Annotated in this window: 32 protein-coding genes and 1 tRNA gene; 13 read left to right on the plus strand and 20 right to left on the minus strand. The window is 51.3% G+C overall.

Annotated elements, in window-relative coordinates; all coding sequences use genetic code 11:
* From AACZ40_RS07805 to AACZ40_RS07815, 3 genes are all read right to left on the minus strand, one after another.
* Window positions 1-678: DUF1501 domain-containing protein (locus AACZ40_RS07805; RefSeq protein ID WP_339673876.1), on the minus strand; the 678-nt coding region annotated here is incomplete at its 3' end.
* A 3-nt stretch (window positions 679-681) separates the two neighbouring features.
* A complete protein-coding gene (locus AACZ40_RS07810; RefSeq protein ID WP_291171218.1) occupies window positions 682-4,200 on the minus strand; it encodes a DUF1553 domain-containing protein in 3,519 nt (1,172 codons plus the stop codon).
* Window positions 4,201-4,494: 294 nt separating this feature from the next.
* A complete protein-coding gene (locus AACZ40_RS07815) occupies window positions 4,495-4,788 on the minus strand; it encodes a hypothetical protein (RefSeq protein WP_291171217.1) in 294 nt (97 codons plus the stop codon).
* A 214-nt stretch (window positions 4,789-5,002) separates the two neighbouring features.
* Between AACZ40_RS07815 and bshB1 the strand changes: the two genes are divergently transcribed.
* Both bshB1 and AACZ40_RS07825 read left to right on the plus strand, forming a co-directional pair.
* On the plus strand, window positions 5,003-5,716 hold the full coding sequence (gene bshB1, locus AACZ40_RS07820; RefSeq protein WP_291171216.1) for a bacillithiol biosynthesis deacetylase BshB1: 714 nt from the start codon (window positions 5,003-5,005) through the stop codon (window positions 5,714-5,716).
* A gap of 297 nt (window positions 5,717-6,013) precedes the next feature.
* Entirely contained in the window at window positions 6,014-7,471 is a 1,458-nt protein-coding gene (locus AACZ40_RS07825) for a Gfo/Idh/MocA family oxidoreductase (protein ID WP_291171214.1), read from the plus strand.
* Between the two features lie 176 nt (window positions 7,472-7,647).
* Here the strand turns inward: AACZ40_RS07825 and AACZ40_RS07830 are convergent, their stop codons facing one another.
* On the minus strand, window positions 7,648-9,444 hold the full coding sequence (locus tag AACZ40_RS07830) for a cation:proton antiporter (RefSeq protein ID WP_291171212.1): 1,797 nt from the start codon (window positions 9,442-9,444) through the stop codon (window positions 7,648-7,650).
* Window positions 9,445-9,788: 344 nt separating this feature from the next.
* Between AACZ40_RS07830 and AACZ40_RS07835 the strand changes: the two genes are divergently transcribed.
* Window positions 9,789-11,009, plus strand: coding sequence for a pyruvate carboxyltransferase (locus AACZ40_RS07835; RefSeq protein ID WP_339673885.1), 1,221 nt, complete (start codon window positions 9,789-9,791; stop codon window positions 11,007-11,009).
* A 143-nt stretch (window positions 11,010-11,152) separates the two neighbouring features.
* Here AACZ40_RS07835 and AACZ40_RS07840 read toward each other — a convergent pair whose 3' ends face one another.
* Window positions 11,153-11,968 (minus strand): phosphoribosylformylglycinamidine synthase subunit PurQ, encoded by an 816-nt coding sequence (locus tag AACZ40_RS07840; RefSeq protein WP_291171208.1) that lies wholly within the window; start codon window positions 11,966-11,968, stop codon window positions 11,153-11,155.
* A gap of 486 nt (window positions 11,969-12,454) precedes the next feature.
* Between AACZ40_RS07840 and AACZ40_RS07845 the strand changes: the two genes are divergently transcribed.
* The 4 genes from AACZ40_RS07845 to AACZ40_RS07860 all read left to right on the plus strand — a co-directional run bounded on the left by AACZ40_RS07845 (window position 12,455) and on the right by AACZ40_RS07860 (window position 16,445).
* Complete coding sequence (locus AACZ40_RS07845) at window positions 12,455-12,670, plus strand: hypothetical protein (protein ID WP_339673887.1); 216 nt, start codon at window positions 12,455-12,457, stop codon at window positions 12,668-12,670.
* A 219-nt stretch (window positions 12,671-12,889) separates the two neighbouring features.
* A complete protein-coding gene (locus tag AACZ40_RS07850; RefSeq protein WP_291171205.1) occupies window positions 12,890-13,879 on the plus strand; it encodes a terpene cyclase/mutase family protein in 990 nt (329 codons plus the stop codon).
* 33 nt (window positions 13,880-13,912) lie between these two features.
* The gene (locus AACZ40_RS07855) at window positions 13,913-15,106 is read left to right on the plus strand and encodes an NPCBM/NEW2 domain-containing protein (RefSeq protein ID WP_291171203.1); all 1,194 of its coding nucleotides are present in this window, start codon (window positions 13,913-13,915) and stop codon (window positions 15,104-15,106) included.
* A 136-nt stretch (window positions 15,107-15,242) separates the two neighbouring features.
* Window positions 15,243-16,445, plus strand: a complete 1,203-nt coding sequence (locus tag AACZ40_RS07860; RefSeq protein ID WP_291171201.1) for a PQQ-dependent sugar dehydrogenase — start codon at window positions 15,243-15,245, stop codon at window positions 16,443-16,445.
* Window positions 16,446-16,646: 201 nt separating this feature from the next.
* On the opposite strand, the gene AACZ40_RS07865 is transcribed toward AACZ40_RS07860, so the two are convergent.
* From AACZ40_RS07865 to AACZ40_RS07885, 5 genes are all read right to left on the minus strand, one after another.
* Window positions 16,647-17,021, minus strand: a complete 375-nt coding sequence (locus AACZ40_RS07865; protein ID WP_291171199.1) for a DUF2237 domain-containing protein — start codon at window positions 17,019-17,021, stop codon at window positions 16,647-16,649.
* Between the two features lies 1 nt (window position 17,022).
* Complete coding sequence (locus AACZ40_RS07870; protein WP_291171197.1) at window positions 17,023-17,946, minus strand: TIM barrel protein; 924 nt, start codon at window positions 17,944-17,946, stop codon at window positions 17,023-17,025.
* Window positions 17,947-18,205: 259 nt separating this feature from the next.
* A complete protein-coding gene (locus AACZ40_RS07875) occupies window positions 18,206-18,712 on the minus strand; it encodes a YbaN family protein (protein WP_291171195.1) in 507 nt (168 codons plus the stop codon).
* 90 nt (window positions 18,713-18,802) lie between these two features.
* Window positions 18,803-19,882: a TauD/TfdA family dioxygenase gene (locus AACZ40_RS07880; protein ID WP_291171194.1), complete on the minus strand. Its 1,080-nt coding sequence runs from the start codon at window positions 19,880-19,882 to the stop codon at window positions 18,803-18,805.
* Between the two features lie 98 nt (window positions 19,883-19,980).
* The gene (locus tag AACZ40_RS07885) at window positions 19,981-21,984 is read right to left on the minus strand and encodes a PAS domain-containing protein (RefSeq protein WP_339673897.1); all 2,004 of its coding nucleotides are present in this window, start codon (window positions 21,982-21,984) and stop codon (window positions 19,981-19,983) included.
* A gap of 425 nt (window positions 21,985-22,409) precedes the next feature.
* Here AACZ40_RS07885 and AACZ40_RS07890 point away from each other — a divergent pair, with 425 nt between their 5' ends.
* The gene (locus AACZ40_RS07890) at window positions 22,410-22,955 is read left to right on the plus strand and encodes a gamma-glutamylcyclotransferase family protein (RefSeq protein WP_291171192.1); all 546 of its coding nucleotides are present in this window, start codon (window positions 22,410-22,412) and stop codon (window positions 22,953-22,955) included.
* Window positions 22,956-22,959: 4 nt separating this feature from the next.
* Here AACZ40_RS07890 and AACZ40_RS07895 read toward each other — a convergent pair whose 3' ends face one another.
* On the minus strand, window positions 22,960-23,439 hold the full coding sequence (locus AACZ40_RS07895) for a hypothetical protein (protein WP_291171190.1): 480 nt from the start codon (window positions 23,437-23,439) through the stop codon (window positions 22,960-22,962).
* A gap of 292 nt (window positions 23,440-23,731) precedes the next feature.
* On the opposite strand from AACZ40_RS07895, the gene AACZ40_RS07900 reads away from it, so the two are divergent.
* Entirely contained in the window at window positions 23,732-25,846 is a 2,115-nt protein-coding gene (locus AACZ40_RS07900; RefSeq protein WP_291171188.1) for an FAD-dependent oxidoreductase, read from the plus strand.
* 47 nt (window positions 25,847-25,893) lie between these two features.
* Window positions 25,894-27,348, plus strand: a complete 1,455-nt coding sequence (locus tag AACZ40_RS07905) for a pectate lyase (protein ID WP_291171186.1) — start codon at window positions 25,894-25,896, stop codon at window positions 27,346-27,348.
* A gap of 16 nt (window positions 27,349-27,364) precedes the next feature.
* Here AACZ40_RS07905 and AACZ40_RS07910 read toward each other — a convergent pair whose 3' ends face one another.
* Genes AACZ40_RS07910 through rfbC form a run of 3 tightly spaced genes read right to left on the minus strand, consistent with a single transcriptional unit; the run spans window position 27,365 to window position 29,646 of the window.
* The gene (locus AACZ40_RS07910; RefSeq protein WP_291171184.1) at window positions 27,365-28,033 is read right to left on the minus strand and encodes a histidine phosphatase family protein; all 669 of its coding nucleotides are present in this window, start codon (window positions 28,031-28,033) and stop codon (window positions 27,365-27,367) included.
* A 33-nt stretch (window positions 28,034-28,066) separates the two neighbouring features.
* Window positions 28,067-29,101: a 4-hydroxythreonine-4-phosphate dehydrogenase PdxA gene (gene pdxA / locus AACZ40_RS07915; RefSeq protein WP_291171182.1), complete on the minus strand. Its 1,035-nt coding sequence runs from the start codon at window positions 29,099-29,101 to the stop codon at window positions 28,067-28,069.
* Window positions 29,098-29,646 carry a dTDP-4-dehydrorhamnose 3,5-epimerase gene (rfbC, locus tag AACZ40_RS07920; protein ID WP_291171180.1) on the minus strand — a complete coding sequence of 183 codons (549 nt, stop codon included), beginning with the start codon at window positions 29,644-29,646 and terminating at the stop codon, window positions 29,098-29,100. Before rfbC ends, pdxA begins: the two co-directional genes overlap by 4 nt.
* Before the next feature lie 355 nt (window positions 29,647-30,001).
* Between rfbC and AACZ40_RS07925 the strand changes: the two genes are divergently transcribed.
* Both AACZ40_RS07925 and AACZ40_RS07930 read left to right on the plus strand, forming a co-directional pair.
* On the plus strand, window positions 30,002-31,039 hold the full coding sequence (locus AACZ40_RS07925; RefSeq protein ID WP_291171178.1) for a trypsin-like peptidase domain-containing protein: 1,038 nt from the start codon (window positions 30,002-30,004) through the stop codon (window positions 31,037-31,039).
* An 80-nt stretch (window positions 31,040-31,119) separates the two neighbouring features.
* Window positions 31,120-32,214, plus strand: a complete 1,095-nt coding sequence (locus AACZ40_RS07930; RefSeq protein ID WP_291171176.1) for a PDZ domain-containing protein — start codon at window positions 31,120-31,122, stop codon at window positions 32,212-32,214.
* Here the strand turns inward: AACZ40_RS07930 and AACZ40_RS07935 are convergent.
* Complete coding sequence (locus AACZ40_RS07935; protein ID WP_291171175.1) at window positions 32,194-32,982, minus strand: (5-formylfuran-3-yl)methyl phosphate synthase; 789 nt, start codon at window positions 32,980-32,982, stop codon at window positions 32,194-32,196. The genes AACZ40_RS07930 and AACZ40_RS07935 overlap by 21 nt on opposite strands.
* The gene (locus AACZ40_RS07940; protein WP_291171173.1) at window positions 32,979-34,595 is read right to left on the minus strand and encodes a D-aminoacylase; all 1,617 of its coding nucleotides are present in this window, start codon (window positions 34,593-34,595) and stop codon (window positions 32,979-32,981) included. The genes AACZ40_RS07935 and AACZ40_RS07940 overlap by 4 nt, the downstream gene beginning before the upstream one ends.
* Before the next feature lie 288 nt (window positions 34,596-34,883).
* Between AACZ40_RS07940 and typA the strand changes: the two genes are divergently transcribed.
* Window positions 34,884-36,707, plus strand: a complete 1,824-nt coding sequence (gene typA / locus AACZ40_RS07945) for a translational GTPase TypA (protein ID WP_291171171.1) — start codon at window positions 34,884-34,886, stop codon at window positions 36,705-36,707.
* A 48-nt stretch (window positions 36,708-36,755) separates the two neighbouring features.
* On the opposite strand, the gene AACZ40_RS07950 is transcribed toward typA, so the two are convergent.
* From AACZ40_RS07950 to AACZ40_RS07965, 4 genes are all read right to left on the minus strand, one after another.
* A complete protein-coding gene (locus tag AACZ40_RS07950; RefSeq protein ID WP_339673905.1) occupies window positions 36,756-42,875 on the minus strand; it encodes a hypothetical protein in 6,120 nt (2,039 codons plus the stop codon).
* 222 nt (window positions 42,876-43,097) lie between these two features.
* Entirely contained in the window at window positions 43,098-43,907 is an 810-nt protein-coding gene (locus AACZ40_RS07955) for a hypothetical protein (RefSeq protein ID WP_291171167.1), read from the minus strand.
* Window positions 43,908-44,101: 194 nt separating this feature from the next.
* The gene (gene tig, locus AACZ40_RS07960) at window positions 44,102-45,562 is read right to left on the minus strand and encodes a trigger factor (protein ID WP_339673908.1); all 1,461 of its coding nucleotides are present in this window, start codon (window positions 45,560-45,562) and stop codon (window positions 44,102-44,104) included.
* Window positions 45,563-45,761: 199 nt separating this feature from the next.
* Window positions 45,762-45,833 (minus strand) — tRNA-Gly (locus AACZ40_RS07965).
* Window positions 45,834-46,178: the final 345 nt, after the last annotated feature.

Below are 46,178 nucleotides of genomic sequence, written 5' to 3' on the forward strand. Positions count from 1 at the left end.
GGTGGTGCGGCATTGTACGCCTTGATAGACGGAGGGGAGGAAGCCGCTGCCCCAGAGACTTTTTCCGCCACTGGGATCGCTGCCGCCACTGAGCAGGACCATGAAGCCGGGCAGGTTCTTGTTTTCAGAACCGAGTCCGTAGGTGATCCAGGAACCCATCGAGGCGCCGCCGAAACGGGGGGAGCCAGTGTAGAGGAACAGTTGGGCGGGCGCGTGGTTGAACTGGTCGGTGTGCATCGATTTGATGACGGTGATTTCGTCGGCGACCTGCTGGAAGTTAGGGAGCAGTTCGCTCATCCAGGTTCCGCTTTCGCCGTACTGTTTGAATTTGTAGGGCGTGCCCAGCATCTTGGGGTGCCCTTTGATAAAGGGGAAGCCACGACCTTTGAGGAACGAATCGGGACAGGGCTGCATGTTGCGCTTGATGAGCTCGGGTTTATAGTCGAACAGTTCCTGCTGTGGAGGCGAGCCGGCCATGTGCAGAAAGATGACGCTTTTGGCTTTGGTCGGCAGACGATGCGCGGGGAGTTCGGCATCTTGATTGGCGGGCGTGCTGGCGGCGAGGGGCTGGTTCTCGGCGAGCAGGGCGCCCAGCGCGAGGGAGCCGATACCGGTGGAACCCTGGGCGAGGAAGGGGCGTCGGGTGACTGCCTGCAGCTGTTGTTGTTTGAGATTCATGATTTATCCTTTGGTGAGCACACCATCCATATTGAGCAGTACATTGGCGATGATCGTCCAGGCAGCGAGCTCGGCTTTGTCGTATTGATCGGGAATCGGTTTCAGCGGGTTATCCAGGAGCTGGGCGGCTTCTGCGGGATGCGCTTTGTAAAACGCGAGTTCCGATTCGTAGAGTTTCAGCAGCGGTTCAATCTGTTCGGGCTGCGGTGGACGAACCAGGCAGAGTTTCAAACCATATTCGATGCGGGCACGGGGTGTCTCCGCCGCGAGGAAGAGCCGTTCGCCGAGGGCCTGGGCGATTTCGATGAAGACGGGATCGTTCATGGTGATCATCGCCTGCAGCGGTGTGTTGGTGCTGATGCGTCGGATCGTACAGATTTCGCGACTGGGCGCATCGAAGGTGGCCATGGACGGATAAGGGACGGTGCGGCGCCAGAAGGTGTAAAGTCCGCGACGAAAGCGGTCTTCATCTTTACTGGTGGCCCATGTTCGTTGACCGTTGAACGCGGCCCGCCAGATGCCTTCGGGTTGAACGGGGTAAACGGAAGGACCGCCGACCTTTCGGTTGAGCAGGCCACTTAGAGCGAGTGCCTGGTCGCGGATCATTTCGGCTTCGAGACGATAGCGGGCACCCCGCGAGAGCAGACGGTTATCGGGATCTTTCTCCAGGTGCACGGGCAGGGTGGTGGAATCCTGCCTGTAAGTGCTGGACATGACGATGGTTTTGAGGAGGGCTTTGCGGTCCCAGCCGTTGCCGACGAACTCGGTGGCGAGCCAGTCGAGGAGCTGCGGATGACTGGGGAGTTCACCCTGGGTGCCGAAATCTTCTTCGGTGACGACGAGACCTTTGCCGAACAGTTGAGACCAGAAACGGTTGACGGCGACGCGAGCGGTTAACGGGTTTTGGGGATCGGTGAGCCATTTGGCGACGGCGATACGGTTATCGGGAACGTCTTTGGGGAGCGGATTGAAGGAACTGAGTACAGCGGGTTCAACGCGATCGCCGGGAGTGAGGAAGCTGCCTCGGACCATGATGTGGGTTTCGCGCTGTTTGTCGACGGGCAGTTCCTGCATGACGGGGAGCTGCGGGTAGACGGGTTTGGCTTTCTGCAGTTTCGCGATCTGATCGCGGGTTGATTTGAGAGCAGGAGCGATGCTGCGGTAGTAGGCGGCGAGTTTGTTCTGGTCGGCAGGGCTGCGGTCTTCGGGTTTTGTGTCGACGATGGCGAGCAGGTCATCGCTGACAGCGAGTCGGGGTTCCAGTTTGGATTCTGTCGTAGAGGAAAGGCGGAATCGACCGAGGGCGTATTGAGGATCTTTATAGTTGTGTGACAGCGAAATGAGCAGACGCTGTTTGCCGGTGTCGGCAGCGGGTTTGTTTTCCAGAATATAGTAGGCAGAGTTGGGTTTGCCAGACTGCGGTGCGATGCCCCAGCCTTTCTGGTTTTTGCTGGCGGAGTTGATGCTGGCGGTGACCGGGAAACCTGACTGCGAGAAGGAAGCGAAGGCCCGACGGACGGGGATGGATCGCTCGTTCGAAACAGGCAGGGTGACTGACGGTTTGGGGGAGTCGGCGACGATGGTCTGCCAGACGACATTGCGCTTGGCATCGAGCAGACTGACTTTGAAGTTGGCCAGCCGTTCGCCGGTCCCGTCGGTGCGGTTCCAGATGACAACGCGGTCGAGCGGTGTGGTTGCTTTCAACTTGAGTTCCCACCAGGGGGCGACTTCGGTTTTGGTATGGGTGGTTGATTTGGCATTAAAGAAGTGGCCGTCGGTATTGCCGTCGATGGCGAGACTGGCCGGGCCGTCATAGGCAACGCTGGACTGGGTGGCGGTTCCCTGAACGGCGATGTTCTGGTCGTGCTGGAAGACCTGGACTTCGGCGAGCGAGAGGATCTGTTTCGCGGTTCCCTGCTGTTCGATGCGGAGGAACTGTCCCTGTACGGGAGTGTCTGCTGCGACGGGTTTGCTGGTGAGGCTGATTTCCGAGAGGACGAAGTTTCCATCTGCGGCGCGGCCGGGCCCCTGGGCGGGCAGGCCGGGATCGGGGAGGACTTCGAGTCGCAGGGCTTTGAGGGTATTGAGATCGACTTCGGTTTCGATGGTATAGGTTTCGTTGGAAGGCGGCCCGCTGGCGAGCAGGGACTGGTCGTCCTGGATCTGAAGTTTCGTTTTATCAGAGGATGAAGTCGCGGCGAGTGGCGTCAGCGTCTGCCAGTCGGGTTTGGCCTGGAGTGTGGATTCCCACTTCTGCTGAGCGGCTGCGAGTTCTGCGGTTGGTGTCTGCAGTACTTTGTTGAGGGCGGCGAGTTCGGTATCGATGCGGGCGGTTTCCTGCAGCATCGCTTTGGTGGGAGCAGCGATGGTGGGGGCATCGGTGGGTTGATCGTTGTCTGCGGTCTGATTGAAGAAGGCGTAGAACTGATAGTATTCCTTCTGCGAAATCGGATCGTATTTATGAGTGTGACATTTGGCACAACCCATGGTGAGGCCCATCCAGACCTGCATGGTGGTATCGACGCGATCGCTGACGGCGGCGACGCGGAATTCTTCGTCATCGGTTCCACCTTCGGTATTGGTCATGGAATTACGATGGAAGGCGGTAGCGATTTGCTGTTCGAGCGTGGCTTCGGGCAGGAGATCGCCGGCCAGTTGTTCGAGGGTGAACTGGTCGTAAGGCATATTGTTATTGAGCGCGGAGATAACCCAGTCGCGGTAACGCCAGATGGTCATGCGGAGAGGATCGGATCCGTAGCCTTTGGAATCGGCATAGCGGGCGAGGTCGAGCCATTTCCGGGCCCAGCGTTCGCCGTAGGCAGGATCAGCGAGGAAGCGATCGACGAGCTTTTCGTAAGCGTCGGGAGATTTGTCGTTGATAAACTGCTCGACTTCAATCTGGGTGGGAGGCAAGCCGCGGAGATCGAAGCTGAGGCGGCGAATGAGTGTATGGCGACTGGCTTGCGGGCCGGGTTTCAAGCCGGCTGCTTCCAGTTTTGCGAGGATGAAGTGGTCGATGGGACTGGTCGGCCAGTTCTGTTGAGTGATGTTCGGGAGTGGGGGACGTTCGGGTGGAACGAAGGACCAGTGTCTTGAGTAGGGGGCGCCCTGGTTGATCCAGGCTTTGATTTTGGCGATCTGTGCGTCGGTCAGTTTCTCTCCGACTTCGGGGGGCGGCATGACCGCGTATTCATCAGTGGAAGTGATGCGACGGATGAGTTCGCTCTGGTCTGCCTTGTGGGGGACAATTGCCTGGGCGTCACTGGGCAGTTTCGCGATGGCAGCGGGGCGCTGGTCGAGGCGGAGCTCGGCTTCGCGGGTGCCTTCATCGGGTCCGTGACAGTGAAAACAGTTTTTGGACAGGATGGGGCGGATATCGCGATTGAAATCGACGTCGATGCTGGGGGCGGATTTCTCCGGTGATGTTGCGTCAGGAGATTCAGCGTAGGCCGCTGTGGTAGCGGTGATCAGCAGGAATGCGAGGCCTGCCTGAGAGAATCGTCTCAGGGAGAGATCAAACATGGGTATTCACCTTCGGGTAGGAATGCAATGTGGAATGCAGGTGAATTGAGACTCCTGTTGAATTACAAGAGAGTGTCGCCTGTTTCCTCGATTGCCATTTCAGGTTTGGTGAACCAGTCCGCTGCTCTAAAAGAACAACGGTAGCCGACCGTTTGAGAACGGTCGGCAGGTAAGTTTAAATAATGCAGGAGGCTCTAAAGCTACTTATTATTTTAACTTCCGGAGTGAGCAGATGCAAGAATTCCTCCCGTATTGCTGTGAGAAGTCGTTTACGGGAGAAGGGGGCGCTGGCGCTTATTCGATTCCCAGGTTTCGCTCGATATTGCGGGCTTTGTTGCTCATGACATATTTCTGCCACCAGCCATCGGGATCGGATTCTTTAGGGCGATCGCCGCGGGCTTCATCGCCGACGTAGCTCCACTGGTCGATTTCTTCTTCGCCGCTCCAGTCTGCATCGAATGGTTTGGGTTTGAAGATCTGCATGGTTTCGCGGTTCAGTTCCGTGATGGGCCGCATGACGGAATTACAGCCTGCCACGAGAAATAGTGCTGGAGAGAAGACGACACAGGTCAAAATCAACGATTTCATGAGATGTTCCTCCATACAATCTACGCCAGATGAGGACAAGCTGGTCCTTAACCGTTAAGATTGATGGTCACCTGATTGGATGTGATAATAGTTGAGTGGGGGGAGAACCCCGTGAGAGAGAGAGCGGCATTTTAGTGATTTCGAAAACTGAGTCTACCCCTGTTTGCAGGGGAGGGGCTTGGGTGGCTTTCATCCCTGCTATGAAGGAGTTTACGTGGATTCTGCTTTAGATGTACTAGTGGTGGCTCCGCATCCCGATGACGCGGAAATCAGTGTGGGGGGCACGATTCTGGCCTGCAAAGCAGCGGGGATGCGGGTAGGGGTTGTGGAATTAACCAATGGTGAACCCACGCCTTACGGCAGCCCGGAGATTCGGGAACAGGAGACGGCTGCCTCAACGGCCGTGCTGGATCTGGACTGGCGTGAGAATCTGAATCTGCCGAACCGGAGTCTGGAATCGAGCCTGGAAGCCCGGCGCCAGCTGGCGATTGTCTTTCGGACACAGCGTCCCCGGATCATTCTGGCGCCATACTGGGAAGACGTACATCCCGATCATGTGTCTGCCAGCCAGCTGGTAGATGCTGCTCGTTTCTGGGCAAAGCTGAGTAAAACGGACATGCCGGGAGAGCGATTCTGGCCTCCCCAGCTGTATTACTTCTGGAGTATTCACCTGCGGATTCACCCTAAACCGAGCTTTGTTTTCGATATATCTGAGTATATTGATCAGAAAATGCAGGCGGTACAGTGTTATGAGAGTCAGCTGATCGTCGGCCGTCCGACAGAGCATCCGACGGTCTTAGACGACATCAGAGACCGGGCCCGGTACTGGGGCTGGTCGATTCATCGGGCTTATGGTGAACCCTTTGCCAGTCGGGAAGAGATCGGAATTCAAAGTTTTCTACCATTAACGCCTGCAGAAAAAGCGTAGAGACGGGTAGATCTGCTGAATTGGCCAATCGGAACGTCAGCGCTGCTTCAGCAAGAAAATAAGCCTGTTTGACAGCTGATTTTCGGTTCAACCTTGAATGTTCGTACTTTCATCGGTTACACTTTGGTGAAGAGTGTTAAGAATTATATTGAAGTGCAGCTTGTGGAAGATACGTTTTCAGATACGTACGATCTGAATTCCTTTTCGGATGAAAGTGGAGCTGTCGTTTCAACCCCGCCCTGAATGTGCACAGTGCAACCCTACCTTCTGACATAATAATTGAGGAGAAAAAAGAAGATGTCTCAACAATCTCGTCGCGAATTTCTAGAACAATCGATGTTTGCTGCTGCAGGAGCAGCCGCCTTGAGCACTTCGATTCCTCAGCTGTCAGCAGCCGAGTCTCAGTCCAGCAGCCCGAATGAAAAACTGCGGGTGGCATTGCTGGGGGTGAATGGCCGGGGTCAGTCTCACCTGAATGCCTTCGCTGGTCGTAAAGACACAGAGATTGTCGCCATTGTTGATCCGGACGAAAGCGTCGGGATGACAAAAGGTGTGGGCAACGTTTACAAAAAGACTGACAAAAAACCAACTTATTACAAAGACCTGCGAAAGGCATTTGACGATCAGGATATCGACATCGTCAGTATTGCGACTCCCAACCACTGGCACGCACTGGGAGCGATCTGGGCCATTCAGGCCGGCAAAGATGTCTACTGCGAAAAGCCCGTCAGCCACAATGTGAGTGAAGGCCGACGCATCGTCGAAGCTGCCCGCAAGCACAATAAAATCGTCCAGACCGGAACGCAGTGCCGTTCACAACCTGGTCTGATTGACGCCGTCGAGTTTGTCAAAGCAGGTGGAATTGGTGAAGTCAAACTGGCTCGCGGTACCTGTTACAAACGTCGCAAATCAATCGGCCCCAAGGGGAACTACGATGTTCCAGCCAGCGTCGACTACGATCTGTGGCTCGGACCAGCACCAATGGCACCACTGACCCGTCAGCGATTCCATTACGACTGGCACTGGCAGACACCCACGGGTAACGGTGACCTGGGTAACCAGGGGATCCACCAGATGGATGTCGCCCGCTGGGGATTAGGCGTTGATAACGTGGGTACCAGCGTTCAGGCATATGGTGGCCGTCTGGGTTACACCGATGCGGGTGACGTTGCGAATACCCAGGTCAGTATTCACCAGTTTGGCGACAAGCGACTGGTCTTTGAAGTACGTGGTCTGGAAACCGACGATTACCGTGGTGCTAAAGTAGGAGTCATCTTCTACGGTACCGACGGATACGTTGTGATTCCTTCTTACAACAGTGCTTCGGCATTCGACCTGGATGGAAAACTGATCAAGAAGTTCTCTGGATCAGCCGACCACTTTGCGAACTTTGTTGATGCCGTTCGCAGCCGTAAAATCAGTGATCTGAATGCGGATATCGAAGAAGGTCATATCTCCAGTGCCCTGTGTCATCTGGGCAATATCTCTTACGAACTTGGCGAAAAGATGCCTGTGAAGGAAGTCTCCGGCGAGTTCAAGGGAGACAGCGAAGCTCTGGAAACACTGGGCCGGTTCCAGGATCACCTGGGCAACAACAAGCTCGATGAAAATGACACTGTCATCAGCCTGGGTCCCAAACTGTCTCTGGACAGCAAGTCAGAAACCTTCACTGGTGGCATGGCTTCGACAGCAAATCCAATGTTGTCTCGTGAATATCGGAAACCATTCGTGGTTCCGACCTCAGCCAATCTGTAAGATCCGCTGACGGACAAAGTATGATCAGGCTCCTCTGTTCTTGTGATAGAGGAGCCTGTTTTCGTTTGCAGAGAATAAGACTGTGTCCCATTTTGCTGTAGCATTTCGAAGTCCATTTGGACCGAGGGTAATTATATGAGAGACGCGATGGTTAAATATGGCGCGCTGGAGGGGGATCAGGAGTGGTGCTCATCCCGTTTTTCTGCTGTCTCGCGTGAGGATTTACTCAATATTTGATATAGAGATGATTCGAGGAAGTGTTGTGCGAGTCGTTCGCCGACATGTTCTTCCTCATCGACGATTACATCAGCGCCTGCCGCCAGCAGTTGCCAGTGATGCAGATGATAACGGCAGCGAACATAGAGTGAAGTCCCGGGAGCCAGCTGACGCACGAGGTGAATGATCTGTCGGCCGATGGTGGGGCTGGGAAGAGTGATAATAACCAGGCGTGCGCGGTAGAGTCCGGCGTGTTCAAGTACCTCGATCTGAGTGGCATCCCCCAGCTGTGCCTGCAGTCCGTATTGTCTGGCGACGTGAAGATTTTCATGGTTCAGATCGATGACAACGATTTTCTTCAAACCGACCTGCAGCAGTTCCCCGGCGACCCGTTGGCCGGCGGGCCCGAAGCCAAGGATGAGAATGTAATCGGATTCGGCTTTGGTAACCTGTTCCGGATTGGCCAATGTTGCTGCGGTCAGAGCGTCTGGCTGATTGGAATTACGTTGTAAGAATCGACGAATCAGGTCCGCTGCCCCGGGGGCCAGCTGGATGAGATAGGGAGTCAGCAGGAGAGTTGCGATGGTTGCTGCGATCATGGCGCGAAAGGTAGACTCAGAAAGGATGCTGCTGACGCCCGGTTCGCCGCGGGCCACTGTCGCCAGCACGAACGAAAATTCTCCCACTTGAGCCAGACAGAGACCAGTTCCCACGGCAAATTGCCAGGGTTGACCGCACAGGTACGCCAGTCCGAACGTGATAACCAGTTTGCCCAGGACGATTGCCGCGACCACTGCCAGCACGAGCCCCAGATGGCTGGCGATCCAGCCCAGATCTGCGAACATGCCGACCGCGGCGAAGAACAGGGTGACAAGAACCGTTTTCAGAGGCTGAATGTCGGCTCGAATTTGTGTAGCGAATGGAGAGATCGCGAGCAGGACGCCTGCCACAAACGCACCAAGGGCGGGACTGAGCCCCAAGCTGTGAGCGGCCCAGGCGGATCCCGCGGCCATCACCATGGCCAGCAGGACAGGAAAATCTCGATTTCGCCGCAGAGAAGAAAGTTCCAGCACGCGCGGCAGAACAAAATTGAACAATCCATAAAACACGGCAACAAAAACAGCAGCCAGCAGCAATGAGAGGCCCAACTGGACGATGACCTCACCCGGAGTGCCTCCGTGAAGCAGGGCGGTGACAATCAGCATCAGGGGGATGACGGCGATGTCCTGGACGAGCAGGATACCCAATGCGGTTCGCCCATGCGGAGAATCGAGTTCCGCGCGATCGTTCAACATGCGGACCACGCAGGCGGTACTGCTGAGCGCGATCATGGCTCCGACTGCCAGAGATTCGGGGATGGAAAATCCCAAAAGGACAGTCACTGCTAATCCCGCCAGCAGTGTGAAAATGACCTGCAGGGTACCTGCCAGCAAGGGGACGCGCCCGAGTCGACGTAAGCGGGGGAGTGAGAATTCCAGACCAATGGCAAACAGCAGGAGCGCCACGCCCAGTTCTGCGAGATCAAAGATGTCTTTTTGATTTGAAACCCAGCCGAGCAGATTCGGTCCGACCAGGGTTCCCGCTGCAATATAACCCAGCAGTGCACTCTGTCGTAGCTGTTCGGCGATCGTGCCCAGCAGTAGTGCTGCACCCAGTAATACCAGAATGCCTGCCAGGGAATTCCACATGGTCCCATCAGCTACAGCGAGAACGGGGAATGATTCAGGCAGTAAACTGTTGCAGGGAAAATATAGCATCGCTGGCGTATCCTTGGACTCTGTCAACTTCCATGTCTGATAATCAATCCGCGCCTGTTATTGTAGACCTGTCTGTGAGACAGACCAACAGCTTAATTGTACAATTCGCGTTTCAGGTTATCGACTTTTTGCATAAGGAGCCGGATTATAGAGAACCAGGGTGGAGACTGTCATCAGAAGAGTGCATCTCTTTTTTGAAACAGGTACGTAATCTGTGCTGCTGTCAGGGAGGGAATTGAAATTCTCCTGGAACGACAAAACTAATACTGTATAAATCGGGGCACAGAGGTATAATCGGCGGCAAATCGGATTTCAGAATACTTCACTTTGTATGGATGCATTTGATGTTTCAGCTTTTCTCTGGTGCGAAGAAGCAGATTAAGAACAAAGTCAAACGGGCGGTGATCCGACATCACCGCCGGTCAGGAGCCGTTCTCTTCAGTGACACAACGCTTCGCGATGGCGAACAGATGCCTGGGGCGACACTGGATCCGGTCGAAAAACTGCAGATCGCCAAAGCCCTCGAATCCGCCGGCGTTCATTCGCTGGATGCGGGGTTTCCTGCGTCCTCACAGGCCGATATTGAAGCGATTCAAAGTATGGTAGGTGTGATCAAAAAACCGGTGCTAACGGCTTTATGTCGGACTTTACCCGGAGATGTCGATGCAGCTGATGAGGCCTTGGCGGGCAATCCGCCCCACAAACGAGGCGTGAGCCTGTTTTGCGGTACGAGTCCCTTGCATCGTCAGTTTAAGCTGGAGAAAAGCAAGTCGGAAGTACTGAAACTGATTGTGGAGAGCATCCAGTATGCAGCGGAGAAGTTTGACATCGTGGCTTTCAGTCCTGAGGATGCCAGTCGCACAGAAGTGGATTATTTGTGCGAAGTCTACCGAGAAGCGATTGCCGCCGGGGCGACGACAATTGGCTTTCCGGACACGGTGGGAATATTGACGCCCTGGAAAGCCCAGGACTTCATTTGTCGGATTCAGGATGAAGTACCCGGGATTGAAAACGTGCTGCTGGCAGTCCATTTTCATAATGATCTGGGACTGGCTGTGGCAAATACGCTGGCCTGTATTGATGCGGGAGCGAATGTGATACAGTGTACTGTCAATGGAATCGGTGAGCGCGCCGGGAATGCTGCTCTGGAAGAAGTGGCGATGGCACTGCATCTGCATCAGGAAGAGTACCAGCGCCCCCATTATCTGGATGTCTCCCAGCTGGCGCCTCTGTGCAAGCTGGTGGCTGAACTGACCGGAATCGCGCTGTCACCCATGAAACCGGTGGGCGGGAGCAATATCTTTGCTACGGAAGCGGGGATTCATCAGGATGGTCTGCTGAAGAACCCTTATACCTACCTGCCTTATCGACCGGAGACGGTCGTCGAATCAGGTATCCGACTGGTGCTGGGACGACACAGTGGCCGAAAAGCGATTTTGCATCGGTTACACGAACTGGGAAAAGAACCGAGTGAACAGGTTGTGCAACGGGTTTTGCAGGCCATCAAAGAACTCCCCAAAGGAGAACTCGTCGACGATGATCTGCTGTTGAAGCTGACAGACTGAATTTCCCGATATAAACATCAGCTCAGACGGTAGCCAGTTTGACTGGAGCGACTTCAGGGCCATTGGTACCGAGAACAATAGATTAAGACGCTATGGTTAAAATATGATGCGCTCTCAGATGACCAGCGGGTTACCGTTTCAGACTATGCAAAATAGTTAACCGCATTGCGGAAGAGCTGGATGCCAGCTCCTTCGCCGGTAAGCCCCAGGCGAGTCCATTGCGGATGTTGAGTGGCGAACAGAAACCGTTCCGGGTGTGGCATCAACCCTAATACCCGACCGGCAGGATCACTGAGCGCCGCGATGTTGTAAGCTGAGCCATTCGGATTCACCGGGTAGGAGAGAATTTCTTCCTGCAGCTCTGTTGGTTCCTCTCCGGGGGCCCGGTAACACATGGCGACCTGCAGATTGGCTTTCCAGCCTTCGACGATGGCGGGATCACTGACAGCGATGCGGCCTTCTGCGTGGGCGATCGGCAGTTCGATCTGATCGATTCCTTTCAGGAACACATTTTGAGGAGCCACGACTCCCAGGTTGACCCAGAGCGATGTATATTTTCCGTTATCGTTCCAGGTCAGGGTGGCATCGCGGGACTGGTCTGCCTGAGGAGGCCAACCGGTTGCCCCTCCGGGCAGAATACCCGCTTTGAGTAAAACCTGAAACCCGTTACAGATGCCCAGAACCAGTTTGTCGGCAGCGAGGAAGTTTCCGATGACATCAGCCAGTTGTCCCTGCAGGTGACTGGCAAAAATGACGCCTGCACCGACATCATCTCCATAGCTGAAACCACCCGGCAGACAGAGGATCTGATAATCATTCAATTGGCTGGGATTTTCCAGGAGCTTTAAGAGATGAATTCGAGTGGACTCGGCTCCGCATAAATCAAATGCATGTGCTGTCTCGATATCGCAGTTGGTGCCAGGGGCACGTAACACACAAACTTGGGGAGGCGTAGACATAAGAGCAGAATTCATCCTTTTCCAATTCATTTTCGATTCGCGAAGCCGTTTCACTTCATTACTGAGGATGCTATTCTGAAAACCACTTTACTTCCAGCGTCAGCAGCCGCTTACCATTCGAAAAAGCAGGTTTTCCTGAATCCCTCAGAAGCGACAATAATTGTACATACCTAAATGCAGAAATACGAGTAAGTTAAGACAAAGAAACGAATGCAGATGAGTGAAAAACCGGTCTATTCGGTGTCTGCTGCATTTGTTATAATTTCGCTCTTATCCCAGAGCCCGTTCCGGCTTGATTCTCCTTCAGGGGACCAGCCTGATTTTTTCTGAGTACCCTGTTTCATGAAACCCTGTGTTCGATTGTTTCTGATTACATTATTGTTGCCTGTGTGTACAGGCTGCATTAATGCCTCTAATACGAGGATTTCCCGTATATTTTCGGGGCGTCAGGCAATGACTCGCAGTGATAAAATGGAAGAAAGGAAAATGATGGAACTGGAAGATCCACTCCCTTCCAATGCTCTGGGACCTGATGTCGTGCGTCCACGTGAATTCGGTACACAGCGGACGGAGTCTCGACTGGCAATCGAACAGTCAATTCGCACACGTCCTTACGTTCAGCCCCGTCCGGGTGAGACTTTACGTCCCGTCCCCCAGTTGTCTGGTGGGAATTCAAAATATCCGGAAGTGATTCGGCCCTGATCGGATACGCCACCGGCTTTTTCCTGACTACAGCTTTTCATTACCCTGACATGTCGTACAATGTTGTATATGAAAAGATGCGTTTCTCTCTGTACAGGGTCAGTGGCTATTTTGCGATATCGATTATTTCACAAAGAACATCTGTCAGGCATTCGTCCCCTCTTTGCGAGACTTCTGCTTGTGTCAGGTCTTTTGATCGCAGGTGGGTCTGCAGAATTGATGGCACAAACGGAGATTAACCGTTCCATCGATGCCCAGGGGAAAAAGTATTATACGCTGCCGACGCGCACTGCCGTCAATCGCGGCCTGCAGTTCCTGGCGGAACGTCAGCATTCTGATGGTTCCTTTGGTTCAGGTTCGACTTTCAAAAATAATGTCGCCGTGACCTCGTTGTGTGGCATGGCTTTTCTCGCGGATGGAAGTACGCCCGGCAGAGGTAAGTACGGAATACATGTGCAGAAAGCCGTTGATTTCATTCTGGCTTCCTGTAAGCCCTCGGGCTATATCATATCCCCCGACAGTATTTCCCATGGACCGATGTACGGCCATGGTTTTGCCACGTTATTTTTAGCTGAAGTCTATGGAATGACACACAGCAAAGACGTGCGTGCGAAGCTGGAGAAGGCGGTGGAACTGATTGTGAAATCACAGAATTCCAAAGGGGGCTGGCGCTACACGCCGGAGAGTAAAGACGCGGATCTGTCTGTGACAGTCTGCCAGATCATGGCGCTGCGGGCCGCACGAAACTGCGGGATCTTTATCTCAAAAGATGTGATTGATCGTTGTATCGATTATGTGAAGCAGAGTCAGAACCCGGATGGCGGATTTCGCTACCAGCTGGTGCGTCAGGCGGAGAGCGAGTTTCCCCGGTCGGCTGCCGGTGTGGTTGCCTTATACAGTGCAGGTATTTACGAAGGTCCGGAAATCGAAAACGGACTGGGGTATCTGATGCGACATCTGCCAAACCAGCGTTACTTTCGGGGCAGTCACTATTACTACGGACAATATTACGCCGTACAGGCGATGTGGCAGGCAGGCAGAAATTACTGGGAAGGCTGGTACTCAGCCATTCGGGAAGAACTGATCTCCGGGCAGATGTCCAGTGGCAGCTGGAGACCCGACAGTTCCAACTGTGTTGAATACAGTACCGCCATGTCATGTATTGTGCTGCAGATTCCTCGTAATAATATTCCCATCTTTCAGCGCTGAAAATATTCTGTGTATATCGTCTCGGGTAACCTTATGCGATCTGTTTTATTCTTCACTTTCATCGGGCTCACGGTTCTGAATCAGCTGCAGGCTGCGGAACTGGATCAGGTCGGTGGAAATAAACTGCAGGGAAAGCTGGTCGAAATAAAGCAGAACCAGATCACCATGCAGTTAAAGTCAGACAGCAAGACTGTCCCGGCTGTCGAGACGATCAGCATCGACCTGGACCATACACGCCTCCCCTGGAAAAAGACGGGCATGGTGATCCTGGCCAACAACGATCGGATACTGGGTGATCTGGTTCGCTCGGAAGAAGAATTTCTGCTGATAAAAATGAATCTGCTTCCGGGACAACCGGAATGGCGTGTTCCCCTGGAGACGGTCACGACGGCGTTTTTTGACTGGCCTGCGTCGCGTTTTACCCGTACCGAGTTACTGAAAAAAGCAGACAGGCAGGAGCAGAATGACGATCTCTTCTTTCTGAAAAATGGAGATCACCTGGAGGGGGAATTCATCAGTTTCAATGAGAGTTCGTTTCGATTTGACTCGAGTGCAGGGGAAACTTCGGTCCCGCGGGCAGGCATTCAGTTTTTCCGCTTTAATCCGGAGCTGATTAATTTTCCACAGCCGGATCAGTTACGCTATGTCGTGAACCTGACAAATGGAACGCGTGTTACTGTTTCAGAACTTGCATTGAGCCAGGAAGAGGTCACAGCGAAAACGTTATTCGGCGTCCGACTGAGCTGTCCATTAAGTCTGATCGAAACAATTACCCCGCGGGGAGGGCAGGTGATACCGCTCTCAGTTCTTGAGCCGTCTTCCTACCGGTTCACCCCGTACTTTAACCGGAAATGGGACTGGCAGCGAAATCGGAATGCGCTCCGCGGACCGCTGATCGCCGAGGGGAAAGAGTATTTCTCCGGCCTGGGGATGCACAGCGCAGGTGAACTTCGATTTCAGCTGGATGGTAAATACAGCGGTTTTCAAACGCTGATTGGCCTGGATGATGCGACGACCGGACGAGGGGATGTGGAAGTCTTAATACTGGTAGATCAGCGCGTTGTGTTTCAGCAGACGCTCTCAGACGACCAGCGGCGGCTGGTTGAAGTTCCTCGCATCGATACTACCGGCGCTGCCGAGCTGATTCTGAAAGTCGAGTTTGGTAAGAACGCCGACATGGATGATAATGTGAACTGGTTACGTCCGGTTCTGCTGCAGAAACAGTGAATCAGTTTTTCTGTCTGTCACAGAAAAGATGCCCCGTCATTCAGTAGCATCCTCGATCTGTTTTTTCTATTCTGGTTAACAGCTTCGCATGCATGTCCCACCTGTTAATCCCAAACCATTACAAAGAAGACACCTGATGAAATCAATCTCTGCACTGTTGCTGATTATGCTGTGTTTCTCGACGTCTCTGTTTGCTGAAGAGCAGGTTGATACCTCTCCGGCTCCTGTGAAGATCGTGAAAGTATTTCCCTATCTGAAAATTGACCGGCCGATTGTAATTACCCATGCAGGCGATGAGTCGAACCGTCTGTTTATTGCCGCTCAAAAAGGAAAGATCTTTGTAGTTCCCAATACGCCGGAAGATGAAGATCTGGAAGAAGGGAAGCTGTTCCTCGATATTTCGGAAAAGGTATCTTACCACGATAAAAAGAATGAAGAAGGTTTACTGGGACTCGCTTTTCATCCCGACTACAAAACCAATGGCGAATTCTTCGTGTATTACAGTACGCCTGGTAAATCGCATAATTATTCTGTCATTTCCCGTTTCCGGGTTTCCAAAGATGACCCTGATAAAGCGGCTGCCGATTCTGAAGAAGTGCTGATGCGTGTGGCACAACCCGCCTGGAATCATAACGGTGGAACAGTTGTCTTCGGGCCGGATGGTATGCTGTATATTGCCTTTGGCGACGGGGGAGCGGGGGGAGACGCGTTTCATAACGGACAGAATCTTTCCAGTGTATTGGGCAGCATCTGCCGCATTGATGTGGATCACAAATCGGAAGGTCTGAACTACGCGATTCCCACAGACAATCCATTCGAAGACGGGAAGAAAGCAACATTCCCTACCGTCCGAAAGGAAATCTGGGCGTATGGATTACGTAATCCCTGGCGGATTGCCTTCGATCCCGAAACCGGTGTGCTGTGGGCGGGGGATGTCGGGCAAGGGATCTGGGAAGAGATTGATCTGATTGTCAAAGGTGGAAACTATGGCTGGTCGGTACGTGAAGGGAAACATCCGTTTGGCCTGAATGGTGTCGAGCCTCGCAAGCACCTGATTGAGCCGATCTGGGAATACAACCATGATGTAGGCAAGTCGATTACCGGCGGTTCGGTTTATCGCGGCAAAGCGATTCCAGCCATTGTGGGGTCTTACATCTATGGCGACTATGTTTCCGGAAAATTCTGGGCTTTGAAGTACGATGCCCAGGGCAAGAAAGTGACCGCCAATCATGTGATTGAATCTCCCAGTATTCCCGTGATGACGTTCGGGACGGATCAGAATGGCGAGATGTTCCTGACTTCTTCTTTCAGTGAAATTTTCATGCTGAAAGCAAAATAGAGTCTGATCAGAACTGGAATGACACGTTGCCCGACCTGGTCCGCATGCTCGTTGGCGTGCTCGCCGGATGTCGATCACCTGTCAATTCAAGATTGATGGACCAGTAGAGTATTGCTGATATTCTCCATCCCATAAAAAACCACGGCAGACCAGATCACTGGTTCCGTGGTTTTTTTACAGGGACAGGGTGTGAGCGGAGTGTCAGATTTTGACAGCGTACTCCTGCAGATCTTCGAGGTCCACAAATTCAAGACTTGATATGTGGCAAGCTTCCAGTTTGACACGGGGTGCCATTCCCGCTTCGAGCGCTTCTTTCCAGCGTTCGACACACAGACACCAGCGGTCTCCCGGTTTCAAGCCTGGAAAGTCGTACATCGGAAGAGGGGTGCTCAGGTCGTTGCCACGTTCCTTTGAGAATTCGAGGAATTCTGCCGTGGCTTCAATGCAAACCGTATGCAGACCCATGTCGGATGCGCCGGTGTTGCAGCAGCCATCGCGATAAAACCCGGTTACGGGATCCATCGAGCAGGTTTCCAGTTCGGTACCGAGAACATTTTTTGCTTTTTTAAGAGTCATGTTAGAACCGGTCTACCTCTCTATATGCTTCGATGACAGCCAGGTCACCTTCTTTTCCCGGTTTCGAATTTCCGTGTTCCATTCCTATGATTCCCTCGAAGCCTTTAGAATGAATGTGTTTGAAGACATTCAGGTAATTGATCTCGCCCGTTCCCGGTTCTTTGCGTCCCGGGTTATCGCCGGATTGAAAATAACCGATTTCATCCCAGCTGTTGTCAATGTTCACAATCAGGTTGCCTTCGGTAATCTGTTGATGATAGATATCAAACAGAATTTTACAGGAGGGACTGTCAACGGCTTTGCAGAGGGCATAAGCCTGGGGAGAACCCTGCAGAAAAACTCCCCCATGATTGGCATACCAGTTGAGTGGTTCCAGAACCATCACCATCCCGTGCGGTTCAAAGATATCGGCACAACGTCTGAGTAATTCAATCACGTTGGCTGTCTGATAGCCTTCCGCCAGTCGACTGCGGGGGCCTTCGTCCAGATTTCCTGGAACGACGGTCATCCATTTGGCATTCACGCGTTTGGCAACTTCAACTGATTCTTTGATCTCCTTCAGCACGGAGTCCCAGACATTTTTGTCCTTGCGGGTAAATGTCGTTTTACCAATCGAACCATGGGCCACAAACACACCCATCTGCATGTTGAGCTTTTCCATGGTATCGGCGATCTGCTGCTGCAGTTCTTTGGGCTTCTTTTTCATGCCGTTATCTTCCCAGGCGGTGAACCCCTGGTCGGCAGCGAACTTCAACTGGTCGAGGGGATCATTACCTGCCGCATTTTTAAACATCCCAAAGTGCGGGCCATATTTGAGCTGGAAGGGTTTTGGCTTGTCTTTTTCCGCAGCTTGCGCCGCAGTGCCGGCGAAGAGGGCGGCACTGCCTGCCACCACACTGTTTTTCAGAAAATCTCGACGTTGCATCCGGGGGGCTCCTTGTTGTGGATTTAAATGCTGGTATGCGTCTCAATCTGTGATCTCATGTACGAATATCTTGAGATTCGAATCCAATGTACGTGAGTCGCAAATGTCGGTCTGGATTCGAAAGGAAGTACGAACGTTGGACTTATTCTAATGCATAGCGGCAGAGGATGCACCCGATTTTACCAGGATTCAGTCGTCACATGGAAAAGTTGATCCGGGGACCTGGAACAGAATGCTCAGTGGACGTTGTGTCTGTTTATCAGGAGAGGCCAGGCAGGCGAATCACGACTACGATTCCAATACAGGCCAATATCACCAGCAGCGATTTCAGCAGAATCGAAAGGGGGGAAAAAATCAGCGTCGCAGTAATGACAAGGACCACAATCGAGACTGCCTGAATTTTGACACTCAGACGTACCCCCCCATCCTGTTGCCACTCTTTAAGAACCTGGCCGAGTACCGGAGATCGCAGTAGAGCTGCATTTAATCGCGGGGAGGTTCTGATCAGAAAATAACTGGTCAATAACAGAAATGGTGTCGTCGGCAGAACGGGTAAAGCAACGCCCAGCACACCCAGTACAAAAAAAACGGCAGCCATAATCAGGTAGATAATTTTTTTAACACCGGTTACAGTCGGCACCGCTGACTTGTCGAGGGTATCGAGAAATTCAGGATGAATCTCATCTAATACAATGCGTTCGAACGTATGTCCGGATTGCTCGGATTCACGGGAGAGATCGTCTGGCGGCTGCGAATTACGAATCATGTGATCCAGGATTTGAAGGGAACCTGATACAGAAGGCAAATCTGAATTTTAGCTGAATCCCGGACTGTCACAAGGCCGAAACGCCAGAACTCAATTGGAGTCAGAACCCGTACTGTTTGAGAGATCAATTTCACGGGTTGGCAACATGCCTCCGCGAACGGCACCCGCTGCGGTGCTACCATAATTGTCTGCAAACAGCGGGTTCAGCGGACGACTGTTGGGAACGGCTAACCAGACGCGCAGTAAATGCCGTTTCAAATGTGATTCCTCGGCGTCTTCAAAGTCGTCTCGTCGATGAAATGTAACCCAGTTGTTCAGAAAGAGAAGATCACCGGGTTCCTGTGAGAAGGTGACACTCAATTCAGGAGATTCCGCAACTGTCTCCAACTGGTCCAGCGCCTCCCGCTGCTGGGGACTCATGTCCGGCAGATCCGGCGATGCATAAGCACGCTCTATGAGCACTCGCAGAAAACTGCCGGCAAAATGCCCGTCCTGAACTGAAAAGACTGGTTGCTGGCAGAACGGTTTCTGATTACCTGTATCGACGTTGTGCCTGAGATAATAAAACGGCTGCATCAGTATTCTGGTCAGTTCAGGAAAACGTTGCCGCATTTCATTGAATACAGAAACAGAACTGACCAGCTGATTGTTTCCCCCTGACAGTGCCTGTTGCAGGCAGAGAAAACCGATCACATCACAACGGTCCGTGTGGAAGCTTAATCGTTTGCGCGTATTAGGCCCGCGGGCTTCTTTCTGGCCGACCTGGAAACCTTCATCGCGGACGTGGAAGATCTTATCCCCGCTGGCGCTTTGTGATACCGGGGTTCCGATGTGGACAGAGATCATCCAGAACAGAATTTCTAACTCAGAAGCAGAATAGTTTTCTACCGGCAGGCGTTTCAACTGGCAGGCTCCAGAGCCCGTTTCGAGTTGTTGCTGGATCTGTTGTAAAACAGGCCCCAGATGCGGAAGGGGAAAGCGGGCGGGAGTGATGTGTTCCCGCTTCAGGTGTTCACGAGAAATGGTTTCGAGCGCCTGCTGGAGATCATCCAGATGAGCCTGCGTTAAATGGAATTGCCAGTCGTCCCGGGTAAATAATTCGGCACCTTTCCAGGCTGACGGGATAGAAAATCGGGTCGGCAAATCATCGGCAGACTGCAGGTCACTCACGCTGAATCAACTCCTCTCAAATTAAAGTCAACAGGGGGCTCGGTTGATTTTAGCAGATTCTCTCTCCTGAGAAAAGTTGACAGCGCACTTCCTCAGGTTTAGTGCAGAAGCAGTTGATTCAGTCTTTGCTTTTTCAGACAACCGTTGATGACTTCAATGAGCCGCTTTCGGTCAATCGGCTTGCTGAGATATTCATCACAGCCGGCGGCTATACATTTTTCACGATCGCCCGCCATGACATTGGCTGTTAAGGCGATAACAGGTTTGGTAAAGCCCATGGACCGGAGTCGGCGCGTTGTCGTATATCCATCCAGAACCGGCATTTGAATGTCCATTAGAATCAAATCAAAAGCGGCACCGATTTCCTCATCCACTGTTTTGTTTTTCTGCAGTTCATCTAATGCCTGCTGACCGTGTTCGACCTCTTTCACATCGGCTCCCGCTTTACTCAGCAGAAAGTTGATCAGGCGTTGATTGTAGATACCATCTTCAACCAGCAGAATTCGACTGTTCTGAGGGATCAGGTCATAACTGATTTTGGATGATTTTATTTCACGGATACGATCGGGTGAATAAAACTGATGCATTTGTTTCGCCAGTTGATGTCCCGTGCCGATCGTTATCTCAATGGAACTCAGGGAAGTCTTTTCTGATTCCCTATCAACGGAAATCTGGCCTCCCAGTAGTCTCGCCAGTTGCTGGCAGACAAACAGTCCCAGTCCCGTTCCTCCGCCGAGACCAGGCAGAGAGATCTCTTCCGGTTGGGAACTGGCAAAGATCTGCTTCAATTGTGCGTAAGTTAAATCTTTGTTTTCGAAAGTTATTTTGAATTTGAGGATCTGTTTTTCTGCAGCGGTGGAACCCGAACTGATCTTCAGATCGATACTTCCCTTTTCCGTAATTTTGATTGCCAGTCCCAACACGTTAGACAGAATCTGCTTGAGGCGGATCGGGTCGGACTTGATCGTTCCCGGCAATTCATTTTCAAAAGCTACATGAAAGGGGAGCTGCTTGAGCGCTGCTTTGCGAGCCATGAGAGTTTGAACATTTTCGATGACTGTGATCGGAGAACATTCCAATAACTCCAGATCAAACTGACCTTCTTCAATTTTGGATCGATCCAGAAAGTCGTTCATTGTATTCAGTAGATATTCTCCGTTGATGTGTATCGTTTCCGCAGATGTCAATGTGACGGGATCTGGAGCTGATTCAAGAATCATTTCAGAGAAGCCCAGAATCGCAGTGAGTGGTGTGCGGATTTCATGACTCATCATCGCCAGAAAATTATTCTTTTCTTTCTTCGCCTGTTCTGCTTCCTGTCTTGAACGTTTCAAATCCTCTTCCGCCTGAACCCGTCGATGGATATCGGTCATTGAGCCTGTCATCCTGATTGCATGCCCCGATTCATCACGCAGTACATTTGCAAATCCTCTGAACCAGCGATACGCACCCCCCTTGATACGCAGTCGGTATTCCCGATCGAAGCGGTCGTTTTTATTCAAAGCATTCGCAATCGCCAGAAAGGTGTCGTCCACATCATCGGGGTGCAGCAGAAGTTTCAGCGTATCCATACTCGAGTCGATTTCCTGGTTCTGATAACCGATCAACTCGTAAAAACGGGGGGACCACCATTGCTCTATGGAATTGAGATCGATCCAGTCCCAGATTCCGTGAGAGGAAGAGCTCAGCAGTCCCTCCAGATGCTTTTGAATATCTCTGTTTGACTCGATTTGCTTTTCCTGTAGCAGGAGGTCAATACTGGTCGCGATAAAGCCGCAAAATTCATCGGAGACAGCAGGTCGTCGTTCGGCCTGACACTGGAACCAGCGATATTGTCCATCCCCCCGTTTCAGGCGATATTCACATTGAAACGCTGCCTGAGCCGTATGTGCTTCTTGCCAGGATCGCAGTAGTCCCTGCAGATCATGAGGATGAATAAACTGCTGCCACCTGTCATTGAGGTTCTGTTCGAGGGTACTGTTCGTGAACTCAAGCCATGCCTGGTTAAACAGATCAAGCTGTTGATCTGAATTCGAGGCCCAGATCAGCAGATTCGAAGGGAAGCTGATTTGCGGGGGCGTTGATGTGGGAATCGATATCATTTGGAAATCCTGAAAAAACAGTGGCGTTACTTATCAAGTATCTCTTTGGAATCGTAAGCAATCCGGTGTATCTCTGGACTTTTTTGGATTGGGAAAGTGATCTGAAAATAAACGAGGCTAAATAAATGGAATCACCTCAGAATTCTTCTCGGAGGGGAAAATGTGATTGTCTATTTGCAGATATCAGGAGGGATTTCACTTGATAATCAGGCGAAAAACGCGCTAATTGATACTGATTAAGCAATTGAATCAGTTAGAGGAATCATACACAGCATGATGTCTGGCTGGTAAAGTATTCCCCTCCTGAATCCTCTGACCATGCAGGAGCTTAGTGTACTAAAATCACAGAAGGCGAAACGGCGACAATTTCTTGTGATTTATCAACTTACGTTGATGTGTTGATGGTGGTGTCGAAGCGGAAATTAATGATGCGAACACTTAATTATTTTGCCTACGGATCAAACCTTCACCCGCTGCGCCTGAAAGCCAGGATTGGGGATTGTCAGCTGTATTCAGTGGCACAGTTGGAAGGGGCTCGTCTCTGTTTTCACAAAGTGGGGCTGGATGCATCTGGAAAGTGTGATATCGAGTTGCCCACCCAGAAGGATTCCACAGTCTGGGGGGCAGTGTACCAGATCTCGCAGGAACAGAAGATATTACTCGATCAACATGAATCCCTGGGAAAAGGTTATCAGATTCTGAAAACGAAAGTCAGAGTAGCAGACCAGCAATATCTGCCTGTATTTACCTACCAGGCGATGACGGAATTCATTGATTCTCGTTTACAGCCGTTTGACTGGTATCATGATTATGTGACGCAAGGAGTCAGCTTTCATCAATTTCCTGCTGCGTATCGGACTATGATTCAAGCTGTCAAAATGATCGAAGATCCGGACCAGTCACGTTCGGCACGTCATCATTTATTTTTAAGGGAACTCCGGAAGACAATTGAAGCGAAGCTGGCAGATTGATTCTTCAAAGCCAGTGAGAGATGATTTCGTAGATCATTTCTTCTTCCAGTGTTTCATGTGCCAGTAACTGATCGACCAGGTCTCCCAGCGCCGACCAGTAGGAATCCTCCCTGAGCAGGTGATACAGGCTGATGGTCTGTTTTTCCAGATAGAGCATGCGGGCTTCGCGCTGGGGAACAAGTGCCGCCGCCGCCTGCCAGGCCTGTCGCCAGTCTCCCGACCATTCCGAGACGAGTGCCGGATGAAACGGGTCGCCCGTATGGATCATCTCTGCAACAGGTCCCGCTAATGCGACCAGGACTGCTTTCTCAAGACCGGCTTTCTGGTTGAGTGCGCCTTCGGGCCAGGATATCTGGGCATCGCCGAAACGTTCCGGGCCATCATCCCAGTCGGGATCAACGGTCACAGAATGCACGCGGGCGCCAGCATAAACGGCGATCAGGACATGGCCTGCTTCGTGGTAAGCGGTGAGTTCTTCAGTCATTCCTGAATCGCTGAATCCCTGTTTGAAGAGTGAAACAATTACGATCTTGTAATCATGATCGGGAATTAAATCAAAGTCACCCGTTCTGAGCAATCCGGAAATTGAACAGAGTATGGAACAGGTGATCTGTTAATTAGTCTTCCTGTCAAATCAGATTCCTGTGGGAACGAAGAAGTGAGGCCTGTTTCTTGCTTTGTATTGATTTGATTGTGCTGTAGAATGAAGGACTCAATTTGAGATACATCGATTAAAAAAACACTCGTGAGTTTAACAACCTGGAGAACTACGACCAATGAATTTCGTTCGTCAAATCATGACAGGCTGTCTGTGCCTGATGTTGATCACCTCAACTGTTTCTGCGGCTGAAGAGTATGACATGGTCATCTACGGAGGCACCTCCGGGGCTGTGACTGCCGCCGTTCAGGCGAAGCGTTTGGGAAAATCTGTTGTGATCGTCTGTCCCGACCAACATCTGGGTGGTTTGTCGAGTGGCGGCCTGGGCTGGACCGATACGGGGAATAAAGCGGTCATCGGCGGTCTGGCCAGAGAATTTTATCATCGCGTCTGGAAACATTACCAGTCACCGCAGGCCTGGCAGTGGCAAAAACGTGATGAGTATGGCGACAAAGGCCAGGGGACTCCCGCGATTGACGGAAAACAGCGGACCATGTGGATTTTCGAACCGCATGTTGCAGAACAGGTTTTTGAGGATTTTGTGAGGGAGTACCAGATCCCCGTTTATCGTGACGAATGGCTGGACCGCAAGCAGGGAGTGAAAAAATCGGCAGATAAGATTACATCCATTACGATGCTTAGTGGAAAAACATTCGCAGGCCGGATGTTTATCGATGCTACCTACGAAGGGGATCTGCTGGCAGCCGCCGGGGTGAGCTATCATGTCGGACGAGAAGCAAACAGTGTGTATGGCGAAGAGTGGAATGGCGTCCAGACAGGAGTATTGCATCACAGGCACCACTTTGGTCCGAATGCGGTCAAAGAAAAAATCAGTCCGTATAAAACGCCCGGCGATCCCGCCAGCGGGTTACTCCCGCGGATCAGTGGCGCTGATCCCGGAAAATATGGTTCGGGTGATGATAAAATTCAGGCTTACTGTTTTCGTATGTGCCTGACGAATCATGAGGAGAATCGCGTTCCCTTCCCGAAACCTGAGGGGTACGATCCTTCGCAGTACGAACTGATGCTGCGAATTTATGATGCCGGCTGGAGAGATACTTTTGCCAAGTTCGACCCGATTCCGAATTTCAAAACGGATACGAACAACCACGGCCCCATGAGTACCGATAACATCGGCTATAATTATGATTACCCGGAAGCCTCTTATGAGCGCCGGAAAGAAATCATCCAGGAGCACACAACCTATCAGCAGGGCTGGCTCTATTTTATCGCCAATGATCCCCGCGTTCCACAGGAAGTCCAGCAGCAGATGCGCAAGTGGGGTCTGGCGAAAGATGAGTTTACTGATAACGGGAACTGGCCGCATCAGCTGTATATCCGCGAAGCCCGTCGCATGATCGGCCAGTTTGTGATGACCGAAAACGAGCTGTTGAAGAAACGCTCCACTCCAGATTCGGTTGGTATGGGATCTTATACCATGGATTCTCATAACGTGCAGCGGTACGTGACTCCCGAAGGTTACGTCCAGAACGAAGGAGACATCGGAGTCTCGACACGCGGTCCTTATGAAATTGCCTACGGCAGCCTGGTTCCGAAAAAAGGAGAATGCGCTAATCTGCTGGTCCCGGTATGTGTTTCCAGTTCGCATATTGCCTTTGGTTCAATTCGCATGGAACCGGTCTTTATGATTCTGGGACATTCCGCAGCGACTGCCGCAGCGATTGCCCTCGATCAGGGGCTGGATGTGCAGGATGTGCCTTATTCAACTCTGAAAGCCCAGCTGATCAAAGAAGGGCAGGTTCTGGAAGCGCCTCCAGAGGTGAAATATGGCAAAAACGGAGTGAATCCGGAGACCTTGAAAGGGATCGTTCTGGATGACACTCAGGCAAAGCTGACCGGTAACTGGATTACCAGCCGTTCCGCTAAAAAATTTATCGGTTCGAGCTACAGTCACGAATCGAATACCCGGGATGGGAAAGCGGTCGCCCGATTTGAAACGAAGCTTCCCGAGTCGGGACGTTATGAAGTGCGATATGCCTACACGCCGAACGGGAATCGGAGTTCTCAGGTTAAAGTGAAACTGCAGCACGCGCAGGGAACAGAAACCCGCATGATCAACCAGAAAAAGATGCCACCGCTGGAAGGACACTTTGTATCTCTGGGTGAGTATGAATTCTCTCCCGATCAGTTGGCTACTGTGGAAGTATCAAATGAAAGTGCTGACGGGTATGTGATCATCGATGCGGTCCAGTGGGTGCCTGTGAAAAAATAGTCGGTCTGTTTTCTCATTTCAAAATTGATTAAGAGGAGTCATCAGTAGTGTTAAAGAAAATCGAAGGACTTGTGCTGCTGTTGATTTTGGCCCTGGTGACGTTGATCAGTTTTGAGAATCAGCCGGTTTCAGCTGCTGAGATCGAGTCAAAGGAGAACGTGCTACGCGCCATGCGGAAGTCGAGTGAATATTTTCGCAATACACTGGCCGTCCATGGAGGCTACGTCTATTACTACAGTCTTGATCTGCGGGAACGCTGGGGAGAGGGGAAGGCCGGCCCCGATCAGATCTGGGTACAACCTCCGGGGACTCCCACAGTCGGTCTCGCGTTTCTGGCAGCTTACAAGGCCACGGGGGAACCGTTTTATCTGGAAGCGGCAACGGATGCAGCCCTGGCGCTGGTTTACGGTCAGTTGAAATCCGGCGGCTGGACGAATTCGGTTGAGTTTAATCCGAACAGCAAGTTGACTGCTGAATACCGGAACGGGAAAGGCAGGGGGCGTAATTATTCGACCCTTGATGATGGTATAACCCAGTCTGCAATTCGCCTGTTGATTCATGTGGACCAGGCGCATCAGTTTCAGCATCAGAAAATTCACGAAGCGGCAGAGATCGCTTTGAACGCGTTACTTGCCGCCCAGTTCCCGGTGGGGGCGTTTCCACAGGTCTGGACAGAGCCGGTAAAAAATGTAGAGCCCAGGAAAGGAAACTTCCCTGCCTACGACTGGCGGACGGAAGGACGAATCAAGAATTACTGGGATCAGTATACATTGAATGATGGGGTGGCCGGCTACGTTTCCACAGTGCTCATCGAAGCGTATGAAATATACCAGGACCCTCGTTATCGGCAGGCGGTATTGAAACTGGGGGATTTTCTGATCGCATCACAATTGCCACAGCCTCAACCCGCGTGGGCGCAGCAATACAACTATGAGATGCAGCCCATCTGGGCCCGCCGCTTCGAACCACCGGCTGTAACGGGAGGCGAGACTCAGGATGTGATTGAAACCCTGATCAAAATCTATCATTTCAGCGGCGGTGATCAGAAATACCTGAAACCGATTCCAGAGGCATTAGCGTGGCTGAAAAAATCTCAATTACCGGATGGCCAGCTGGCCCGTTACTATGAACTCAAAACCAATCGGCCCCTGTATATGTCGCGGAGTGGTAAGAACTACAGTCTGACCTACGATGATTCCGATCTGCCTCGCCATTATGGCTGGAAAATCGAATCGAAGCTGACTCAACTGCAGCGTGAATATAATTTAAGCAAGGCGGGAAAGCAGCAGTCTACAAAAATCAGCCCCCGTGAACTTTCGACTCAGGTACAAACCATCCTGAAAAACCTGGATTCCCAGGCACGCTGGGTCAGTACCAGCACCGGAGAACGCCTGGCGGGACAGCCAAAAATTCCGGTGAACAGTCAGTACATTGCCAGTGAAGTCTTCAGTGAGAACCTGCAGAAACTGAGCGCTTTCCTGGAGCTAATCAAGGCGAACTGAATTCTCCGCAGTGAAATCAATGTGGAATCCCATTCAGATGAAAGATGGAGTTCATCGTGATGACTTTCGTGGCGCCGTCTTCGTAGCGAATCAGGTTGATCCCGGTATTGGTCTGTGCGAGGTCTTTGGCCTTGCTGATTTCCAGACCAAGCACCCTCGCCAGGTAGACACGGTTTACCACGTTGTGCGCGACCACGACGATTGTTTCTCCCAGATGTCGGTCCAGCAGACTCTGGAGCGCGGGCTCTGCCCGGTTGAGCACATCGCCGTACGATTCTCCTCCTTCGTACCGGTTCATGTAGGGGTCATGCATGAATGCTTCATATGCTTCCGGGAACTCCTGCATAATAATGTCCCATGATTTTCCCTCCCAGAGACCCACGTCGCATTCATGGATTTCAGCCACTTCCTGAGGCGTCAGGCCCAATGGTTTGCAGACTGCTTCCGCAGTTTCCCGGGCCCGGATCATGGGGCTGCAGTAAACATGATGGATCGGACTGATGTCAGAAAGAAACTGTCCCAGCGCAGCAGCCTGTTTCTGCCCAGATTCACTCAGACTGGGATTAATTCCACACCCCTGCAGGATATAGGGACGTTGTTCATTGGGAGGTGTAGCACCATGACGGATTAACAGCAGGTTTGTGGCATCCTGTTCCGGGTGCGGTACCATTTTGGGAAGTTTCATATCAGGTCCTGATGAGATCATGGGGGCGAACTCTTACCGGTTTAACTGCTGCTGAGACAGCTTTGCTGCAGCTTTGATTGCTTCGACAATGCCCCGGGTTTCGGGAACAGTCTTGCTCCAGGCGATGTCAAAGGCAGTACCATGACTGGGACTGGTTCTGACAATTGGCAAACCGAGTGTAATGTTGACTGCCTGGTCGAAGCCCAGGAGTTTGAACGGAATATGCCCCTGATCGTGATACATGGCAACGACCGCATCGAACTCGCCATGAACGGCACGACGAATCAGCGTATCGGCAGGTAACGGGCCGGTTGCATTCAGGCCTGATTGAATCGCCCGTTCGACCGCAGGGGCAATGATACGTGCTTCTTCATCGCCAAACAGACCATGCTCTCCCGCGTGCGGATTCAGCGCGCAGACAGCGACCCTGGGTTGATCTTCGCCCATTTTCTGCATCAATCCCGAGATCAGTCTGATTTTTTCAAATATCGCATCGGTGTTGAGTAAACCGGGTACACTGGCGATGGAAGTATGCAGGGTCGTGTGGACGATACCCAGGCCGGAGGGAGGTTGAATGGCAGCACCATGCGGCAGGTAAAGCATCATCCCAAAGTCGGCAACGCCGCAATGGTCAGCCAGAATTTCTGTATGGCCGGGATAATTGATCCCTGCCAGTCGGAGTGATTCCTTATTGAGAGGCGCCGTCGTGATGGCATCCATCTGTCCGGCCAGACAATCATCAATGGCACTCACCAGATAATCAAAGGCGGCCTGTCCGGAGCGGGCATCGATTTCACAGGGGACTGCATCAACAACATCTGATTTTCCGCGATCAATGCAGTTTGCGATTCCCGCCTGGAACTCAAGGCTGTCTGAGACGGATTCGATCTCTCGGATCTGCAATGTGGAACCAGACTGTTCCGAGGCACGCCGGAAAACAGTCGCATTTCCGTAAATGACAGGACGACAGATCTGAAAGATATCTGGTTTGCTGCAGAGCACGTCCAGCAATTGCGGACCAATGCCGGAGACGTCGCCCATGGTTAACGCGATGAGTGGGAGTTTCATAAGGATTCGAATATTTCACATTCGGACAGTGGTAGTCCCTTGCGGTCTTTTTCAGACAGAATTGGTTCACCCGACAGAGGCCACTCAATTTCCAGGGCAGGATCATTCCACAGCAGGGTTCGTTCAAATTCGGGAAAATAATAGTCGCTGCACTTATACATGAAATCGGCCCGTGGACTGATCACATAAAATCCGTGGGCAAATCCGGCGGGTACGAAGAGTTGTTTGTGATTTTCTGCCGACAGCAGGACCGAGATCGATTTTCCGAATGTGGGTGAATTCTTTCTGAGGTCAACGCAGACATCCAGGATTTCACCCTCTACAGCAAACACCAGTTTTGCCTGGGGGCGCTGAATCTGAAAATGCAGTCCCCGTAGAATCCCCGCAGAAGATCGCGAATGGTTGTCCTGAACAAAAGGCCCTGGGATTCCTGCCTGTTCATAACGTTCCTGCTGGAAGGTCTCTTTGAAGAACCCACGGTCATCAGAAAAAACACGGGGAGTGATGATCACCAGGCCGGGGAATTCAGTCTGTTGTATATCCATATGACAGCGAATTCTTTCTTGAGAGGAAACGGTTATTCAATTTACGTACGTTGAAATTTAAAGACACAGGCTAATAATAGCGAATATTCTGTTGGATAAAAGCAATCCTAAGAGTCTGATCTCTGAGTTCTCAAAAACTTTCGCATTGCCCGGCACGTACACAAGTCCTCATTTTAAAGGAATTTAGAAAAACTGCCTCTCTCTGACTTTTTCATCTTTTTTCTTGAAAAGTCACACCTGTATCGCGTATCCTATAGTCAACACATTTTACCTGAGGGATACAGCCCAACCAGCTGTTAAGTGAAGCCTTATGAGACAAACCCCTGAAATCACTACCAGAATGGCGGGCTACGTTATGCTGAGATCCCTTCTTTCCTGCGCACTATTGATTGCGGTCGGGTTTTCTGCAGCCCCACTGTCTGCTCAGCAGGACGTCAAAGTTCAGAAACCGGTTTCGAAAGTCCCCGTGGCAAAACTGTCAGAGGTCTTCTTCAAAACCGTTCCGGATTCGCTGGAAGATTTGCAGGAAATTGAGCGACAGGTTACTTCGCTGACCAGGACTGCAATTGAGAGCACGGTCTCTGTCCGTGTGGGAGAAGCACAAGGCAGCGGCGTGATTATCGATAATAAAGCCGGTTATATTTTAACTGCAGCACATGTGATTGGTTTGGCACAAAAAAATGCGACGATTATTCTACATGATGGCCGAACGTTAAAAGGCCGTACCATGGGGTTGAATCGAGGGCTCGATGCCGGTCTTGTTAAACTGATTGAAGATGATGATGTTGATATCAGCAAACTCTCTGCAGTGAAAATGGGAGACGTTTCTGAAGTGGAGTCTGGCGAATGGGTACTGGCGACCGGTCATCCCAATGGTTATCAGTCAGGACGTGATCCTGTCGTGAGGCTGGGAAGAGTCGTCTCTCGTAAGAAACACCTGCTGCAGACCGATTGTACGCTGATTGGTGGCGATTCAGGCGGGCCGCTGTTTAACATGCAGGGGCAGGTCGTGGGAATTCACAGTCGTATTGGACCCTCTACCAGCTGGAATTTTCATATTCCCGTTTCCGCCTTTCAGGATGACTGGGAAAAACTGATTGCCGGCGATATGTGGGGGGCAAAACCTCTCGGCCAGAATGCCGTCCTGGGTGTGAATGGTGAAGATACTGACCGTGGCTGCAAAGTGATTGGAGTCACTCGCGGCTTTCCTGCCGAAATTGCCGGGTTGCAAACCGATGATATCATTGTTCAACTCAATGATGAAAAGATTACCGGAATTGAACAGCTGGCTGAAGTGGTTCAACAATACAAACCCGGTCAGACCGTACAGATTATTCTCATTCGTGCTGGTAAAAATATGACGTTTGAAGTGCAGCTTGCCGCAAGAGACTGACAATAGACAACTGGCTTTCGATCTTGGTTTCTGCTCCGAAATAAAGATCACCTGAAATACCCAAATGTGAGGAGATAGACTTGAACCAGGATCAAAATACTGGAAACCATACAGCGACGACTGCTCGCTTTGTATTATTGGTTTGGATGATTTCGCTTTGCCTGGGCGGTTTGTCTTCTCAGAGCTACGCTCGTGATCAACTGCAACCCAGCCAGTTAACCAGTGGCTCCCAGATGCGCAGGGCCTTCCGTTCTGTCGTCTCCACACCCCGTTCATGGACTGTCCGGGTTCGTTCCAATGGAAAAGAGGCTTCCCTGGGCGCCATCGTCGAATCTGACGGGTGGATCCTGACCAAGGCCAGCCAGCTGGAAGGAGAAGTCACCTGTGAACTATCGACGGCAGAACGCTATCAGGCCGAGATTATTGGTGTCGATGGAAAACTCGATCTGGCGTTGATCAAAATTGACGCCAGAAATCTTCCCACTGTCAGGTGGAAATCGGATACGGATCCATTAGTGGGGCAATGGCTGGTCACTCCCGGTTTAAGCATGTCTCCTGTGAGCGTTGGTGTTCTGAGTGTTGCCCGTCGAAAAATTGATCCAGCACCCGGAGTTCTGGGAGTACAGATTGACGATGGCGAAGGCGGTGCGCTGGTGAAACAGGTCATGCGTGAAAGTGGTGCTGAAGAAGCGGGCTTGAAACCCGGTGATGTGATCCTGAGTGTTGCTGGCGAAGAGATCGACAGTGCCCGCAGCCTGTCCAATTTTGTGCGTAAGTTTTTGCCAGGCGACCGGGTTCTGGTTAAGGTCCTCCGGGAAAAAGAAGAAGTGAATGCGGTGGTTGTCCTTACAGATCCGCAAATGCTGATTTATGACCGCCTGCGGGAAATGCAGAAAAAAATGGGGGGAGAACTGAGCCGACGAAAAACAGGTTTTACCGAAGTACTGCAGCATGATACCGTATTGCGTCCGGAAGACTGTGGAGGCGTGATTGTCGATCTGCAGGGGAACGCGATTGGATTGAATATTGCCCGTGCCGGCAGAACAAAATCGTTTGCCATCCCTGCCAACCACATCGTCCCCATGATCCAGAAGCTGAAGCTGAAAGAATATGCTCCTTATAATCCTCTGAAAGAACCCAAGCAGCATACGGTCTCAGCAACTACCGCGTCCTGATCGTATTGAATCTGTCCGGAAGCACATCTGTTTCCGAAAGGAACTGATGGCAGATTCCTGGATCACACTGGTTCTGTTAAAACTGAGACAGGCGGCTCCGCGGATGCCGATAATATCTGGTGTCAGATCTGACAGAATTTCCAGGTCCTGAATTCGTAATGAACCCGCCAGCGCGATTTTCAGTTGGCTGCTTTTCGCCCGTTCGATGATCTCGCCGAGGGTGTCTGGAGAGAGCAGGTCCAGCAGTCTGCCGTTCTGTTTCGAGAATGTGTCAATCAGCAGACCGGCACAACGGTTTTCACAGGCTGCTTCCAGAACTTCATCTGGAGAGAGAGAATCCGCCTGTTTCCAGTCGGCGTAAGCGACTGCAATCCACTGGTGTTGGTGCCCACTGCTCTCCTCAATGCGTTGGATCAGATTTTGCCAGTCTGAACTCCAGTATTTCGATCCACTGCTGTCAGAGAAACCCATTTTTAAATATGTGATCTCTGGTGGGATTTTCAGGCACTTTTGCTCTCTTCTCCATTCGCAGAGCTCCCCCAGTGCCATGCTGAGTGGCAGGGTTACGGAGTATTGCTGGCAGTATTCCATGACAGCCCTCAGCGTAGTCTCATCGATTTGCCCCAGGGCACCGCGTGCGGGGTCTTTGAAGTCGAGAATATCGCAGCCACCTGCAATCGCGGGGGCAATTTCTTCACAGTTCCTGACACTGACCAGTAACTGTGTCTGATGCGGATTCAATGCAGCCTCTTTCCTGATCTGACTCACGGCGATGATTGCTTTTTTGTGTTGTTCGCAACCGTCTGGTGTCGCAGGGCTTTGCCAGCCAGGCTGCCGGTGGGAAAGCCGGCTGTGATCGCGGGGCTGCCATTCACATACAGAAAACGAATGCCATCCGAATACTGATGTGGATCATCGAAGGTGGCCTTGTCGATCAGGGTGTCTGTATCCATCACGACAATATCAGCATAAGCTCCTTCCCGCAGATAGCCTCTGTCTTTGAGTCCCAGGATGTCAGCCGGCAGACCGGTCATGCTGCGAACAGCATGTTCCAGTGGGATCACTTTCTGCTGAAGCGCGTAATATGCCAGCTTACGGGGAAAGGTTCCGTAATTACGGGGATGGGGGCGATCCGAACCTGGCAGATAAGCCCGGCCGTCAGACGCGGTGGCCACCCAGTCAATTTTCATGATCTGTCGGACATCGGCTTCATTCATACTGAAATTAACTACTGATGCTCCTCCCTGGCGTGTGATTTCCAGCACAATGTCCAGTACGCTTTTATTTTCTTTTTCCGCGATCTGCAGCAGGTTTTTGCCCACCCAGTCGGGGCGCTCTGAATAGCGGGCTATACGAACCGCTTTTCCCTCTTCGCGTTTTTCAATATTACTCTGAATGGCTTTTCTGATTTTTTCTGAAGTCTCGGGAGCTTCCAGGCGGGCCACCAGTTCTTTATTACTGCCAGCTCTGGCCCAGGCGGGGATTAACGTCGCTCCGAGTGAGGTGCTGGAAGCGATATAGGGATATTGGTCGGCAGTCACATTCTGTCCCTGTTTCCGGGCATCCTCAATCATGGCAGCCGCGCGAATCACCAGTCCCCAGGCATCCTGGCCGCTCGATTTAAAGTGCGAAATATGAACAGGCAGCTTCGCCTGTTTACCGATTTTCAAAGCCTCGTTGACGGCTGCCAGTAACTCGGTGCTTTCATTGCGAATATGGCTGGCGTAGATTCCCTGGTAACGAGAAACAATCTGAGCCAGTTCAACCAGTTCGTCTGTCTCCGCATAAGAGCTCGGTACGTAGATCAGTCCCGTAGACATGCCCCAGGCACCGTCCTGCATGGCTTTTTCAGCCAGTGATTTCATCTTCTGCAGTTCTTCGTCAGTTGGCTTGCGTTGTCCTGATCCCATGACTTCGTCACGCAATGATCCCTGGGGAATCAGGTGCAGTACATTTGTTCCGCTTCCCGCGGCGTCGATGATACGGTAATATTCTTCTGTATCGACCGGACCACTGCCGCAATTTCCCGTCACAATTGTGGTGCAACCCTGGGTGACATAATTCATGTTCGCCCGGGTTAAAGGTGAAATAATCTGCCGATCACTGTGGTTATGCAGGTCGATGAATCCCGGAGCAATTGTCAGTCCGCGACAGGGAATTGTCTCGCTGGCAGTCCCTTTGATCTCGGGGCCGATTTGTACGATCCGGTCGTATTTGATTGCAATATCGCCAGTAAAGCCTGGTTTCCCCGTGCCATCAATGATCGTTCCCCCTTTGAGCAGGATGTCAAACGAGGTCTGATTCTGGGCGTAAAGGGAATCTGACGGAAAAAAAGCGAAGAATAACAGGCAAAGGTAAATCTGCAGACGGAGACAGTCCATGCGATATAACCCCTTTGTGAATTATGAATTTATGGTGAGAACTCTCACTTTTAGATGATAAAGCGTCGTATTTGATAAAAGTATCGCTAAAACTGATCAGAACTACCAGTAAGAATGTCCAATTCTGGGCTTTGCGTTAGTAATCTATTGTTGATATATTTTGCGGCTTCTATAGTTGCCTGATGCGCTGTGAGGCGGTTTTTTGGTGAAACCCTCTGTTCCCTGTAAGGAACGTTTGAATATTAAGACGGTTTCCCGAGAGATTCATTGTGGGAAGAGTTACGAGTCATGAAACGAGAAGATGTGCGGAACATTGCGATTATCGCGCACGTGGACCACGGGAAAACGACACTGGTCGATGCCTTGCTGCATCAAAGTGGCCATTTTCGTGATTCTCAATTAAAGGGCGACTGCATTCTGGATTCCAACGATCTGGAACGGGAACGAGGCATTACGATTCTGGCCAAGAACATCGCATTGGTGTATAAGGGCGTCAAAATCAACATCATCGACACTCCAGGCCACGCTGACTTTGGTGGCGAAGTCGAACGCGTACTCCGCATGGCTGATGGCGTTTTGATTCTGGTGGATGCGTTTGAAGGCCCTCGTCCGCAGACACGGTTTGTTCTGAAAAAAGCGCTGGAATGTGGTTTGAAGCCTCTGGTCGTTATCAACAAAATTGACCGTTCTGACTGTCGCCCCGACCATGTCCTGAGCGAGATGTTCGACCTGTTTGTAGAACTGGATGCGGACGACGAAACCCTTGATTTCCCGTATATCTACGCCAGCGCCCGCGAAGGTTTCGCGACACATGATCTCGACAACTTCGGCGAAAGTATTCACCCGCTGCTGGATATGGTCCTCGAAAAGGTGCCTGCTCCCGATGTCAACCAGGACGCACCCTTGACCATGATGGTAACTACCCTGGAATGGTCTGAATATGTAGGGCGTGTTGCTACCGGCCGTATCAACAGTGGAAAAGTTCGTACCGGCGAACGCGTAACCCTCATCAAACGTAATGGGGATCATCTGAAGTGCACCGTTGATTCGGTAGAACTCTACAACAACCTGGGACGGGCACCCGTCGATGTGGCTTCTGCCGGCGATATTGTCGCCCTGGTAGGCCTGGATAATCCGGAAATCGGTGATACCGTTGCTTGTGCAGAAAAGCCACAGGCTCTGATCCGCATTGACGTTGATGAACCAACCCTGTCCATGCTGTTTACTATCAACAGTTCGCCTTTAGCGGGTCAGGATGGAAAATACGTGACCAGCCGCAACCTGCGTGATCGTCTGATGCGGGAACTGGAATCGAATGTGGCACTCCGTGTTGCCGAGCGGGAAGACAAAGATTCCTTCTCTGTCTCCGGTCGCGGTATCCTGCATCTTTCAGTCCTGATTGAGCAGATGCGCCGTGAAGGTTATGAACTGTCTGTCGGTAAGCCGGAAGTTATTCGCAAGAAGATCGACGGTAAATGGCATGAACCGTTTGAGTCACTGGAAGTCGATGCTCCCTCAGAAGTGGTTGGATCGGTGATGGAACTGGTCTGTGCCCGCCGTGGCCAGATGATAGATATGACATCCAGCGAAACAGGTATGTCCCATCTCAAGTTTTCAATCCCTGCGCGTGGTCTGATTGGACTGCGTACCCGTCTGCTGAATGCAACGCGGGGAGAAGCCATCATCAATCACCGCTTTGAAGCCTATAAAGCGACAGAAGGGGAAGTCCCGCGGCGTGCGAATGGAGTTCTGATTTCTCAGGACAAAGGCCAGGCCGTTGGTTACGCCTTATGGAAACTGCGGGACCGGGCAGAGTTCTTCGTCGGCCCCGGGGCAGACGTTTATGAAGGTATGATTATCGGAGAGAACGTCCGCAACAACGATCTGGTTGTGAATCCGATTCGCGGTAAAAAACTGACCAACGTGCGAGCTTCCGGTTCTGATGAGAACATGGTGCTCAAGCCGCCTCGTGACATGAGTCTGGAAGCAGCACTGGAATATATCGAGTACGATGAGTACGTGGAAATTACTCCCAAGATCATTCGTCTGCGAAAGATTCATCTGACCGAGAATGAGCGTAAGCGGAACCAGCGGACTACAACTGCTGAATAAACACGATTGATACGTGCTGCTGTGAGTCGTTTGATTCACAGCAGCCGATCAGCGGTCCCACGTTTTGAGCTGTCCTACCAGTTCCAGCATCTCGTTTCTGCGCTTCTCAAACATCCCGAACAGAGCCAGGATACAGATTCCCAGGCCGATTCCAAACGCCCACCAGGGCCACACGTGTCCCAGCGACTGTGAGGCATGCCAGATCATACTCACAATCGAGAGTACCAGAAATGACGAGCCGGCGTACAGGAAAGCACGTACCCGAAACATCATTCCGGCGAACACGCCGATAACTGACAGGCTGCAGAGAATCACGGGAGGCCACAGGCTGTTGGCAACGCCCGCGATAAACATGTCGCCAGTCGAACTGATATAAATGGACATCGTGGCGAAATAGCGGACAGCAGTCAGCTGGTTTGAATTGAGTTTTTCCCGATTCAGATGCGTGGCGATCAATACGGACAGGGCAGGGGGAATCAGCCAGAGCTGTGGGTGTTGTGTAAAGACCTGTCCCTGTTCCATCCAGAACGCCCATAAGGCACCATTGCCGGCAAGTGCTGCTAGCGTCGTGTAAACGAATGACTTTCGCCATAAGCTCATCGTAACATACACGATCCCAATCAACAGCAGGATCATCGAATATTCACCCGCAATGGGTGACTGCTCATGAGAGGCAGCATGGATCCAGAAACTGAGTGCCGGCAGTAAGGGGAGGAAAGTGCCTGTTCGCTGCAGCGGTTCCGAAAGTACATTCAGGCCGATGCGATCGAAAAATTCTCCCACTCCGGCACCTGCGAATGCGATAGCAATCACGATGTAAGGCCAGTAAGGGAGCAGGTAACCTCGGAACAGTTCGGGCATCGTCAGATAAATATGCAGGAACAGCAGGGCCAGTACGATTTCTGCTGCATACACGTACCACATCCGCCGCTTCAGGGTTAATTGAAACGGATCGTATTTAGGAATTGCTGCCATCAGGACAAGGGCCGCTGACAATGCAACCAGCGTCAGTGAAACGACCCCGATTCGGGCTGGGGTGAGTTGCAGGGGAACTCCAGCAAGATGATATTTCACTTCTGTGATCAGAATAGAGAGAAGTGTGATTCCCGCAGCAGTTAAAAAAGTCCGTGAATTGCTACGCACGGCTTCCGACCAGTCGGCTGTGAGAGATTTCCATTTGACCTGGATCAAAGTCAGGACCAGGCTCAACAGGGCGACCACTTCCAGCAGACGAATCAGATGGTGGAGCCAGTTAAATTTTCCTCCTGCAGGCAACAGAGCCCAGCCGGCATACACAGAGCCAATACCCAATGCCAGCAGGGTCCGTTTTTTGAATTTCTGCGAGTACTCACTCAGTTCACTGAAAGCGTAAAACGCAAAGCCTGTAAGCAGAGTGCCCCCCACAGACCACCACCGCAGATCCTGATCTTCAAAGCGGAGTACACTGTGCAGTAGCGCCACAATAGAGTAAACGGCGAGTCCTGTCACTGCTGAGGGGAGCCAGCGCCAGGATTGTTCTGACTGCGTCGGCAATCTGAATCGTGAGATGAGTTGCAGTCCTGCGCCGCGCAACCTCCACAGAATGCCAATCAGACAGGCATAACAGGAGACAGCCAGTCCGGAATGTTGTAACAGCAGGCGTAGTTTTGTTTCATCACTCAGAAACGTACCGATAAAACAGATTCCAATGACGAATAACGCCTGCAGGCTATAGCTGCTTTTAGGATCCCACAGCAGGCCAATTAACAGCAGTGTCACAGCCAGTAATGCAGTCCAGCCAGCCAGGTCACGAATGATGGGCACATCAGTTTGCAGCAGCAAAGTTCGCGAGACTGCGATCAGCAGAGTGTAGAACAGGATGATACAGGTCAGAGTGCGCGAGATGACCTGTTGCAGAGCCGGTGATTTGGCAGATTCGCTCTCCGGCTTGATACGTTTCATCTGGTAGAGATCAATCGTCAGCCAGCAACCGGAGATGACGGCAGCCGTTGTGATCAGCCATTTAATCAGATCGATTCCCTGTTGTTCAGAGACAGAACCACTCTGGATATTCCAGTTGGCAGTGACAAAAAACAGGGTGCCCAGTAAAGCAGTAACCAGCGAAGCGTATTTCAGAAATTCTTTGCGCAGGCAGATCCCCAGCAGAATATATATCAGCGTTCCAAAACCTGCAATTGTCGTGGCAGGCAGCGGTCTCAGCGCATCTGCCCAGGCACCACGGAATGCATACAGAAACAAGATGACTACCAGGATCTGACTCCAGTAGAAATGATGACTGACGACTGGTTGAGAATCAGGTTCCCTGTTGATCTGACTGTATTTCAACACGAATCGCAGCGTGTGGAAACTGGCTACCAGAATCAGCCCCACTTCCATCAGGAAATTGATATTCCAGACAGACATGTCTGAGTGCTGTCGGAACAGGATTGTCGTAAAACCGATCAAGGCAAAACTGAGGAATGTCATTCCGTTTATAAACAGGCTACTGGTGTAGCGTCGCGAAAACCACCAGAGAAAACCGGCTGCCAGTCCGAGCGATACAAAAACGGTTTTCGGAATTTGTGGAAAGTATGTGCCCCATTCTTGGGGTGGGGATAGGAAATTCAACAGGAATGGCAGCAGGTAGGGCCCGGCAACCAGGCAGAGCATACAGGTCACATGCACACGAATCAGAGGCCAGTGATTGGGCAACAGAGTTTGATGAGCTTTAAAATCAGGATTGATTTTCGGCTCCAGTTTCAGCCAGCATAGCCCATAAATGGACAATGCAAGCCCGATAGAAATCAAAGTTCGCAGCCACGCAGCAGATCCGAATGTGGAAATGGTTTCGGAAAAGCTCATGATGGTTCCCGTGATTACAATCATTGCCAGAAGATGAGAACCCATCAGCATCCAGCCGGTAGATCGAAAATGGATCGCATAGAAGACCATTACTGTCATCAGCAGGACGAGCGGCATGCAGAATGCCAGTATGGGGGTGATCCGTTCCGAGATGGCAATCAATTGCGGATCACGAGAAAATTCCAGCCAGTAGCCAAAGATCTGAAAGGCGGTGAGTATTAATAAGGGCAGGCAGGCTCCCAGTACACTCAGATCTCGCCATGTTGTTCTCTCAGCCAGCAGTCGCGGCAGATATTTTAAACGAATCTGCTTTGCGCGCAGAAAATTCAAAAGCGCTTCCGATTTGATCACCGGCAGCATGATCGACAGGGCATACAGGCTCAGCCCCCACCGCAAAGCATCCGCCGCACGGTTCTGTTCAATGAAATACCCGGCGATAAGGAAGGGAACCAGGTAGATGATAAAGAGCACCCCCAGCGCCGTGCCTGACTGGAAGCGACTGTCAAGATAAGGCAGGCAGGCTACGATTAACAATCCCAGGCAGAGCCAGCTCCAGATACTGAAAGCTTCGGCTGCATATTTAAGCGGAAAGCTGAAGAGAGTCAGGTTCTGATCGAAATTGCTCAAGTTGGATATCATGGTCAACAGTAGCAGTGCCATAATCAATCCGGATAGAGTGCGCAGTCGCTTCGTTTTCGGTTTGATCAGGACCACACTCATTAAAACCATGATGTAACTGAAGATTACTGCCAGAAACGGAATTGTAAGCCGATGAATAGCTGAGATGGCAAAGGAATCCTTCAACTGATTTAGAATGGACGGGAACAGAGCCGCCCAGAGTACGAGACCTGTGGCGACGATGGTGCAGGTGAGCAGAGCGGGTTGCAGGTTTACGCGGGCACTGCGGGAGAGGGCTCCCAGCATATTACGTGAATACTTTCTCGAATGGATGACTGATCCCACCAGAATCCAGATTACCACAGCGAGGATGTGTATGAGCCAGTAGCGGGGATGTATCCGCGCCGGGGCTTCCCACAGATTGTAATGTTCCCCGAGGACGGTTGCTGTATACAGGCTGCCGGCAGTTCCCGCGAACTGAGAGAATAGAAACCAAAAGTCTGATTTCAGGATCAATGCCGCCGTGAGCCAGATCAGCATCAGCCAGAACGCATAGAAGGCATGCATTTCAGCTGGCATATTTTGCAATAGTACGTAGGGAATCATCAGCAGTGATGTGCATAATGAGCCCGCCAGCATCGGCAAAGTAAAAGGGTTAGACTTTACCGGGATCAGTGACCAGTCAGTATGAGCGGGGTTTCTGCGCCGACACCAGAAATGCAGTGCAATCAGAAACAGCAGTCCCCACGTAGCATGGATGAAACAGCCCCAGACAAAAGGCGCATCGGGTAACAGATTGAAGTGGGACAGTCCTTTTCGAATAGTGGTATTGAGGCAGAGTGCATGTTGGAGTGTCAGGAACCCCAGGAAAGAGGCAATACCTGAGAGTGATTTTTTTCGGACGTACCAGTTAGCCAGCAGGCAGAAAATGGTATTCATCAGCAATGCAAGGGTAGTCCAGTTCAAATCGGTCTGTGTCACAAATCCGGCGTAGGCCGCGATCAATGTCGAGAGGACAGAAAAGCAACCTGCGGTATACAGGAAGTAACGTGCATCTTCCCGTTTCCCGATTTGTTTCAGAAAGTATGCTCCTGCAGTCGTTAGAATAGTAAAGACGGCAAATACGATGGAACTGCGTCCCAGCAGCAGTGATTCAATGAGTGCCGTCTGAGACGTCCCTTCCCAGGTGATTGTGCCTGTGAGAAGATGAAAGCCCAGCAGTCCGGCTATGGTTGCGGCGATCAACGCAGGGATATGACAGAGGGGAAATCGACCCTGAATGGCCAGAATCGACAGGCTGATGCAGTTGATGATCCCCAGTACTACCAGAATATCGACTCGTGGCCAGGCGATGGCGAAATTGACTAAGATCATCAGAGCAGAAAAGACCGCAATCGAAGAGCCGGTTAATGCCCAGTGAGGAGTCTCGTCCCCATTTTTTCGATGATGCAGAACCAGCCCCAGTCCCAGCAGTAGAATTTCCATCAGGCTGAACAGCGGGGTCAGGCAGGAAAATGTTTCCAGGCGGTTGGTCGTGTTCCAGACCAGCAGCCAGCAGGGGGCCAGCACAGAGAACACAGCCAGTCCCCCGAGAGTGACCAGTTCTCGCGCCCGGGAATCTGTGATTTCATTCCAATTCAACGTCTGTCTGAGAATGAGAGCCATTCCGATGATAAAACATCCTGCAGGCAGGAGTGCGAGTAAGTTTGTCTGCAGGAATGAGGGCTCACTGGAAGCGACGCGTGAAATGATCAATTGTCCTGCCGAAGTTCCCAGTACGATCGCCAGTAAGTGAAGTCGACCAAAACTGACAAGGATGCGGCTGGCAGAGCTGACCATCCAGCCAAACGCGGCAAAGCCGACGCTGATTGCCAGGATAAAGAGCGGGTCCGTTGCCGGTCGATGGTCTGAGAGTCGAATTCCAGCCAGAAAGTTAAGCGGAACAAGGATGACGGTAATTAGGAGCAGACCGCGGCTCGTCGACTCCAGCTTCCAGCGTTTGAAAGTATACAGGCCTGCTCCATGAATGGCGGCTGTTGCCAGCAGGAAAAGCAGGGCCGGCAAATAGGGAATCTGGTTTTTGAGTGTCGACCAGAGGCTGACGACGAGCCCGATCGCGCTGCCCACGATCAGCAGGCCACTGACCAGTTCACCCCAGCGAATGTTTTTGTCTTCCATAAAGGCATTCAACAGCGAACCGATGTCCTGTTTTTCAGCGGGTGGTTCAGTGTTGCCCCTCTGAAGACGCGGTTCATAAGCGGCGACTATGGATTTATCCGGCCGTGGCTGAATGGTTGATTCTTCCAGAAAATCACTCTCATCCAGGAAATCTGAGATTTCTTCAACCACGCTCTCTGGTTCAGACGCAGCGGGAACGGGCGGTTTGGCCTCTGTTTTGAATGTGGTATCTGTCTGTTGAGTTGATGTACCCGACTGGGAAGAGGACTTTAAAATAAACTCTTCGGAAGTGTATTGGAACAGTTTCTGGAAATCCTGCTCTGGTATTTTTCCTTCATAATACAAGCGTCGCAGGTAACGTTGAGCAGTCTGTCGATCCTGATTGAATGCCGGTTCCAGCGGAGACTCAGCAGGGGGAGCGATACGTGCTTCATCGCTGATTGTATTGAGCAGTGAGGAGGCTCTGAGGAGAGAAGCGATAAAAACCCAGATACCATGCCCCAGCACTGTGATGATTATCAAAAAGATCATCAAACCAATTAATATGCTGATGAAGGCGATACCAGACATGCTGCTGCTTTCTAAAGATGATAACCATCATGAATCATCGGAGTCACACATATTCAAACAGGCGTCAGGTTTTCCAATATATCACTTTCCATCTATGGATTTGTCTGAAAAATATAAATTTGTCTGTTCTAACGTACCGGCAGCTAAAAGCTTATGTTCTTTCAGGCTGTCTGAATACGGAAATTAGAACACGGAGATTCTTGTCCCCTCATCCAGGATGCGTACCGGTTGTGGGGTTTGCAGCAGTTTTCCCCACTTACGTCTGGTGGAAGGCGTTAATTGTGTCACGGCATAGAATGAGTCGAGCCAGTGATAACGGGCGGTCATCCCACTCAGTTCCGGTAGACCCCATTGGGTGAGAATCGTTTTCCAGAGTCGGGCTCGCTGAGAGTAACGATAGTGGATCGGATCGAATCCGTACCATTCCTGTGGTGCTGGTACAACTGAGATCTGGCTCTGGTCTGCCAGCGCAGTCAGGCTCTGATTCAAATCGCGTACTTTGCTTTTGAGGTCAGCCAGTGATGCGGGATTTTTGGGAAAAAACATTCTTCGCGTCAGTTCAAATCGCCAGGAAGAGAGTCGTGCGAGACTTGCTTCCGGCAACAGGGTGATGGTGATCTGTGCCTGACGGTTTGACAGCTGATAAATACAATGTTCCACCCAGCTCAGGATTGTTTCAGTCGACTGGCCGTAAATCAGGTCGTTGCCAATATCAGTCAATAAAGCCAGGGGTGTGGTATTGCCAGCCTGTGCGGCGGGAAAGGCATCCCAGAGTTCACAGCGGGTGATACCAGGTAAAGCACGGTAAAGAACACGACTCCAGTTGCCATAGGATCGTCCGTGTCCCATCGCAGTATAAATATCTAAGGGAGATTTCAGGGAAGATTGTAACAGCCGCAGGATGAGTGGAAAATCGCGTGTCAGGTTACTTGCCCCGAGTAAAATGATCGGAGGGCTGGGGTGGGAAATCTCACATGATTCAGAAAGAGGCATTTCCGGTTGATACCTGTGGTGCGTAAGAAATCTGTATATTCAGGGGCAGAAAGTTATTTTAATAGATTCTGTTTGTTCGGATAGACTGATTGCCATTATTGGGAACTCAAGTGATTCCTGGGCAAATAAAAAAGCGACACTGCATTAACAGTGTCGCTTCAGGTAAATCAATTCTCAGAGGGCTGACGAACAGACTATTCTTCGTCGGAATCTTCTGGTTCTTCCTCTGCTGCAGAAGCCGCAAAGCTCGAACACACTGAACGGGCCACAGCAGAAATTTTGTTTTCTTCCTGTGGTTTCATTTTGACATCGGTGTATTCTGCTTTTTCCAGAATGACATCGACGGCTTTTCGTTCACGTAACTGTGCTTCCAGGTTTTCAATCATGCCGGACTTGACCATACGAGCTCGAATCCGACGTGGGCTTTCACCCTGCTGCATTGCCATGTAGTAAATTTCCATGTCAATTTCGGAAGGCTGAACTTCAAGATTTTCTGTCGTCGCAATTTTGTCGAGAACAAAGTGTTCCTTCAGGGCCTGGCGGGTTGAAGAAATGGCCTTCTGTCGCAATTCATTCTCGCGAGCCTGGATATCCTGGCGGGAAAATCCTGCCTGCTGCATTTCCAAGATTTCACGACGCAGTGCATTTTCAACCTGTTTGGAAACAAGAGTTTCCGGCAGGTCCCAGTCAGCAGATTCTGTGATTTTGTCCAGAACCTGAGAACGGGTTGACTGACGCTGTTCGTAAGTCAGCTGGCGTTCCAGAATATTTTTGACTTCTTCCCGCAACTCTTCTTCAGACTCGGCACCAATCCGTTCCAGCAATTCTTCGTTGATTTCCGGAGCCTGGATGAACTTCACACTCTTAACGGTAAACAGAGCTTTTACTTTTTCGCCTCGCATCTCGATCTGATCTGCTTCGCCGGAAACTTCTACTTCGGTTTCACGGGTGTCGCCGGTCTTGACATCAGCCATTAGTTCACCAAAGTTGGTGATTTCCGCGTCTCGCAGTCGTAATACAGGTCGCAGAGGCACAACCAGCTCGGCAATTTCGCTGAGGTGTTTTCCATCGTGTTCAAATTTGATGGACAGCTCAAGGTAGTCTTCTTTTTCTGCGGTACCTTTTCGTTCTTCCATTTCGCCGTATTGACCGAGGAATCGAGTCAGGTACTCGTCAACGTCTTTATCTGCAATCTCGCGTGAGGGACGTTCCAGTTTCAGACCTTTGTATTCCGGAAGTTTGAAATCGGGGCGAACTTCGACTTCAAATTCGAAAGTGAATTCGCCTTCTTCGGGGATCTCAAGGCTCTCGATGTCGATGGTTGGTTCATTGATCGGGTCAAGATCATTGTCTTCAGCAATCAATTCCAGGCTTTCCATCAAGACACGTTGCTTAACCTGATCAGAAAGTTCCTGTCGAAAGCGTTTCTCAATCAACTTGGTTGGCACATGCCCTACACGGAAACCGGGTACCGTTGCCTGATCACCCAACTCGGAGACGGACTCGGAGTAGAAATGGTCGATGTCAGCGCGGGGAACCGTTACGGTTACATGTTTTTTACAGGGACCGACCTCATCGATTTTGGCGGTCACGGACATCTTGTACTCGCCATCCGTTGAGACGGTTTCATCTGTTGTTGCGAGTTCGTCAGACACGGTCCAATCCTTTTCTTTTACTTATGTGTTGGAAACAGCAATGGGGCATTACCAAAAATCGGCACTCAATATCTGAGGGTGGCAGCAGCCAGCTGCAACGTTGCATATTGGGTGATACTACTTAAAGTATGAAAAGCCCCGCATTCAATAAGATGGGGGCTCGGTTTCTATCCCTGAGATTCTGTATGCGAAAAAAAAGAGCGGGTGAAGGGATTTGAACCCTCGACAGCCACGTTGGCAACGTGGTGCTCTACCACTGAGCTACACCCGCGAGTCAGCCTGTACCTGTCCTTTAGTGATGATGTCACCATTGGATTCAGTACTTGCTTCCTGTGCCTCAGATTATGTCTTCTTATTCGCTGAGGTCAAGAGTACGAGCGGAAGTAAATCGTGGATATCAGACACTTTTTTGATTTTATGCAGCGAAATGATGCACACTTTGGTCTATTCAATCAGACTCTGACAATTGAATTAATTATGCCGACGTGCCTCACAGTACAGAGCAGACAGTTGATTCCCCTGTTGCCGAATCTCCACGTGTTGTTTTGAGACATCTTTGCGCTAACTTAAAAACTTTCAACAGGTTACGTGATATTAACCGACTGGTGCTCCGGGC

It is taken from the genome of uncultured Gimesia sp., assembly GCF_963972345.1.
In the GTDB taxonomy this organism is placed as follows: domain Bacteria; phylum Planctomycetota; class Planctomycetia; order Planctomycetales; family Planctomycetaceae; genus Gimesia.

Coding starts and splice junctions, on each gene's coding strand:
- pdxA (WP_291171182.1), bottom strand. CDS start 29,101: ATGAAACTCCCACTCATCGCGTTAACCATGGGCGACGTCTCCGGCATT.
- AACZ40_RS07825 (WP_291171214.1), top strand. CDS start 6,014: ATGTCTCAACAATCTCGTCGCGAATTTCTAGAACAATCGATGTTTGCT.
- AACZ40_RS07870 (WP_291171197.1), bottom strand. CDS start 17,946: ATGCAACGTCGAGATTTTCTGAAAAACAGTGTGGTGGCAGGCAGTGCC.
- AACZ40_RS07910 (WP_291171184.1), bottom strand. CDS start 28,033: ATGAAACTTCCCAAAATGGTACCGCACCCGGAACAGGATGCCACAAAC.
- AACZ40_RS07900 (WP_291171188.1), top strand. CDS start 23,732: ATGAATTTCGTTCGTCAAATCATGACAGGCTGTCTGTGCCTGATGTTG.
- AACZ40_RS07885 (WP_339673897.1), bottom strand. CDS start 21,984: ATGATATCGATTCCCACATCAACGCCCCCGCAAATCAGCTTCCCTTCG.
- AACZ40_RS07950 (WP_339673905.1), bottom strand. CDS start 42,875: ATGATCTTTTTGATAATCATCACAGTGCTGGGGCATGGTATCTGGGTT.
- typA (WP_291171171.1), top strand. CDS start 34,884: ATGAAACGAGAAGATGTGCGGAACATTGCGATTATCGCGCACGTGGAC.
- AACZ40_RS07875 (WP_291171195.1), bottom strand. CDS start 18,712: ATGATTCGTAATTCGCAGCCGCCAGACGATCTCTCCCGTGAATCCGAG.
- AACZ40_RS07895 (WP_291171190.1), bottom strand. CDS start 23,439: ATGACTGAAGAACTCACCGCTTACCACGAAGCAGGCCATGTCCTGATC.
- AACZ40_RS07830 (WP_291171212.1), bottom strand. CDS start 9,444: ATGCTATATTTTCCCTGCAACAGTTTACTGCCTGAATCATTCCCCGTT.
- AACZ40_RS07925 (WP_291171178.1), top strand. CDS start 30,002: ATGCTGAGATCCCTTCTTTCCTGCGCACTATTGATTGCGGTCGGGTTT.
- AACZ40_RS07860 (WP_291171201.1), top strand. CDS start 15,243: ATGAAATCAATCTCTGCACTGTTGCTGATTATGCTGTGTTTCTCGACG.
- rfbC (WP_291171180.1), bottom strand. CDS start 29,646: ATGGATATACAACAGACTGAATTCCCCGGCCTGGTGATCATCACTCCC.
- AACZ40_RS07865 (WP_291171199.1), bottom strand. CDS start 17,021: ATGACTCTTAAAAAAGCAAAAAATGTTCTCGGTACCGAACTGGAAACC.
- AACZ40_RS07940 (WP_291171173.1), bottom strand. CDS start 34,595: ATGGACTGTCTCCGTCTGCAGATTTACCTTTGCCTGTTATTCTTCGCT.
- AACZ40_RS07835 (WP_339673885.1), top strand. CDS start 9,789: ATGTTTCAGCTTTTCTCTGGTGCGAAGAAGCAGATTAAGAACAAAGTC.
- AACZ40_RS07810 (WP_291171218.1), bottom strand. CDS start 4,200: ATGTTTGATCTCTCCCTGAGACGATTCTCTCAGGCAGGCCTCGCATTC.
- AACZ40_RS07890 (WP_291171192.1), top strand. CDS start 22,410: ATGATGCGAACACTTAATTATTTTGCCTACGGATCAAACCTTCACCCG.
- AACZ40_RS07845 (WP_339673887.1), top strand. CDS start 12,455: ATGATGGAACTGGAAGATCCACTCCCTTCCAATGCTCTGGGACCTGAT.
- AACZ40_RS07955 (WP_291171167.1), bottom strand. CDS start 43,907: ATGCCTCTTTCTGAATCATGTGAGATTTCCCACCCCAGCCCTCCGATC.
- AACZ40_RS07840 (WP_291171208.1), bottom strand. CDS start 11,968: ATGTCTACGCCTCCCCAAGTTTGTGTGTTACGTGCCCCTGGCACCAAC.
- AACZ40_RS07815 (WP_291171217.1), bottom strand. CDS start 4,788: ATGAAATCGTTGATTTTGACCTGTGTCGTCTTCTCTCCAGCACTATTT.
- AACZ40_RS07850 (WP_291171205.1), top strand. CDS start 12,890: ATGGCACAAACGGAGATTAACCGTTCCATCGATGCCCAGGGGAAAAAG.
- AACZ40_RS07855 (WP_291171203.1), top strand. CDS start 13,913: ATGCGATCTGTTTTATTCTTCACTTTCATCGGGCTCACGGTTCTGAAT.